This window comes from Subtercola boreus (genome assembly GCF_006716115.1).
Lineage (GTDB): Bacteria > Actinomycetota > Actinomycetes > Actinomycetales > Microbacteriaceae > Subtercola > Subtercola boreus.
In genome coordinates, this window is sequence record NZ_VFOO01000001.1 from 2,398,969 (window position 1) to 2,456,639 (window position 57,671).

The 57,671-nt window shown below is 67.9% G+C and carries 52 protein-coding genes, 2 tRNA genes, 1 pseudogene and 1 riboswitch (2 of these 56 only partly in view); of the genes and pseudogenes, 23 read left to right on the top strand and 32 right to left on the bottom strand.

What is annotated here, in order from left to right:
• From FB464_RS11145 to FB464_RS11160, 4 genes are all read left to right on the top strand, one after another.
• Positions 1-1,191 carry the 3' portion of a YihY/virulence factor BrkB family protein gene (locus tag FB464_RS11145; RefSeq protein ID WP_116413797.1) on the top strand. The gene continues 3 nt to the left of window position 1, outside the view, so the window shows 1,191 of its 1,194 coding nt (coding positions 4-1,194); the start codon falls outside the window, past its left edge; the stop codon is at positions 1,189-1,191.
• 57 nt (positions 1,192-1,248) lie between these two features.
• Complete coding sequence (locus FB464_RS11150; protein WP_116413796.1) at positions 1,249-2,103, top strand: exodeoxyribonuclease III; 855 nt, start codon at positions 1,249-1,251, stop codon at positions 2,101-2,103.
• 38 nt (positions 2,104-2,141) lie between these two features.
• Positions 2,142-3,161, top strand: coding sequence for a tryptophan--tRNA ligase (trpS, locus tag FB464_RS11155; protein WP_116413795.1), 1,020 nt, complete (start codon positions 2,142-2,144; stop codon positions 3,159-3,161).
• A gap of 136 nt (positions 3,162-3,297) precedes the next feature.
• Complete coding sequence (locus FB464_RS11160) at positions 3,298-4,179, top strand: cytochrome c oxidase assembly protein (RefSeq protein WP_246093027.1); 882 nt, start codon at positions 3,298-3,300, stop codon at positions 4,177-4,179.
• 427 nt (positions 4,180-4,606) lie between these two features.
• Here the strand turns inward: FB464_RS11160 and FB464_RS11165 are convergent, their stop codons facing one another.
• Complete coding sequence (locus tag FB464_RS11165) at positions 4,607-5,800, bottom strand: FUSC family protein (RefSeq protein ID WP_246093028.1); 1,194 nt, start codon at positions 5,798-5,800, stop codon at positions 4,607-4,609.
• A 125-nt stretch (positions 5,801-5,925) separates the two neighbouring features.
• Here FB464_RS11165 and FB464_RS11170 point away from each other — a divergent pair, with 125 nt between their 5' ends.
• The 7 genes from FB464_RS11170 to FB464_RS11200 all read left to right on the top strand — a co-directional run bounded on the left by FB464_RS11170 (position 5,926) and on the right by FB464_RS11200 (position 14,362).
• A complete protein-coding gene (locus tag FB464_RS11170) occupies positions 5,926-6,687 on the top strand; it encodes a polyprenol monophosphomannose synthase (RefSeq protein ID WP_342780698.1) in 762 nt (253 codons plus the stop codon).
• 143 nt (positions 6,688-6,830) lie between these two features.
• A riboswitch (FMN riboswitch) is annotated at positions 6,831-7,000 on the top strand.
• A gap of 188 nt (positions 7,001-7,188) precedes the next feature.
• Positions 7,189-8,241: a bifunctional diaminohydroxyphosphoribosylaminopyrimidine deaminase/5-amino-6-(5-phosphoribosylamino)uracil reductase RibD gene (ribD, locus tag FB464_RS11175; protein ID WP_116416442.1), complete on the top strand. Its 1,053-nt coding sequence runs from the start codon at positions 7,189-7,191 to the stop codon at positions 8,239-8,241.
• A complete protein-coding gene (locus FB464_RS11180) occupies positions 8,222-8,848 on the top strand; it encodes a riboflavin synthase (RefSeq protein WP_116413793.1) in 627 nt (208 codons plus the stop codon). The genes ribD and FB464_RS11180 overlap by 20 nt, the downstream gene beginning before the upstream one ends.
• On the top strand, positions 8,845-10,065 hold the full coding sequence (ribA, locus tag FB464_RS11185; protein ID WP_116413792.1) for a GTP cyclohydrolase II: 1,221 nt from the start codon (positions 8,845-8,847) through the stop codon (positions 10,063-10,065). Before FB464_RS11180 ends, ribA begins: the two co-directional genes overlap by 4 nt.
• 76 nt (positions 10,066-10,141) lie before the next feature.
• On the top strand, positions 10,142-10,609 hold the full coding sequence (gene ribH / locus FB464_RS11190; protein WP_116413791.1) for a 6,7-dimethyl-8-ribityllumazine synthase: 468 nt from the start codon (positions 10,142-10,144) through the stop codon (positions 10,607-10,609).
• 186 nt (positions 10,610-10,795) lie between these two features.
• The gene (locus tag FB464_RS11195; RefSeq protein WP_116413790.1) at positions 10,796-12,136 is read left to right on the top strand and encodes an MFS transporter; all 1,341 of its coding nucleotides are present in this window, start codon (positions 10,796-10,798) and stop codon (positions 12,134-12,136) included.
• A 111-nt stretch (positions 12,137-12,247) separates the two neighbouring features.
• On the top strand, positions 12,248-14,362 hold the full coding sequence (locus FB464_RS11200; protein ID WP_116413789.1) for an ABC transporter ATP-binding protein: 2,115 nt from the start codon (positions 12,248-12,250) through the stop codon (positions 14,360-14,362).
• Positions 14,363-14,563: 201 nt separating this feature from the next.
• Here FB464_RS11200 and folD read toward each other — a convergent pair whose 3' ends face one another.
• From folD to FB464_RS11230, 6 genes are all read right to left on the bottom strand, one after another.
• The gene (gene folD, locus FB464_RS11205) at positions 14,564-15,427 is read right to left on the bottom strand and encodes a bifunctional methylenetetrahydrofolate dehydrogenase/methenyltetrahydrofolate cyclohydrolase FolD (RefSeq protein WP_116416441.1); all 864 of its coding nucleotides are present in this window, start codon (positions 15,425-15,427) and stop codon (positions 14,564-14,566) included.
• Between the two features lie 68 nt (positions 15,428-15,495).
• Complete coding sequence (gene purU / locus FB464_RS11210) at positions 15,496-16,422, bottom strand: formyltetrahydrofolate deformylase (protein WP_116413788.1); 927 nt, start codon at positions 16,420-16,422, stop codon at positions 15,496-15,498.
• Positions 16,423-16,549: 127 nt separating this feature from the next.
• Complete coding sequence (locus FB464_RS11215; RefSeq protein ID WP_211327299.1) at positions 16,550-17,380, bottom strand: TrmH family RNA methyltransferase; 831 nt, start codon at positions 17,378-17,380, stop codon at positions 16,550-16,552.
• Positions 17,377-17,973, bottom strand: coding sequence for an isochorismatase family protein (locus FB464_RS11220; protein WP_116413787.1), 597 nt, complete (start codon positions 17,971-17,973; stop codon positions 17,377-17,379). The genes FB464_RS11215 and FB464_RS11220 overlap by 4 nt, the downstream gene beginning before the upstream one ends.
• A 133-nt stretch (positions 17,974-18,106) precedes the next feature.
• Positions 18,107-19,543: a D-alanyl-D-alanine carboxypeptidase/D-alanyl-D-alanine-endopeptidase gene (locus FB464_RS11225; RefSeq protein WP_116413786.1), complete on the bottom strand. Its 1,437-nt coding sequence runs from the start codon at positions 19,541-19,543 to the stop codon at positions 18,107-18,109.
• A gap of 54 nt (positions 19,544-19,597) precedes the next feature.
• Positions 19,598-20,581: a Gfo/Idh/MocA family protein gene (locus tag FB464_RS11230; RefSeq protein WP_116413785.1), complete on the bottom strand. Its 984-nt coding sequence runs from the start codon at positions 20,579-20,581 to the stop codon at positions 19,598-19,600.
• A 113-nt stretch (positions 20,582-20,694) separates the two neighbouring features.
• On the opposite strand from FB464_RS11230, the gene FB464_RS11235 reads away from it, so the two are divergent.
• Positions 20,695-22,704: an acyltransferase family protein gene (locus tag FB464_RS11235; RefSeq protein WP_116413784.1), complete on the top strand. Its 2,010-nt coding sequence runs from the start codon at positions 20,695-20,697 to the stop codon at positions 22,702-22,704.
• Positions 22,705-22,718: 14 nt separating this feature from the next.
• Here FB464_RS11235 and FB464_RS11240 read toward each other — a convergent pair whose 3' ends face one another.
• From FB464_RS11240 to topA, 7 genes are all read right to left on the bottom strand, one after another.
• Entirely contained in the window at positions 22,719-24,464 is a 1,746-nt protein-coding gene (locus tag FB464_RS11240; protein WP_116413783.1) for a DUF4214 domain-containing protein, read from the bottom strand.
• Between the two features lie 78 nt (positions 24,465-24,542).
• Positions 24,543-24,618: transfer RNA gene (locus tag FB464_RS11245), tRNA-Thr, on the bottom strand.
• Between the two features lie 35 nt (positions 24,619-24,653).
• Positions 24,654-25,304, bottom strand: coding sequence for a TetR/AcrR family transcriptional regulator (locus FB464_RS11250; RefSeq protein ID WP_249033431.1), 651 nt, complete (start codon positions 25,302-25,304; stop codon positions 24,654-24,656).
• 48 nt (positions 25,305-25,352) lie between these two features.
• A complete protein-coding gene (locus FB464_RS11255) occupies positions 25,353-26,948 on the bottom strand; it encodes an alpha/beta hydrolase (protein ID WP_116413781.1) in 1,596 nt (531 codons plus the stop codon).
• Positions 26,945-28,108, bottom strand: coding sequence for a DNA polymerase III subunit delta' (locus FB464_RS11260; protein WP_116413780.1), 1,164 nt, complete (start codon positions 28,106-28,108; stop codon positions 26,945-26,947). The genes FB464_RS11255 and FB464_RS11260 overlap by 4 nt, the downstream gene beginning before the upstream one ends.
• Before the next feature lie 9 nt (positions 28,109-28,117).
• The gene (gene tmk, locus FB464_RS11265; protein WP_116413779.1) at positions 28,118-28,765 is read right to left on the bottom strand and encodes a dTMP kinase; all 648 of its coding nucleotides are present in this window, start codon (positions 28,763-28,765) and stop codon (positions 28,118-28,120) included.
• Complete coding sequence (topA, locus tag FB464_RS11270) at positions 28,762-31,626, bottom strand: type I DNA topoisomerase (protein ID WP_116416439.1); 2,865 nt, start codon at positions 31,624-31,626, stop codon at positions 28,762-28,764. The genes tmk and topA overlap by 4 nt, the downstream gene beginning before the upstream one ends.
• 239 nt (positions 31,627-31,865) lie before the next feature.
• On the opposite strand from topA, the gene FB464_RS11275 reads away from it, so the two are divergent.
• On the top strand, positions 31,866-32,111 hold the full coding sequence (locus FB464_RS11275) for a hypothetical protein (RefSeq protein ID WP_116413778.1): 246 nt from the start codon (positions 31,866-31,868) through the stop codon (positions 32,109-32,111).
• Between the two features lie 24 nt (positions 32,112-32,135).
• On the opposite strand, the pseudogene FB464_RS20590 reads toward FB464_RS11275, so the two are convergent.
• From FB464_RS20590 to FB464_RS11300, 5 genes and pseudogenes are all read right to left on the bottom strand, one after another.
• Positions 32,136-32,450, bottom strand: a pseudogene (locus tag FB464_RS20590) (Rv3654c family TadE-like protein); the annotation flags it as partial.
• A 32-nt stretch (positions 32,451-32,482) separates the two neighbouring features.
• Complete coding sequence (locus FB464_RS11285) at positions 32,483-32,830, bottom strand: TadE family type IV pilus minor pilin (RefSeq protein WP_116413777.1); 348 nt, start codon at positions 32,828-32,830, stop codon at positions 32,483-32,485.
• Between the two features lies 1 nt (position 32,831).
• A complete protein-coding gene (locus FB464_RS11290) occupies positions 32,832-33,074 on the bottom strand; it encodes a DUF4244 domain-containing protein (protein WP_116413776.1) in 243 nt (80 codons plus the stop codon).
• A 90-nt stretch (positions 33,075-33,164) separates the two neighbouring features.
• Positions 33,165-34,178 carry a hypothetical protein gene (locus FB464_RS11295; protein WP_142206674.1) on the bottom strand — a complete coding sequence of 338 codons (1,014 nt, stop codon included), beginning with the start codon at positions 34,176-34,178 and terminating at the stop codon, positions 33,165-33,167.
• On the bottom strand, positions 34,171-35,295 hold the full coding sequence (locus FB464_RS11300) for a TadA family conjugal transfer-associated ATPase (protein ID WP_116413774.1): 1,125 nt from the start codon (positions 35,293-35,295) through the stop codon (positions 34,171-34,173). Before FB464_RS11300 ends, FB464_RS11295 begins: the two co-directional genes overlap by 8 nt.
• Before the next feature lie 368 nt (positions 35,296-35,663).
• Here FB464_RS11300 and acs point away from each other — a divergent pair, with 368 nt between their 5' ends.
• A complete protein-coding gene (gene acs / locus FB464_RS11305) occupies positions 35,664-37,631 on the top strand; it encodes an acetate--CoA ligase (protein ID WP_116413773.1) in 1,968 nt (655 codons plus the stop codon).
• A gap of 57 nt (positions 37,632-37,688) precedes the next feature.
• Here acs and FB464_RS11310 read toward each other — a convergent pair whose 3' ends face one another.
• Together FB464_RS11310 and sp36 are read right to left on the bottom strand one after the other, a co-directional pair.
• On the bottom strand, positions 37,689-38,159 hold the full coding sequence (locus FB464_RS11310) for a RidA family protein (RefSeq protein WP_116413772.1): 471 nt from the start codon (positions 38,157-38,159) through the stop codon (positions 37,689-37,691).
• Positions 38,156-38,455: a Sp36 family protein gene (gene sp36 / locus FB464_RS20240; protein WP_246093029.1), complete on the bottom strand. Its 300-nt coding sequence runs from the start codon at positions 38,453-38,455 to the stop codon at positions 38,156-38,158. Before sp36 ends, FB464_RS11310 begins: the two co-directional genes overlap by 4 nt.
• A gap of 109 nt (positions 38,456-38,564) precedes the next feature.
• Between sp36 and FB464_RS11320 the strand changes: the two genes are divergently transcribed.
• From FB464_RS11320 to FB464_RS11330, 3 genes are all read left to right on the top strand, one after another.
• A complete protein-coding gene (locus tag FB464_RS11320) occupies positions 38,565-41,024 on the top strand; it encodes a transglycosylase domain-containing protein (RefSeq protein ID WP_170151856.1) in 2,460 nt (819 codons plus the stop codon).
• Entirely contained in the window at positions 41,015-41,947 is a 933-nt protein-coding gene (locus FB464_RS11325; RefSeq protein ID WP_116413770.1) for a metallophosphoesterase, read from the top strand. Before FB464_RS11320 ends, FB464_RS11325 begins: the two co-directional genes overlap by 10 nt.
• Before the next feature lie 78 nt (positions 41,948-42,025).
• Positions 42,026-42,099 (top strand) — tRNA-Pro (locus FB464_RS11330).
• A gap of 49 nt (positions 42,100-42,148) precedes the next feature.
• Here the strand turns inward: FB464_RS11330 and FB464_RS11335 are convergent.
• The 6 genes from FB464_RS11335 to FB464_RS11360 all read right to left on the bottom strand — a co-directional run bounded on the left by FB464_RS11335 (position 42,149) and on the right by FB464_RS11360 (position 47,696).
• Positions 42,149-42,742 carry a thymidine kinase gene (locus FB464_RS11335; RefSeq protein WP_116413769.1) on the bottom strand — a complete coding sequence of 198 codons (594 nt, stop codon included), beginning with the start codon at positions 42,740-42,742 and terminating at the stop codon, positions 42,149-42,151.
• Positions 42,743-42,757: 15 nt separating this feature from the next.
• Positions 42,758-43,870, bottom strand: a complete 1,113-nt coding sequence (locus tag FB464_RS11340; protein ID WP_116413768.1) for an Rv2578c family radical SAM protein — start codon at positions 43,868-43,870, stop codon at positions 42,758-42,760.
• 201 nt (positions 43,871-44,071) lie between these two features.
• Positions 44,072-44,728 (bottom strand): copper resistance CopC family protein, encoded by a 657-nt coding sequence (locus FB464_RS11345; RefSeq protein ID WP_246093030.1) that lies wholly within the window; start codon positions 44,726-44,728, stop codon positions 44,072-44,074.
• Complete coding sequence (locus FB464_RS11350) at positions 44,721-45,497, bottom strand: YcnI family copper-binding membrane protein (RefSeq protein ID WP_211327297.1); 777 nt, start codon at positions 45,495-45,497, stop codon at positions 44,721-44,723. The genes FB464_RS11345 and FB464_RS11350 overlap by 8 nt, the downstream gene beginning before the upstream one ends.
• A 54-nt stretch (positions 45,498-45,551) precedes the next feature.
• The gene (locus FB464_RS11355; protein WP_116413767.1) at positions 45,552-46,199 is read right to left on the bottom strand and encodes a hypothetical protein; all 648 of its coding nucleotides are present in this window, start codon (positions 46,197-46,199) and stop codon (positions 45,552-45,554) included.
• Positions 46,200-46,229: 30 nt separating this feature from the next.
• Complete coding sequence (locus FB464_RS11360; RefSeq protein ID WP_342780702.1) at positions 46,230-47,696, bottom strand: tyrosine-protein kinase domain-containing protein; 1,467 nt, start codon at positions 47,694-47,696, stop codon at positions 46,230-46,232.
• 98 nt (positions 47,697-47,794) lie between these two features.
• Between FB464_RS11360 and FB464_RS11365 the strand changes: the two genes are divergently transcribed.
• Positions 47,795-48,931, top strand: a complete 1,137-nt coding sequence (locus FB464_RS11365) for a hypothetical protein (RefSeq protein WP_142206675.1) — start codon at positions 47,795-47,797, stop codon at positions 48,929-48,931.
• A 13-nt stretch (positions 48,932-48,944) separates the two neighbouring features.
• On the opposite strand, the gene lepB is transcribed toward FB464_RS11365, so the two are convergent.
• From lepB to FB464_RS11385, 4 genes are read right to left on the bottom strand one after another with little or no spacing between them, the layout of a single operon-like run.
• Positions 48,945-49,646, bottom strand: a complete 702-nt coding sequence (gene lepB / locus FB464_RS11370) for a signal peptidase I (RefSeq protein ID WP_170151855.1) — start codon at positions 49,644-49,646, stop codon at positions 48,945-48,947.
• Entirely contained in the window at positions 49,646-50,770 is a 1,125-nt protein-coding gene (locus FB464_RS11375) for a hypothetical protein (protein ID WP_142206676.1), read from the bottom strand. Before FB464_RS11375 ends, lepB begins: the two co-directional genes overlap by 1 nt.
• A gap of 10 nt (positions 50,771-50,780) precedes the next feature.
• The gene (locus FB464_RS11380; protein WP_116413761.1) at positions 50,781-52,085 is read right to left on the bottom strand and encodes an alpha/beta hydrolase-fold protein; all 1,305 of its coding nucleotides are present in this window, start codon (positions 52,083-52,085) and stop codon (positions 50,781-50,783) included.
• A gap of 39 nt (positions 52,086-52,124) precedes the next feature.
• Positions 52,125-52,790 (bottom strand): helix-turn-helix transcriptional regulator, encoded by a 666-nt coding sequence (locus FB464_RS11385; RefSeq protein WP_116413760.1) that lies wholly within the window; start codon positions 52,788-52,790, stop codon positions 52,125-52,127.
• A gap of 154 nt (positions 52,791-52,944) precedes the next feature.
• On the opposite strand from FB464_RS11385, the gene FB464_RS11390 reads away from it, so the two are divergent.
• The 5 genes from FB464_RS11390 (at position 52,945) to FB464_RS11410 (ending at position 57,000) form a co-directional block, all read left to right on the top strand.
• On the top strand, positions 52,945-54,543 hold the full coding sequence (locus FB464_RS11390) for a tyrosine-protein kinase domain-containing protein (RefSeq protein ID WP_170151854.1): 1,599 nt from the start codon (positions 52,945-52,947) through the stop codon (positions 54,541-54,543).
• A gap of 15 nt (positions 54,544-54,558) precedes the next feature.
• Entirely contained in the window at positions 54,559-55,248 is a 690-nt protein-coding gene (locus FB464_RS11395) for an arsenate reductase/protein-tyrosine-phosphatase family protein (RefSeq protein WP_116413758.1), read from the top strand.
• A gap of 3 nt (positions 55,249-55,251) precedes the next feature.
• Entirely contained in the window at positions 55,252-56,181 is a 930-nt protein-coding gene (locus FB464_RS11400) for a nucleotidyltransferase family protein (RefSeq protein ID WP_116413757.1), read from the top strand.
• Positions 56,178-56,471, top strand: coding sequence for a PqqD family protein (locus FB464_RS11405; RefSeq protein ID WP_116413756.1), 294 nt, complete (start codon positions 56,178-56,180; stop codon positions 56,469-56,471). The genes FB464_RS11400 and FB464_RS11405 overlap by 4 nt, the downstream gene beginning before the upstream one ends.
• 145 nt (positions 56,472-56,616) lie before the next feature.
• A complete protein-coding gene (locus FB464_RS11410) occupies positions 56,617-57,000 on the top strand; it encodes a hypothetical protein (protein ID WP_116413755.1) in 384 nt (127 codons plus the stop codon).
• Here FB464_RS11410 and FB464_RS11415 read toward each other — a convergent pair.
• A protein-coding gene (locus FB464_RS11415) for a malate:quinone oxidoreductase (protein ID WP_116413754.1) crosses the window boundary here: on the bottom strand, positions 56,986-57,671 show its end. It continues 793 nt past the right edge of the window; only the last 686 of its 1,479 coding nucleotides appear in the window; its start codon lies beyond the right edge, outside the window — the gene reads right to left on this strand; the stop codon is at positions 56,986-56,988. The two genes, FB464_RS11410 and FB464_RS11415, sit on opposite strands and share 15 nt — an antisense overlap.

Below are 57,671 nucleotides of genomic sequence, written 5' to 3' on the forward strand. Positions count from 1 at the left end.
ACTACAACCACGACGAAAGACGCGAAGCCCAGTGACGTCGTCGAAGACGCGACGGATGATGCCGCCCATCGCTCCACGGAGCCCGTGGGCGGCATCGCCGGTCTGATCGCCAAGGTCGTCGCCTCGAAGCCCGTGCGGGTCTTCCAGAACTACGGCAACAACGGCGGCCCGCTGCTCGCGTCGGGCATGAGCTATCAAGCCGTCTTCGCCATCTTCGCGGCCCTCGCGGTGGTGTTCTCGGTGTTCGGCATCGTCTTCTCGTCGAACCAGGGCCTGCAGGATGCCCTGATCAGCCAGCTCAATTCGAGCGTTCCCGGGCTGATCGGCGAGAACGGGGCGATCAAGCCCGAAGCGCTCACCTCCGCATCTCCCGTGCTGGGTTGGACGGGGATCGTCGCCGCCGCGGGGCTGGTCTTCACCGCCATCGGGTTCCTGGGCGCCATGCGGAGCGCCATCCGCCTGATCTTCAACATCCCCGGGCCCACCACGAACTTCGTCCTGCTGAAGCTGAAAGACCTCGGCTTCGCCATCGTGTTCGCCGTCGTACTGCTGGTCTCGATGGCGATGACCGTGGCGTCGACGGCCGCGCTCGGGTTCGTCTACGACCTCATCGGGCTCGACCAGGCCTCTCCGTTCGCCGAGATCGTCGGCCGGGTGATCGGGCTCGTGGTCGTCTTCTTCTTCGACACGCTCGTGCTGGCAGGCATCTACCGCATCCTCTCCGGCGTGCCGATCCCGTTCCGGCAACTCTTGCCGGGTGCAGCACTCGGCGGCGTCGCGATGGGGGTGCTGAAGGCCCTCGGCTCGACGCTGCTCGGCGGCGCGACATCCAACCCCCTGCTGGCCTCGTTCGCCGTGATCATCGGGATCCTGATCTGGTTCAACCTGATCTGCCAGGTCGTGCTGATTGTCGCTTCGTGGATCACGGTCAGCATGAGCGACGCCGGAATCGATCCGCGCCAGCTCACGCCCGAGCAGAAGGAGGAGGAGGCCCTGCAGACGGAGGCGGATGCCCACCGGCAGGTGCTCGAAGCCAAGCACGCGCAGCTCACCTCAGAGCTCCAGGATGCCCGGGGCCTCCGGAAGACGAACCTCCGTCGCTCCCTGAAGCGCATCGACCGCGAGCTCGAGGCCGAGAAGAAGGCGCCGGCGATCGATCCCGCCGCGGCCACCCCACCCCGCAAACGCTGACGTCGCCGGCCCGCCCTGGTCGCCTTCGGTGTCGGAGGGCTTCGGTAGGGTTGTGGCATGAGTTCTGGCACCACCAACCTGCGTATAGCGTCGATCAACACCAACGGCATCCGGGCCGCGTTCCGCAAGGGGATGGGCGCGTGGCTCGACGCACGCGATGTCGACATCCTGGCGATCCAGGAGGTGCGTGCCTCCACGGAGGACATCGAAGGGCTGCTCGGGCCGGAGTGGAACATCCTGCACGACGCCGCGACAGCGAAGGGCCGCGCAGGGGTCGCTCTGGCGTCGCGGGCGGCTGCGAGCATCCACCGCGTCGCCATCGGCGAAGAAGAATTCGACAGCGCCGGGCGCTGGCTCGAAGCCGACTACGAGGTGAACGGGCAGATCGTCACGGTCGTGAGCGCGTACGTGCACTCGGGCGAAGACGGCACGCCGAAGCAGGTGGAGAAGTACCGGTTCCTCGACGGGATGGCGGCGCGCCTGCCCGAGATCGCTGCGCACTCTCCGCTTGCGGTCGTCGTCGGCGACCTGAACGTGGGACACAGGACGCTCGACATCCGCAACTGGAAGGGCAACGTGAAACGTGCCGGCTTCCTGCCGAAGGAGCGGGCCTACTTCGACCGTTTCTTCGGCGAGGCGGGGGCGACGGTCGAAGGCGTCGACGGCTCGACCGGTCCCGGCCTCGGCTGGGTCGACATCGGCCGCCAGCAGGCCGGCGAGGTCGACGGCCCCTACACGTGGTGGTCGTGGCGCGGCCAGGCGTTCGACAACGACACCGGCTGGCGCATCGACTACCAGATGGCGACACCCGGGCTCGCCGCCCGCGTCACCGGTTACTCGGTCGACCGGGCTGCCGCCCACGACGAGCGCTGGTCGGACCACACCCCCGTAGTAGTCGACTACGCGATATAGCCTTCTCCTTACTCTCTCTTCTTTTAGGAACTGAACCCATGGCATCCAAACCCCGCCTGCTCTCCGGCATGCAGCCCTCCGCCGAATCGCTGCACCTCGGCAACTATGTGGGAGCCCTGCTCAGCTGGCTGAACCTCCAGGAGTCGCACGAAGCGTTCTACATGCTGGCCGACCTGCATGCGATCACCGTGCCACAGCACCCGGCTGAGCTGCGGGAGAACTCCCGCCGCACCGTCGCGCAGTACATCGCCGCCGGCATCGATCCCGCGCGCTCGACGCTGTTCGTGCAGTCGCATGTTCCCGCCCACGCCGAGCTCGCCTGGGTGCTGAACACGATCACCGGGTTCGGTGAGGCCGCGCGCATGACCCAGTTCAAAGACAAGTCGGCGAAGAACGCGGACTCGACGTCTGTCGGCCTGTTCACCTACCCGATCCTCCAGGCCGGCGACATCCTGCTCTACCAGGCGGCCGAGGTGCCCGTCGGTGAAGACCAGCGCCAGCACATCGAGCTCACGCGCGACCTTGCCAACCGCTTCAACAGCCGCTTCGGCGACACCTTCGCTGTACCCGAGCCGTACATCCTGAAGTCGACCGCGAAGCTCTACGACCTGCAGAACCCGGGCTCGAAGATGTCGAAGTCGGCCGAGTCGAAAGCCGGGGTCATCTGGATGCTCGACGAACCGTCGGTGACGAAGAAGAAGATCATGCGGGCGGTGACCGACGCCGACGGCGGGATCGTCTACGACCCCGAGAACAAGGCGGGCGTCTCCAACCTGCTGACGATCTTCTCCGTGCTGGGCGGACAGTCGATCGCATCACTCGAGTCGGAGTTCGCAGGCCGCGGCTACGGGGATCTGAAGAAGGCCCTCGCCGACGTGGTGATCGAGATGGTCGAGCCGATCCGGGCGCGGACGCTCGAGCTGCTGGATGACCCGGCCGAACTCGACCGCATCCTCGCGGCTGCCGCCGACCGCGCGAACGAGGTCGCCGAGCAGACGCTCGACACGGTCTACGACCGCGTCGGCTTCCTGCGCCGCCAGCGCTACCGCCTCGTCTGACCGACCCTCCGCCACCGCTCATCGTGTCGGGAGTTCCGGTCGGATACGTCGCCCGATACCGACGAGAACTCCCGAGCCGATGAGCGCATAATGGGAGGGACCCGGAGGAGCCGCCACGCCTGACATCATCGACTTCGTGACGGCCTGGCAGGTGGAACCCGTGGGGCTCGCCGTGATCGTCGTCGCCGGCGTGCTGTACGGCCTGGGCATCCGGAGCCTCGCCAAGCGCGGGGTGCGCTGGTCGCTCCGCCGATCGGCCGGGTTCTACGTGCTGGGGCTCGGGTCGTTTGCGGTGATCGAGTTCGGATTCCTCGGGGTCTACAGCCAGGAGCTGCGCTTCGCGTTCACGACCCGCATCGCGCTGCTGCTGTTCGCGGTACCGGGGCTCATCGCCACCGGGAAACCTGTCGCGCTCGCCCGCGAAGCCCTCAGCGGCAGCGTCCGCGGGTCGGCGGTGCTCGAACGTGTGCTCGAATCGCGGGTCATCGGCATCATGGGGAACGCCGTGTTCGGCCCCGTGTTCGCGCTTGCGGCGTTCTCGGTGTTCCTCACCCCGATCGCGGGGAGCCTGCGGTCGTCCGCGGTGGCGCAGGACATCATTACCGTACTCGTTCCCCTGGTCGGGCTGGTGTTGGTGCTGCCGCTCACCGAGCTCGTCGTGGTGCGCACCAGCCTGTTCATCGCGGCTGAGTTCATGCTCGCGTTCGTCGAGCTGGTCGTCGACGCCATCCCGGGCATCCTGTTGCGGCTGAACGATCAGATCCTCGACCACGCCGGGCCGGTGCTCGGCGCGGTGCCGGCCTGGTTCCCGACAGCGCTCCGCGACCAGCAGCTCTCGGGCGACCTGCTCTGGTTCATCGCGGAAGTCGCGGACATTCCCATCCTCATCCTCCTGTTCGTGCGGTGGTCGAAACACGACCGCTCAGAGGCGAAAGGTCTCGACGACCTCACGGATGACGAGATGGCGGCGCTCACCGAGGCGCACCTGAAGTCGTTCACGCAGCGCCCCCCGGACTGAGCCGCCCGTCACGTGCGCATGACGCGCGCGCCGCCGCCCGCCCCATTCCGCGCCGGTGTCGCCGCCCGCCCCGCGCCTCCACCGCGCGCGAAACGCCGCCATTTGTCGCTTCCGCGCCGCGGCGCGCACGCGCGGAAGCGACAAACGGGCGCAGATAGGCGGGCGACGGCGCGGGTAGGTGGGGTGCGGGCCGGCGCGGGTGGCGCGGCGGCGCAGGCGGGCGGGGGTGGGTGGGGGTGGGTGGGGAGGCGGCGCGAGCGCGGGCAGGTGGGGAGGAGGCGCGGCCGGACGGGCGCGGCGCGGCGCGGCGCGGGCGGGGCGCAGGTAGGTGGGGCGGCGGGTCTGCGCGCGGGCGGCGGCGGGCGCGACGCGGTCGGGCGCGTGTGGCGGGCGCGGCGCGGGCGGCGGCGGGCGCGCGGGCGGCGGGTCAGCGCGCGGGGAGCTCGTCCGTCGCGTCCACCAGTTCCTCGTGGATGCGGCGCAGGTCTTCGAGCAGGAAGCCGAGCAGCACCCAGTGCTCCGAGCTCGGCCGCGCGATGGTCAGCGGGGCGGTGAGGGCGGGGAGATCATCCAGAACCGGAACGAGAGGTTCCGCGGCGCCGGGCAGGTCCGCGCTCTGGATGACCAGCCGGAGGTCGTGCGAGGCACGCCGCAGCTCGGCGACGATCTCCGCGACCAGCGGCTCGTCGGGGAGGCTCTCGTCATAGTGGTCGACGACCCCGCGGGCCATCGCGACGACCCGCGTGACGAGGATCGTGAGCATCGCGAGGAGCGTGCCGTCGGCCTCGAGCAGGTCGCGGTGCACCGAACGCCTGGGGTTGTACTTCAGGCTCTCCTCCCCCGCCGCGAGCGCCGCCGCGGCCTTGGCACGCATCGGCGTGAGCAGCCGCGCCTCGACGAGCATCGCGGTGCGTTCGTTCGCCGTTGTGGGGCTGCTCAGGATGCGCGCCAGCGAGTCCAGGATGCCCGCGACCTCCTCGCCCAGCCGGGTGACCGCCTCGTGCACGGGCTGGAGCGCCACCGGCGGCACGATGAGCAGGTTCACACCCACGCCGATGAGCGCCCCGATGATCGTCTCGAGGATGCGGTTGAACGCGTAGCCCGGAGTCGTCGACCCCAGCGAGAGCACCAGCATCGCACTGATCGGGATCTGCACCGATGACGTCGGCCCGAGCCGGAGCGCCCAGGCGAGCACGAGCGAGACGATCACGGCCAGCAGCACGGCCCAGGAGTTCGCCCCGAACAGGAGGCCGACGAAGTACGCCAGCACGACGCCGATGACGACGCCCACGCAGCGCTCGAGAGCCTTGCCGAGTGACTGGTTCACGCTCGGCTGTACGACGAGGATGGCGGCGATCACCGCGAAGATCGGGATCTGCCCCGCGAGGAGTGGCGCGGTTGCGATCCATGCCAGGATGGCCGCCGCGCTGGTCTTCACGACCTGGAGGAACGGGACGCGGGAGGTCGACAGGATCATCCGGGCGTAGCGCTCCGGGGAGAGCGCTGCCACGTTCATCCGGTGCCCGCGGAACCAGCCCCACGACCAGCCCGACGGCCCGCCCGAACCCGCGCCTCGCGCTCGCTCGGCACCCGTCGCCCGGGGGGAGTTGTCAGGCTTCACACCACAACCCTAGGAGGCTCTGTCGTATATTGAAGGGCCCCCTCCCGATTTTCCGCGCCAATGCTGGTGAGTTAGTCTGGGAAGGTTGCTCTGATCGGAGCGAAGCACGTAAGGAAGGTAGCCCATTGCCTGGAGCTGTCGTCGTCATGCCGACCTACGCGGAGAAAGACACGATCTCCGCGATGATCGAGCGCATCCTCAACGCCGACCCCGCGGTCGACATCCTCGTCGTGGATGACAACTCTCCCGACGGCACCGGCGAGATCGTCGACGCCATCGCCGCCTCGAACCCGCGCGTGAACATCATGCACCGCCCGGGCAAGAACGGGCTCGGCACGGCCTACGTCGCCGGTTTCGGGTGGGCTCTCGAGCAGGGTTACGACCAGATCATCGAGATGGATGCCGACGGCTCCCACCAGCCGGAGGAACTGCCGCGCCTGCTGAAGCTGCTCGACGACGGGGCGAACCTCGGCATCGGGGCCCGCTGGATTCCCGGCGGCGAGACCCAGAACTGGCCCTGGTACCGCAAGCTCATCTCGCGCTCGGGCACGACCTACGCCCGCATCATGCTCTCGTCGAAGCTGCACGACATCACGTCGGGGTACCGCGGGTTCAGCGCCGACACCCTGCGCGCGCTCGACCTCTCACGGCTCGACAGCGCCGGCTACTGCTTCCAGATCGAGCTCGCGTGGCTCGTCGAGCGCTCGGGCGGGGTCGTGCGCGAATTCCCGATCACGTTCGTGGAACGGCTCGAGGGCCAGTCCAAGATGACGAGCGGCATCGTCGTCGAGGCGCTGGCGAAGGTCACGTCGTGGGGCGTCGCCTCTCGCCTCGGGCGCATCCCGAAGTCGCAGGCGCTCGGCGCGCCGAAGGACGCCACGCTGTAGGCTTCCCGCGCTGCAGCGACGTGGCCGCCCGGTCTACGCGGCGCAAACGCCGGCCGTGAGTCGTGTCGGCGGGCCAGGCACCCGGCATGTGACGGCGTATTTCAGACCGGCCCTCCCCCTCCGGGCGGGGAGTAGAGTTGGTCTATCGTGCCCGGGGTCGGTGAGAATCCGAACCGGCGGTGAGAGTCCGCGAGCGCCAGGCGAAACCACATCCGTGGGGCCGTCCGGTGCTGATCCGGTGGAATTCCGGAACCGACGGTCATGGAGTGGGGTTCGCCCACGCTCCAGGAGTCCGGATGAGAGGTGCACGCGTGTTCGTCGACCTCGTCGGCGACGCACGGGCGTTCTGCGTCACCCGGGTACCGTCACTGACGAGGAATCCGGATGCCCATGCCGAGCGAGAGCCGCGCCGAAGCCGAGCGTGCCGCTGTCACCGCGCCTGAGCGTGCAGCCGTTTCCCCTTCCGGCCTGCAGCCCCCCGCGGCCGCCATCATCGTCGCCATGCAAAGGGCCATCGAGCTCTCGCTGAACGGCCCGGCCTGGGGCGTGAACCCCCGCGTCGGCGCCGTACTCCTCGCCCCCGACGGCAGCACGCTCGCCGAGGGCTGGCACCGCGGCGCGGGCACGCCGCACGCCGAAGTGGATGCCCTCTCCCACCTGGCCTCGCCGGGCCTCGCCCGCGGCGCCACGGCCGTCGTCACCCTTGAACCCTGCAACCACACCGGCCGCACGGGCCCCTGCAGCGAAGCCCTCCTCGCGGCCGGTGTCGGCGCCGTGTTCTTCGGCGTCGCCGACCCCGGGAGGGCGTCGTCGGGCGGCGCCGACCACCTCCGGGCGCGCGGAGTGCGCGCCTCGGGCGGCATTCTCGCGAGCGAGGTCGAGCAGAGCATCCGTCCCTGGCTCACCGCCGCGCGCACCGGACGGCCCTTCGTCACGCTGAAGTGGGCGTCGAGCCTCGATGGGCGGGCGGCCGCGGCAGACGGCACCAGCCAGTGGATCACCGGCCCGGATGCCCGCGCCGACGTGCACGCCCGCCGAGGTGCCGTCGACGCCATCGTGGTCGGCACCGGAACCGTGCTCGCCGACGATCCGGCGCTCACCGCGCGGAACCCGGACGGATCGCTCGCCGCCCACCAGCCCACCCCCGTGGTGATCGGTATGAGGCCGCTTCCCGCCGCGAGCGCGCTGTGGCGGCATCCGGAGCCTCTGCGCCCGTACGAGACCCACGACCTCGACGCCGTGCTCGCCGACCTCTTCGAGTCGGGCGTACGCTCCATGTTCGTCGAGGGTGGCCCCACCCTCGCGAGCGCCTTCGCCCGGGCCGGCCTCGTGGACGAGGTCGTCGTCTATCTCGCGCCGGTGCTGATCGGCGGGCCGCGCCTCGCACTCGGCGACCTCGGCGTGCCGTCGCTGCCGGATGCCCGGCGGTTGGTCATCGACTCGGTCGACATGCTCGGCGACGACGTGCGCATTGTCGCGCGGCCTGCCCCCACCCTCACTTCCGTCCCGCCCGCCCCCCAGAAGGAGTCCGCCCGTGTTCACCGGAATCATTGAAGAGAAGGGCGAAGTGCTCGCCCTCGAGCCCTCCGCCGACGTCATCCGGATCACCCTCCGCGCACCCCTCGCCGTGCAGGGCGCGAAGCACGGCGACTCCATCTCGGTGAGCGGCGTCTGCCTCACTGTCGTCGCGCAGACCGCCGACAGTTTCACCGCCGACGTCATGCAGCAGACCCTCGACATGTCGACCATCGGCGCCCTGAAGCGCGGCGACACCGTCAACCTCGAACGCGCAGCCCTCGTCGGCGACCGTCTCGGCGGGCACATCGTGCAGGGCCACATCGACGGTACAAGCACCGTTCTCGCCGTCACGCCCGGTGAGGCGTGGAGCGTGCTCCGCTTCAGTCTCGACGACGACCTCGCCGCCCTGGTCGTCGACAAGGGGTCGATCGCGGTGGCCGGGGTGTCGCTGACGGTGTCGAACGTCGACGGGGCCCACGGGCATCCGGAGCCCGGAGCCCACTGGTTCGAGGTCTCGCTCATTCCCGAGACGCTCGCCGCGACCACCCTCGGCGCGCTCTCGGTCGGCGACCGCGTCAACATCGAGACGGACATCCTGGCCCGTCACGTGGAACGACTGCTGGCCGTGAGGAGCGCACGATGACACTCTCGAGCATGCCCGAGGTGCTGGCGGCCCTGCGCGCCGGACGACCGGTGATCGTGGCCGACGACGAAGACCGCGAGAACGAGGGCGACGCGATCCTGTCGGCCGAGCTGGCCTCGCCGGAGTGGATCGCCTGGATGGTGCGGCACACGTCGGGATTCCTCTGCGCGCCGATGACCGTGGCTCGCGCTGCAGAGCTGGGACTGCCGCCGATGGTCGAACAGAACCAGGACGCCCGGCGTACCGCCTACACGATCACCGTCGACGCCTCGTCGGGAGTGACGACGGGCATCAGTGCCCACGACCGCGCACACACCCTGCGCGCGCTGGCCGACGGAGCGGCGACTCCGGCGAGCTTCATCCGGCCGGGTCACGTGCTGCCCGTGGTTGCGGTCGACGGCGGTGTTCGGCAGCGACCCGGGCACACGGAGGCCTCCGTCGAACTGCTCCGCCTGGCCGGCCTGGTTCCGGTCGGCGTCATCGGCGAGATCGTCTCCGCCGACGGTTCGATGGCGCGGATGCCCGAACTGCTGCAACTAGGCGAAGACGAAGACCTGCCGGTCACCACGATCGCAGCGCTCATCGAATGGCTCGACGCGATCGGTCCGGCGCCTGTCGCGGCGACGGGCGCCCGGGTGACGTTCGAGGTCGAGACGGTGGTGCCGACCATCCACGGGTCGTTCCGTTTCCGGGCGTACCACGACGCCGAGACGAAGACGGATCATCTCGCGATCCTCTCCGGCGACCCGCACGCCGAGGGTGCGCTCGTACGTGTGCACTCCGAGTGCCTCACCGGAGAGGCCTTCGGGTCGCTGAAGTGCGAGTGCGGTCCGCAACTGGATGCCGCGCTCGACCTCATCGCCGAACGGGGTGGCGCGGTCATATACCTCCGCGGGCATGAAGGCCGCGGCATCGGGCTGCTGAACAAGCTGCGCGCCTACCGGCTGCAGGAGGACGGGCTCGACACCCTCGATGCCAACACGGTCCAGGGGCTCCCCGCCGACGGCCGGGAGTACGGGGCAGCGGCGGCGATCCTGGCGGATCTCGGGCTGGACCGCATCCGGCTGCTCACCAACAACCCCGACAAGGTGCACCAGCTCGAAGACCTCGGCATCGTGGTAGCCGAACGGCAACCTCTGGTCGTCGGCCGGGGCGGGGCGAACTCCGCGTACCTCGACACCAAACGCGACCGCATGGGTCACCTGCTGCCGAGCTGACGCGATCGGACCGCCCGGGCATCCATCCCCCTCCCCCGTACCCCTCTTCACCCAGACCGAGAAAGGCCCACCGACCATGAGCGGCGCCGGAACACCCACCACCACACCCCTCGACGGAACAGGGCTCAAGGTGACCATCGTCGCCGGGCGCTGGCACGAGCAGATCACAGCAGGCCTGCTTGCCGGCGCCCACCGCGCCCTCGCCGAGGCGAACGTCGACGTCACCGAACTCCGGGTGCCCGGCAGTTTCGAGCTGCCCGTCGTCTGCCGCGCGGCCCTCGAGGCGGGTGCCGACGCGGTCGTGGCCCTCGGCGTGATCATCCGGGGCGGCACCCCGCACTTCGAGTACGTGTCGGATGCCGCGACCAGCGGTCTCACGCAGGTGAGCGTGCTGACGGGCAAGCCGGTCGGTTTCGGGGTGCTCACCCTCGACGACGAGGCCCAGGGCATCGACCGGGCAGGACTCCCGGGCTCCAAGGAGGACAAGGGGCGCGAGGCAGCTGAGGCCGCGGTCGCGACGGCGCTTCTGCTCCGCTCACTCTGAGCCGGGCTCGCAGACGCCCCTCGGAATTCACGGCAGGACACCCTGCGCGCCCAAGCGGGGTATGGTATTAGCGCGCGGCACACCAACCGCCTCTCGTCACACCGTGGTTGACCTCGCGCCCGATCGACGCTTTCGCCCACCGTGATCTCCCGTGTACTCCGGTACGCCCTTCGTCCGAAAGCCGTCATGTCTTCGCCCCAGATCGCCGCTCCGCCCGCCGCTCCTGCCAACACTCGCAACCGGGTCATCCTCGCCAGCCTCATCGGCACCTCGATCGAGTTCTACGACTTCTACGTCTACGGCACGGCTGCTGTCCTCGTGTTCCCGAAGCTGTTCTTCCCCGACAACTCGAACCCGACGATCAGCCTGCTGTCGTCGTTCCTCGTTTTCGGCATCGCGTTCATCGCCCGGCCGATCGGCTCGATCATATTCGGGCACTTCGGTGACCGCATCGGCCGCAAGAAGACACTGGTAGCCTCGCTGCTCACCATGGGCGTCGCGACAGTGCTCATCGGTCTCCTGCCGACATATGCCCAGATCGGAATCTGGGCTCCTCTGCTCCTGACACTCTTCCGTTTCGCGCAGGGCCTCGGCCTCGGCGGCGAGTGGAGTGGCGCTGCGCTGCTGGCCACCGAGAACGCCCCGAAGGGCAAACGCGCGATCTACGGCACGTTCCCGCAGATGGGTGCCCCGATCGGGTTCATCCTCGCCAACGGCATCTTCCTCGTGCTGAGCCTCACGATGTCCGCCGACGCTTTCGCCAGCTGGGGCTGGCGCGTCCCGTTCGTGATCAGCGCTGTACTCGTCATCGTCGGCCTCTACGTGCGCTTCAAGCTCGTCGAGACGCCCGCGTTCCAGAAGGTCATCGACAGCGGCGAGGTGGCCAAGGTTCCGGTGGCCCGCGTCTTCAAGTCGAGCTGGCGTCCGCTCATCCTCGGCACCTTCATCATGCTGGCCACGTACACGCTCTTCTACCTGATGACGACGTACACGCTGACCTACGGCACCACGGCCATTACCGCGGCAACCCCCGGGCTCGGCTACTCGCGCACCGACTTCTTGATCATGCTGATCGTCGGCGTGGTGTTCTTCGGCATCTTCACGCTCGTCTCCGGCCCCCTGGCCGAGAAGTACGGCCGCCGCCTGACCCTGATCGCCACCACCATCGGCATCCTCGTCTTCGGCCTGCTCTTCGTACCGCTCTTCGGCGGCGGCTTCATCGGAACGATGGCCCTCCTCATCATCGGCTTCACCCTGATGGGGCTGACGTTCGGCCCGATGGCGTCGGTGCTGCCCGAGCTGTTCCCCGCCAACGTGCGGTACACGGGCTCGGCGATCAGCTACAACTTCGCCTCGATCCTCGGTGCGGCCGTCGCGCCCTTCGTCGCCGTGGCACTCTGGGCCGCAGCATCCGGGAGCCCGGTGCTCGTCGGGGTGTATCTGGCCGTGATGGCCGCCATCACGCTGGTCGCGCTGTTCCTCAGCAAGGAGACCCGCGATGTGGAGTACGACGACAACCTGAGCTGAGGCCCTCGCCACACACTCTGCTTCACGCTCGAAGGGCGCCCCGGTCATCCACTGGCCGGGGCGCCCTTCTGTGTCTGGCGCAACCTAAACTTGAGGGGATCGAAAGTAGCCATGACGAATACTGCACAACCCCGCGGCCGCCGCAGAGGAAAAGACGACGGCGGCCCCCGGGCCCGGTTCAGCGACCTCCTCCCCTACCTCCTCGAGCACAAGAAGGTGCTCGCCTTCGTGATCGTGCTGAGCGTGCTGGGAGCGGCCGCCAGCCTCGCCCAGCCCCTTCTCGTCAGCCAGGTCATCACTCTCGTCACGAACAACCAGAGTCTCTCCGGCCTGGTCTGGGCGCTTGTCGCGCTGGTTGTGGTCTCCGGCCTGATCAGCGGTTTCCAGCACTACCTCCTGCAGCGCACCGGCGAAGGAGTCGTGCTGTCGTCGAGGCGCAAGCTGGTGCGGCGGATGCTCAACCTGCCCATCCGCGAATTCGATGTCCGACGCACCGGCGACCTCGTGTCGCGCGTCGGGTCGGACACGACGCTCCTCCGTGCGGTGCTCACCCAGGGCCTCGTGGAGGCCATCGGCGGCTCTCTGACCTTTGTCGGAGCCCTCATCGCGATGCTCATCATCGACCCGGTGCTGCTCGGGCTGACCGTGCTGGTCGTCGGTGTCTCGATCGTGGTCGTCGTGCTGCTCTCCGCGCGCATCCGCGTGGCCAGCCGCAAGGCCCAGGAGAAGGTGGGCGACCTGGCCGCGAGCGTCGAACGGGCCATCACGGCGGTGCGCACCGTTCGCGCCGCGAACGCCACCGATCGCGAGGTCGCCGCTGTCGAGAAAGACGCGGAAGGCGCCTGGCAGATGGGCATCCAGGTCGCGAAGATCTCCGCGCTCGTCGTGCCTGTCGCCGGAATCGCGATGCAGGTCGCCTTCCTCACCGTGATCGGGGTGGGCGGCTACCGTGTTGCGAGCGGCGCGACCTCGATCGCCTCGCTCGTGTCGTTCATCCTCTTCCTCTTCCTGATGATCCTGCCGCTCGGGCAGGCCTTCGGCGCGTTCACCTCGGTGAACTCGGCGCTCGGGGCGCTGGGGCGCATCCAGGAGATCATCAACCTCCCGATCGAGGGCCAGACCGACCGCGATGACGTGCCGCTGCACGTGCGTGGCGCGGCGGCCGGGGTCGGTGCCGGTGCCGGTGCATCGGATGGTGCCGGGTTCGGGGCAGGCGCGTTCGATGCTGCCGCGGTCGAGCTCGCCGTCGAGTTCGAGGCTGTCGAATTCGCGTATGCCGAGGGTGCCGTGCCGGGAGACGGGTCGGTGGATGCCCGGGGCGATCTCTCCGGGCCCGGTACGCCGGCAACAGCGTCGCCGGCAGCAGCGTCGCCGGCAGCAGCGTCGCCAGCAGCAACAGCAGGTGGTGTGGCGGCTACGCCGGCGGACAGCCTGCCCGGGGGTACGGCGAGAGCCGGGGGCGGGTCTGATCCCAGCGCGATCGGGGCGCGGGAATCCCTCGCCACACTCGGATCGCGTGCGACGGGTGGGCCGGGCATCCAGAGCACAACCGTGCTGCGCGGCGTGAGCTTCAGCGTGCCGCGCGGAAAGCGCATCGCGCTCGTCGGGCCCTCGGGTGCGGGCAAGAGCACCATTCTCGCCCTGATCGAGCGGTTCTACGACCCGACGTCGGGGGTGATCCGCGTCGGCGGGATCGACATCCGCGCTCTCGACCGGCAGGAGCTCCGCTCCCAGATCGGTTACGTCGAGCAGGACGCGCCGGTGCTCGCCGGGAGCATCCGCTCCAACCTGCTGCTCGCGACGCCTGACGCGACCGACGAGCAGTGCACCGCGGTGCTGGGCGCCGTCAACCTGCTCGAAGTGCTGGAGCGCTCACCGCAGGGGCTCGATGCCCCGGTCGGCGAGGAGGGCGTGATGCTCTCCGGCGGCGAACGCCAGCGGCTCGCGATCGCGCGTGCTCTGCTGGCCGCTCCCCCGATCCTGCTGCTGGACGAGTCCACCTCCAGCCTCGACGGCCTCAACGAGCAGATGCTCCGCGAGGCGATCGACGCCGTGGCGGAGAACCGCACGCTGATCGTGATCGCGCACCGGCTCTCGACCGTGGTCGACTCCGACCTGATCATCGTGCTCGACCACGGCAGCGTGGTCGGCGTGGGGACGCACTCGGAGCTCGTGGTGTCGACGCCGCTCTACCGGGAGCTGGCGAAGCGGCAGCTGCTCGTCTGAGCCGCGCGCTCCGGGCGCGCGCCGCCCGGCACGCCTGCCCCGCCCGGCCGCCGCGCCCGCCGCACGCTCCCGCCCGCGCCGGCCACCCCGCCCGTCGCCCGCCTCGAGTCTGGAGTAGCTGTCGCTCCGGGCTTCGTGGAGCGACTGATACTCCCGACTCGATCGGTCCTCGACCGCTGCGCAGCGGGAGGGGTGGGGGGGTCAGTCGGCGAGCGCGTACTGCAGTTCGGCCGCGCGAAGCGTGTTCGCCAGCAGCATCGCGATCGTCATGGGGCCGACGCCGCCGGGCACCGGCGTCACGAGTGACGCCACCTCCGAGACCGATGCGAAGTCGGCGTCGCCGCTGAGGCCTTCCGGCCCGCGGTGGATGCCCACGTCGATGACGGTCGCACCGGGCTTCACGAACTCGCCCGTGACCAGGCCCTTCACTCCGACGGCCGCGACGATGATGTCCGCCTCGCGGCACACGTCCGCCAGATTCTTCGTGCGCGAGTGCGCGATCGTCACGGTCGCATTGCGGTTCACCAGCAGCTGCGCAACCGGTCGGCCGACGAGTTCCGAGCGGCCGATCACCACGACCCTCGCGCCCTCGACGGGCACATCGTAGGCGTCGAGCAGCTCGATCACACCGGACGGGGTGCACGGGCGGAGTCCCGGCTTGCCCTGTGCGAGGAGGCCGACACTCATCGTCGTCAGTCCGTCGACATCCTTTTCGAAGGGGATCAGCTCGATCAGGGCCGCCGCATCGAGGTGTGCGGGCACCGGCAGCTGCAGCAGGATGCCCGAGACGGCGTGATTCGCCGCGAGCTGCCCCAGCAACCCTTCGACCTCCGCCTGCGTCGCATCCTCCGGCAGGTGCTGGTGCAGGTCGGCCATGCCCGCCGCCACCGACATCTTGCGCTTGCTGGCCACGTAGACCTCGGATGCGGGATCGCCGCCGACCAGCACAGTCGCGAGTCCCGGCTGGATGCCGGTGCGGGCGGTGAACTCCGCCACGTCGGTCTTCAGCTGTTCGCGCACCCGCGCTGCCACGGCCTTGCCGTCGATGATTCCGGCCTCTGCCATGTTCTTCTCCTTCACAATCACGATCTGTGGGAAGTTCTCCACAGATGCCTCACCCCGGGGCCGCAGCCCTAGAGGATGGTGGTGGAATTCCCGTATGTCATCACACGATCCTCACAGTGCCACTGCACCGCACGCGCCAGAACGCTCCGCTCGACCTCGGCTCCGCGGCGTTCGAGCTCGGCCACGCTCTCGCGATGGCTGACGCGCACCACATCCTGTTCGATGATCGGCCCCTCGTCGAGGTTGGCCGTGGCGTAGTGGGCGGTTGCACCGATGAGCTTGACGCCCCGTTCCTTTGCCTTGAGGTAGGGGCCTGCGCCGGCGAAGGCCGGCAGGAAGGAGTGATGGATGTTGATGACCGGGCAGCCTACCGCGCTGAGAAACTCGGCGGAGAGGATCTGCATGTACCGTGCCATGACCACCAGGTCGACGTTGCCGGCGAGCAACTCCAGCTGCCGCGCCTCGGCTTCGGCCTTGTTCGCCCTGGAGACCGGGATGTGCACGAACGGAACGCCGAAGCTCTCGGCGTCGGCACGGAGGTCCTCATGATTCGAGATCACCAGGGTGATGTCCATGTCGAGATCGCCGCGCTTGTTGCGCCAGAGAAGTTCGAGCAGGCAGTGATCGTACTTCGACACCATGATCGCCACGCGCTTCGGCGAGGCCGCACTCGTGAACGTGTAGGTCATGCCGAAGCGGCGGCCCACCTGCGCGGCGAAGTCTCCGTCGAGTTCGGCGAGCCGGTCGGCGACGTTCTCGCAGTGGAACACCGTCCGCTGGAAGAATTCGCCGTTCTCGGAGTCGGTCGAGAACTGACCGAGCTCGGTGATGTTGGCACCGTGCTCGGCGAGGAAACCCGCGACGGCAGCGACGATTCCGGGCTGGTCGGCGCACTGGATCGTCAGGCGACCGATGTCGTGGGGTCGCACGGGTTCGGCGGCAGGGGCAGTCGTTACGAGCGGCGCGTCGGCGAACGCAGGCTGGTCGGGCACCATGGCGGGGCGGGCTCCTCGGTCGGAATGTGTCGTTCTAACGTTAATGGGTTTCACCGGGCTCACCCGCCGAAGCGGGCGAGTAGCCGGCCGGCCCGGCCTGCCGGAGGGGCCAGCCGGGCCGGTGCGCTCACCCCGACACCGCCCAGAGTGCCACCGCGCTGGCGGCCGCCACGTTCAGGGAGTCGATTCCGTGCGCCATCGGGATGCTCACGATGGTGTCTGCGGCAGCGAGCGCTTCCGGTGTCAGTCCATCGCCCTCCGCGCCGAGAACCAGGGCGAGCCTGGCGGGCCGGGCAGCCGATGCCGCGAAGTCCCGCAGCGAGACGGCTCCCTCGGCCAGCGCGAGCGCCGCAATGCCGAACCCTGCCCCGTGGAGCGTGGCGGCGAGCTCCGGCCAGTCTCCCGTACGCGTCCACGGAACCTGGAGCACCGTGCCCATGCTCACGCGAATGGCCCGCCGGTAGAAGGGATCGGAACAGCGCGGCGTCACCAGAACGGCATCCGCTCCGATGGCCGCGACCGTGCGGAAGATCGCTCCCACGTTCGTCGGGTCGGCGACGTTCTCGAGAACGACGACAAGTCGGGCGTCTGCGAGCAGCTCCTCGACCGTGGCGAGCGCCGGGCGGTTCATCGCCGCCACGATCCCGCGGTGCAGGATGTACCCGGTCAGCTCCGCGAGCAGTTCGCCCGGCCCGACGAAGATCGGAGTCGTGGCGGCATACGGTCCCAGCGCTTGGGCAGCAGCCTCCACAGAGCCCCCCAGGGCGAGGACCGATCGGGGCATGTGACCGGCGCGCACGGCCCGCTCCAGCACCAGGGCGGACTCGGCGAGGTAGATCCCGTGCTCGGAGTGCTGCGCCTTGCGGAGGGCGACGTCGGTCTGGTGCGAATAGTCGGCCAGGCGCGGGTCACTCAGATCGTCGATCTCGATCAGGGTTCGGAGCCCCGGACCACTCACCCCTCGTCGACCGAGGTCGAGAGGATGAGTTCGGCGCCCGCGTGCCCGAGTTCGGCGAGGGCCGCTTCGCTGGACCGGGGGTCGACGCCCGCGACGAGGTCCGTGAGCACGCGCACGTGACGCCCGTGCTCGATTGCGTCCAGTGCCGACGCGCGAACGCAGTAGTCCGTGGCGAGCCCCGCGATGTCGATCTCGGTCACTCCGTGCTCGTCGAGAAGCTGGTGCACCGTACCGCCTTCTTCGGTGGTCCCCTCGTAGATCGAGTAGGCCGGTTCGCCCTGGCCCTTCTGCACGTGGTGGGTGATCGACTCCTCCGTCAGGGCGTCGTGATAGTCGGCACCAGGGGTGCCGGCCACGCAGTGCACGGGCCACGTCGTGATGAAGTCCGGCTGCTCGTCGCCGGCGAAGTGGCCGCCGTTGTCGTTGTCGGCATCGTGCCAGTCGCGCGAGGCGATCACGAGGTCATAGGTGCTGGGATGCCCAGCCAACAGCGCGGAGATGCCCGCAGCCACGGCCCCGCCACCGGTGACACCGAGCGCTCCGCCCTCCGTGAAGTCGTTCTGCACGTCGATGATGAACAGTGCTTTCGTCACGGTGTCCTCCTTCAGCGCACGAGGCGGGGTGTCGGATCCGCACCGCCGATGCTCGCCACAATTCTACGACCGTGCGGTTGCACCCTGCCCGGCCGCCCACTGCCCGCCTTCATCGCTGCCCCCCCTACTGGCCTCAGCCGTTCGACAGGGCATTGCCGCATTCGTACACACCCACGGTGAGGGCGTCGAGGGCCTCCCGCCCGGAGCCGAGCTGGCTGCCGAGAGCAAAGAAAGCGAAGGTGAGCACCGACCCGTCCGCCGCGTGCACGACCCCCGCGAGCATGTTGCCCGAATCGATGGAACCCGTCTTGGCCATCACCTTGCCGTCGACCACGGAGTTCGCACCCGTGAACCGGTACGAGAGGGTACCCGTCTGGTCCGCCACGGGGAGCCCGTCCAGCAGCACCCCGAGGGAGCCCTCACGGGCGTTGACCTTGTCCATCAGGAGGGTGATGTACCGGGCCGACACAGCGTCGTCGTCGCTGAGGCCCGATCCATCCACGATGACGAGACCGGTGGGGTCGAGGCCGTAGGCATCGTGCAACGCGGCGGGAATGGCGGCCTGGAGGGCCGAGAACGACGATCCGGCCCCCAGCGCGATGGCGGTGAGCCGGGCGAGCATCTCCGCCTCGGTGTTGTCGGAGCGGAGCACCGCCTCCTGCACCATCGTCGAAACGGGGGCGGACTGCACGGAGCCGAGTGCGCCCGCACCGGCCGCGGCCGACCCTTCGGCGAGTCGCGCGCCGGAGGCGAGCGATCCGAGGGCCGAGCGGAAGGCCGCCCCGGCCCGCGCGACCGGGTCATCCCCTCGCGGGGACGTGTCGGCGGACGGGTTCGCCCGGTCGCCGTCGACCATCAGCGCCGTGACTTCCGCTGTCGACCCCTCGGTCTGCTCGATCCTGTTCCACGACGACTGCCAGGTCTCGCCGGAGAACAGCGAGGCGTCGAGGGTGATCGCCGTGATGGCGCTGCCCGCCGTCGAGGAGTCGGCCGCCCAGGCGGCCTTGACCTGGTTCGCCAGGTCGCTCATCGATGCGCTGTCGTTGTAGATGTTCGAGGAGCCGCTCGCAAGCGTCACGTCGCCGCCGCCGACGAGCACGACCTCACCGGGAGTTGCACCCCGCACCACCGTCGTCGTCACGCGGTGGTCGGGCCCGAGAACCGCGAGTGCGGCCGCCGAGGTGAGCACCTTCATCACGCTGGCGGTCCGCGAGAACTGGTCCCCCGCGCGGTCGAACAGGATGCTCCCCGTCGACGCCTCGCGAATCGTGCCCTGAAAGGTACCGAGCCCGCCGGCGGAGGCCAGCGCATCCACCGAACAGGTGCGCACGATCGTCGGCGCTGCGGCCGCTGTGGGCTGGGGCCGCCGCTCGATGACCGGACCGGTCGCTGTGGGAGCAGGCGTCGGCACCGCGGAGACTGTGGGTGCGACCGCGGCTTCCGGTTGCGCCGACGCGAACGCGGCACCTCCGACGAACGATCCCGCGCCCAGCAGCGCGAGCGCGACCCACGCACCCGCGACCACGACGCGCCGGCGCCGGGTGCTCAGCGGAGCGGAATGGCCGGGCATCCGGTCACTGTACCAGCAGCCCCTGCGAGCGCCTCAGAGACCCGATCCCGGGCCTCACTCGCCCGGGTAGACCAGCCCGATCTGTCGTCGAACCTCGTCGAGCACGCCCATGATCGCCACGCTCTGCTCGGCAGGCAGGAGCGGGCTGGAGGTCTCGCCGGCTGCGACCACGCGCTCGAGCTCCCAGGCCTGGTACTGCATGCCACGGCTGGTGACCGGATGATCGAACTCCTCGATCACGTTCTGCTCCGAGTCGATCATCCGGAACGTCGTCGGCGCGTACCAGGTCTGGTCGATGTCGATACGGGCCTCCGTGCCGAGCACCGAGGCCGCCGTCGGGCCGGCGGTGTCGAGCGCCGAATGCAGCACCGACTGCCGGCCTCCCGCGTGCGTCAGGATGATCGCGGTCTGCCGGTCGACCCCGGTCGCCGTCATCGTCGCACTCGCCAGCACAGCGGTCGGCAGCCCGAGCATGTCGACAGCGAACGAGACCGGGTAGATCGAGAGATCGAGCAGTGCCCCGCCGCCCAGTTCGAGGGCGTTGATACGGTGCTGGGGGTCGGCCGAGAGCTTCTGGTTGTGGTCGGCGAGCACCGTCCGCACGTCGCCGAGCGTGCCGGCCGCGATGATCTCGCGGATCCGCACCATGTGCGGCAAAAACCGGGTCCACATCGCCTCGATCACCACGACACCGGCGCTCGCGGCCTCGTCGACGATCGACCGCGCCTGCTTCTCGTTCAGGGTGAACGCCTTCTCGACGAGCACATGCTTCCCCGCGCGGATGGCCAGCAGCGCGTTCTCCTCGTGGAACGGATGCGGCGTCGCCACGTAGACCACGTCGACGTCGGGGTCGGCAACGAGCTGCTCATAGCTCGCGTGGGCGGTGATGCCGCCGAACCGACCGGCGAACTCGCTGGCCGACTGCTCCGATCGAGAGCCGACAGCCGTCAGCTGGAACCCGTTCGCCTGCAGGTCGGTGGCGAAGGAGGTCGCGATGCCTCCGGTGCCGAGAATTCCCCAGCGCAGTCCGTCAGACATCCGTACTCCTCATCCGCCCTGATCGATAGGCCCCACAGTCAACCACACATTCGACGCCGGGACTTAGACAGATAAACTCGGCTCGGGATTGAAAGTCCGCCATTGGGGGATCTATGACGAACCGTTCGCATTTTCGCACCGACATCCAAGGTCTGCGCGCCATCGCCGTCGCTCTGGTCGTTCTGTACCACGCCGGGGTTCCGTTCCTCACGGGCGGTTTCGCCGGGGTGGACGTCTTCTTCGTCATCTCCGGGTTCCTGATCACCAGTCATCTGCTTCGGAGCCTCGAAACCTCCGGCAGGATCGGGTTCGCCGACTTCTACGCCCGACGGGCGCGCCGGATCCTCCCGGCCTCCTTGACGGTCGTGGTGCTGACCGTCATCGCCGCAGCGATCTTCATGCCCCCGCTTGCGCTCGACCGCGTATTCCAGGGCGCAATCGCCACCGCGCTCTACGTGCCGAACATGCTCTTCGCGGCTCAGGGCACGAACTACCTCTCCGAAACCGCACCGTCCGTCTTCCAGCACTACTGGTCACTCGGCATCGAGGAGCAGTTCTACCTGTTCTGGCCCGCCATCCTGATGCTGGCCTTTCTCGCCTTCCGCCGGTCACGCCGAGGTCTGTTCATCGTGGTCGTCACGCTCACAGTGGTGTCGTTCATCCTCGGTCTGGTGCTCAGTTCCGTCTCACAGCCGATTGCGTTCTTCACGCTTCCCACCCGCGCCTGGGAGCTCGGCGCGGGCGGCATCATTGCGTTCCTTCTCGCCAAAGAGCCCAGCTGGGCCGTGGGGCGGGTCGCAGCGGTCGGAGGCTGGATCGGCGTCGCGGGCCTGGTCGCCAGCGCATTCGTGCTGAATTCGTCCACCCTCTTTCCCGGCTACGCGGCCGCCCTGCCCGTCATCGCGACCGGTCTCGTAATCATCGGCGGAACCGGTGCTCACCGCTGGAGCCCCTTCCGTGCCCTCAGCATCCCCCCCATGCTCTTCATCGGGGAGATCTCGTACTCGCTCTACCTCGTTCACTGGCCTCTGCTGGTGATTCCGCAGGAAGCGGTCGGACGGGAGCATCCGTTGCCCCTGCACATCACCCTGCTGCTCGGCCTCCTGGCCGTTCCCCTCGCCGTGCTGCTCAACCGTCTGATCGAGAACCCTCTGCGAAAGGCTGGGTTCCTCTCCCGCGCCAGGCCGCGTAGAACACTGTTCGCTGCGCTCATCGCCAGTGTGGCCATCGTCGGGCTCACCGGTGGAGCGTCCCTGGTCACGGAACGCATGCCTCTCAACTCCGGTATCGTCGCTGCGCCCGCCCCGGGGTCGCTCGAGCCAGCAGGCACCGGCTTCGTTCCGTCGAACGTGAGTCCGGACCTTCAGAAGGTCAGCGACGACAACCCCTCGATCTACGCGGACGACTGCCATCGGAGATTCGATTCGACCGACGCCAGTGGCTGCCATTTCGGCACCGACCCGGATGCGCCTGAAGTAGTGCTCTTCGGCGACTCGCACGCAGCACAGTGGTTCCCTGCCCTCGACACTGCCGCCGAGAGCGGAGAGATTCGCCTCGACTCGAACACGAAGAGCTCGTGTCCGTCGGTCGACCTGAAGGTTCTGCAGGGGAACAGCCCCTACAAATCCTGCAACACGTGGCGGGACGGGGTCGTGGCGCGCCTCAACGCGCATCCACCCGACCTGATCATCCTGTCCAACGACGGTGCTGCCCAGCTGGTCGGGGGAAATGCGAACTACGCTGACCGCTGGCAGAAGGGGGTCACTGACATGATCGACTCTCTCCCTTCCGGCGTGCCGGTTATCGTCATCCACGACACGCCGAACCAGGGCGCCACTCCTGCCATCTGCCTCTCTGCGCACCTGGACGACACGACGACCTGTGATGCAACCCGGAAGTCAGCCATCAACAAGGCAATAGAGGCGGCCGAGACCGCGGGGGCACTCGCCGCAGCAGCCACCCCGATCACCATGAACGACTACATCTGCAATGAGTCGACCTGCCCCAATATCATCGGCAACGTGATCGTCTACCGGGATTCGCATCACCTGACAGCGACCTTCAGCAGCACGCTCTCCGACGCCCTGTACCAGCGAATCAAACCGTTCCTGCCGGCACGCTGAGCGGAGCGGACCGACTAACCGAGCCGTCGCACGTCGTAGAGGAATTTCGTCATCGCGCCGAGCTGCAGCGCTGATCCGTTCGCTGCCGAGTGATCCCCGCCAGCCCGAACATCCAGCCTGTCGATCTCAGGATGCCCCGCATACTTCGCCCGCAACGGATAGGCGCCGCGGGTGTCCGGCGAGACGATGGTGTCGTTGTCGCCGACGAGCTGCAGCACTCTCGCTCCGTCCCATGCCGAGGCGGGCAGATTGTAGGGGTCGAACGGGGCCGAGAGCTCGGCGAGATCCTCGATCGAATCCGCATCGTAGGCCGGCGACATCACGCGGTTGAAGTAGTCGATCGTCGGTCGATCGTTGCTTCGCTTGGCGCCGATGGTGCCGAACGAGAGAGTCTGCACACCGGAGTTCACGATGAGGCCCATGCACTGGTCCGCTATCGGGCTCTTGAGATACAGCCAGTCAGCGGTGATCCCGCCCATCGACCGCCCCAGGGGCACGATCCCGCCGACGGAGATCTTCCCCTCGACGTGGTCGACGTAGGCCAGATAGGCGTTCCGCGATGTCTGGTTGCCCCAGGTCTGCTCACCGGCCTCTGTGGTCGGCCCACCTGTTCCTTCGATGAACGCCCAGCCGTTGTTGACCAGGTAGTCCCGGAGCCCCTGCCACTCCGCACCGTGGGTGAAGGCATCGGACTTCCCGCCGGATCCGTGCACGAACAGCACGGTGGGGATGTCGTCCCGCTGGAGTGCGTCATCGCCGACAGTCCAGCGAACGAAGCCGTAGTCGGGGATGCTGTCGAGGTATGACGTGTAGGCGACGCCAGTGGCTGTGCTGCCGCGTTCGATCGCTGCCGCTATCGGGGGCTCCGGGGTGGGCGTCGGCGTGGGCGTAGGTGTGGGTTTCGGGGTGGGCGTCGGCGTGGGCGTCGGGATCGGCGTCGGTTTAGGCGTCGGGGTCGGCGTGGGTTTCGGGGTGGGCGTAGGTGTGGGTTTCGGGGTGAATGTGGGCGTGGGCGTCGGTGTGGGTACCGGAGCAGTGCCGCCGAAGCGCAGGTACGAGCGCTGGTAGTACTCCTGGCTGCTCGTGAACCCGGACCGGAGCCCGGAGTCCCCGATCGCCAACGCGACGTTCACCCAGGTCCGGAGGCCTGCTGCATCGGGTGCGCGGCCGAGATACAGCGTGTACATCGCCTTCACCCGCGAACTGATTGTTTCCGACGAGTCCCAGAACTGGTCGATGACCCAGGCGCGTCCGTTCTTCGCGGCGAGGTCGCCCCAGAACGACCACTCCGAGTTTGTTCCCGTCCGGTGCAGAAGCGCGTTGTAAAGGGCGGCGGCGAATCTCTTGTTCGTCCCGCCGTGACCGAAGAAGAACTCGGTCGAGGCGTAGAACTCCTTCTCGATGTCGTCTGTCGTCAGAGCGCCGCCCCGCATCCCGTTCAACCAGGTACGGCGCCCCGCGGGCTCCGACTCGCGGCCGAGAACGGATTCGTATGCGGCATCGATACGGATGAGCCGGTACTCGTCGCTGTTGACGAAACCGTCGGCGATGATCCGGTTCGGCGCACTCGTCTTCAACTGCTTCACCCAACCGTCGGACTCAGCGGCGGACGGTACGCGGCCGAGATAGTCGGCGTAGAGGGCCGTGACGTAGGCCTGCTTCGTTGTCACAGCGGCCTGCGCAGGGGATGACACGACGAGCCCGGTGACCCCGAGAACAGCCACGACGATCAGCGCCAGGACGGCACGGTATTTCTGCATGTTTCCAACCCCCGAGAGGCAGAGCCCCCACCCTCTGGAGGCCACCGGTCCGGTGGCGCCAGTGGATCGGTGTCTCTGTGGGGCCGCCTATCAGAATCGAACTGATGACCTATTCATTACGAGTGAATCGCTCTACCGACTGAGCTAAGGCGGCCTGGCCGGCGGATTCCACCGGCACAGCAAGCAAGCTTATAGGAGTGTTTGCAACTCGCGAAACGAACGCGTCAGCAGAGTCGACATTGTCTGCCCGTCGGGACTCTCCGCCCACCGCGCCCAGGCGTGCCTCATGGCGGCGATCGCGACCAGGGCGATCAGTCGCGCGCGCTCGTCGAGCTGCTGCTGATCAGGGATTTCGCTGCCGGAATCAGTGCCACGGGCGTCCGCTGCCAGCCGCCTGCCCACCACGGCGGTGAGATCGATCTCGAATTCGCGCATACTCGTGATTCTCTGCACGAGCAGGTGCGGATAGTCCCGGATGACCAGCTTTCGCAGCTGGTGCATGTCGTAGTCCTGGCTGTCGGTGTCCGCGATCGCGCGCATGATGTCGAGCAGGCCGTCGAAGACCGGCGTGCCGGGCCCGGCATTGACGAAGGCTTCGACCTCGGCCGGCGGCAGCGAGAACGGCGAATCGCCGAGAACTGCCGCCTCCTTCGAGGAGAAGTAGTTGAAGAAGGTGCGCGGCGAGACGTCTGCACGCCGGCTGATCTCGTCGACGGTCACGTTGTCGAGCCCCTTGTCGCGGCTCAACTCGAGGACGGCGTGTTGGATGCTGCGGCTGGTGGCGATCCGTTTGCGCTCTCGGAGCCCGAGGGTGGCTGTTTCCTCTGTGGCGCTCGTCATCGTACTCACGGCGTCAATCATTGCAGAACCTGCAACATTTCTGGCGGATCATGTCGTGCACTGCGGGTCACTCGTCGGCGTGGCGCCGGTCAGGAAGTAGTCGTCGACGAGGGAGTGCACGCACGACGAGGTGCCGTAAGCGGTGTGTCCCTCGCCCTCGTAGGTGATGAGCTGCGAGTTGGTGAGCTGTTTCGACACGGCCACGGCGTCGGAGTAGGGCGTTGCCGGGTCGTCCGTCGTTCCGACCACGAGGATGGTCGGCGTCCCGGTGTAGCTCACCGGGCCCGGCGTACGGGTCGCCGCCACGGGCCAGTTCGCGCAGCCGATGTCGCCGTAGGTCCACCACGGGCCGAAGGTCGGCGCGGCGGCGATGAGTTCGGCGTTCTGGGACGCGATGGTCGCGGCATCCGTCACCGCCGGGTAATCGAGACAGTTGATCGCGGTGAAGGCCTCGGTCTGGTTGTTCTGGTAGGTGCCGTCGGGGTTCCGGCCGTTGTAGGCATCCGCCAACTGGAAGGCGAGCGTCGCGTCGCCCTGCTTCACCTGCGCGATCATCTGGGAGAGGTACGACCAGCTGCTCTGCGTGTAGAGCGGGTAGAAGATGGCGGTCAGCAGGGACGCAGAGCCGAGCTTGCGGCCGTCGGAGGAGGTGATCGGCGTGGTGTCGACGGCGTTCAGCAGGGTCTGCACCTGTTTGGTCGCGTTGTCGACCGAACCGGAGAACGGACAGCTGGAGCCGGCCAGGCAATCCGCCAGATAGGCCCGGAGCGCCCCCTCGAATCCCTTCGCCTGGCCGATACTCGAGTCGAAGCCCGTGGAGGTGGGGTCGACGACGCCGTCGATCGTCATGCGCCGCACCTTGTCGGGGAAGAGCGTCGCGTATTCGCTGCCGATGAAGGTGCCGTAGGAGTAGCCGAGGTAGTTGAGCCCCGTGTCGCCGACGGAGGCCCGCAGGGCGTCGAGGTCGCGCACGGTGCTCTCGGTGTCGATGTGCCCGAGCAGCGCGCCCGTTCCCGACGCGCAACCCGATCCGAAGTTCTTGGCGACAGCCGTCGCACCCGCGAGCCACTCGGCCGAGCCGCGCGTGCCGGGCACGATGTCGTAGAGATAGGAGTCCATCTGGGCCGACGTGACGCACTTCACCGCAGCGGAGGCGCCGACGCCGCGCGGGTCGAAACCGACGATGTCGTACTGCTGCTGCACCTCGGGGTCGACGGCGAAATCGACGCTGTCCTTCACGAAGTCCAGGGCCGAGACCCCCGGCCCTCCGGGGTTCACGAAGAGGGTTCCCTGGCGGGTGCTGCTCTTGGCAGGCTGCTTGATCAGGGCGAGTTCGATGCTGTCACCGCTCGGATCGCTCCAGTCGATCGGAACGGTCGCGGTGGCGCACTCGAAACCGTTGTCGCACGACGACCACGCGAGGCTCTGGTCGTAGAACGGCTTCAGTGCGGCATCCACCTGCTCGCCGGTGGGCGTGGAGGAACCGGCCGCCGCGCCACCCGTGGAGAACCCGTTGTCACCGCCCGTGCCGCTGCTGGAACCTGCGAACCAGGTGGTGCAGCCCGAGAGCACGAGGGCGGCGGATGCGGCGACAGCCACGATGCCGGCCAGCCTTCGGCGGGAGCGGCGGGGAAGAACGGTCACGGGAGGGCCTTTCGAGGTGCGGTTCCCGGCAGGGCCACGGTGATGAGCATGGCCTCGAGGGCGAGGGCGGGGGCGACGTTCTGGGCGATGCGCCGTCGGGCGTCGGCGATGGAGTCCATCACCGCGAGCGTGTCGGCGGGCTCGGTGCGGCCCGCGAGCGCGTCGATCTGCGACTGGATGGCGGCGTTGATCGGTTCGAGGCGGGCGTCGAGCTGCTGCAGCAGAACGTCACGGTAGAGCGAGAGCAGATCGACCAGGATGCGGTCGATGCCGTCCCGGAGACTCCGTGTCGCACGTCGCTTCTGGTCGTCTTCGAGCTGTTTCACCTGCGAACGGAGCCCTGCGGGAACGGCCTGGCCCGGCTCGACCCCGAGCGAGCGGAGGGTGCTCTCGCGCTCCTCGGTATCCCGCTCGGCGGTGATCGCGAGCGCGTCGTCTTTCGCGAGTTCCATCAGGCGCGCCGCCGCCATGACCGCCTGCGGCACGCTCTGGATGCCGAGGGCCACCGACAGCGTCTCATCCCGCCGCGCGCGCGCCTCGGCGTTCGTGGCCAACCGGTGCGCCATGCCGATGTGGCTCTGGGCTTCGCGGGCCGCCCGTACTGCCGTCTCCGGCGTGACGCCGTCGCGCCGTTCGAGCAGAGCCGCCACATCGTCGGTGCTCGGAACCCGGAGACGCACCGATCGCACCCGCGACCGGATGGTGGGGAGCAGGTCGGCCTCGCTCGGTGCGCAGAGGATCCACACTGTGCGCTCCGGCGGTTCCTCGAGAGCCTTCAACAGCACGTTCGACGTACGTTCGACCATCCGGTCGGCGTCTTCGATGACCATCACCCGGTAGCGCGAGACCGACGGGGAGAACTGCGAGCTCGCGACGAGCGTGCGCACCTCCTCGATGGAGATGATCACGCGGTCGGTGCTCAGCACGGCGAGATCAGGGTGGGTGCGGGCCGCCACCTGTCGGCAGTCGCGGCAGTGGCCGCAACCCCCATCCCGGCAGAGCAGCGCGGAGGCGAAGGCGTAGGCGAGGTTCGATCGACCGGAACCCGGCGGGCCGGTGATCAGCCAGGAGTGGGTCATCGCGCCACCGACGTCGCCTGCGGCGTCGCGGAACACCGCGATGGCCTCCGACTGGCCGGTCAGTTCGTCCCACACGCTCATAGAGACAACCTACCCGGCGGGGCTGAAGAGAAGCGGTGCGAGTCGTGCCCTGATGAGAGTGGAGATCTCTCCCGCGGGCAGTGCGCCGTCGACGACCACGAACCGATCGGGTTCACTGCTGGCGATCGACAGGAAAGACTCTCGAACACGTCGATGGAAGTCGTTCTTCTCGGCCTCGAGCCTGTCAAAACGCTTTTCGGCGTTGTTCAGGCGCTGCCTGGCCAGGTCTTCGTCGAGATCGATCAGGATCGTGAGGTCGGGCCGAAGATCCTCGGTCGCCCACTCGGAGAGCCGTCTGATCTCCGAGCCGTCGAGCACCCGGCCGGCACCCTGGTAGGCGACGGAGGAGTCGATGTACCGGTCCTGGATGACCACCTCTCCCCGCTCGAGAGCCGGCCGCACCTTCGTGGCGATGTGCTGCGCGCGGTCGGCCGCGTAGAGCAGCGCCTCGGCGCGGGCGGTGATGTGCCCGCGGCTGTGCAGCACGATCTCCCGCACCTCGAGTCCGAAATCGGTGCCGCCGGGCTCACGGGTGCGCACCACGGTCCGTCCCGCTTCGATCAGCCATTCCTCGAGCAGCGCGGCCTGCGTCGATTTGCCCGCCCCGTCGCCGCCCTCGATGGTGACGAAGAGGCCGCGGCGTGCGGGTTCGGTCACTTTTTGGGAGCAGCCTTCCGGGCGGGGGCCTTGCGCGTCGTGGTCGCTGCCGCACGCTTGGTGGTGGTGCGCGGCTTAGCCGGGCCCTTCGCACGCTTGTCGGCGAGCAACTGCACGGCCCGGTCGAAGTCGATCTCCTCTATCGATTCGGCCTTCGGGATCGTGGCGTTCGTGACTCCGTCGGTCACATAGGCGCCGAACCGGCCGTCCTTGATCTTGATCGCCTTGCCGCTCTCGGGATCGGGTTCCTCGAAGTCCTTCAGGGCGCTGGATGCCCGCCTGGCCCCGTATTTGGGCTGGGCGAAGAGCTCGAGCGCACCCGGGAGGTCGATCTCGAAGATCAGGTCTTCGTTCTCGAGCGAGCGGGTGTCGGTTCCCTTCTTCAGGTACGGACCGAACTTGCCGTTCTGCGCCGTGATCGGCTCGGACGTCTCGGGGTCGTCGCCCACCGCGCGCGGCAGGCTGAGCAGGCGGAGAGCGGTCTCGATGTCGATCGCCGCCAGATCCATCGACTTGAAGAGTGAGGCCGTCCGCGGCTTCACCGCGGCGGCCTTCGCCGGGGCCTTCTTCGCCGCAGGCTTCTTGGCGACGGTCTTCTTTGCGGCTGCGCCCGCCTTCGCGGTGGTTGCCGTGGCCGGGGGCTCCACAAGGAGCGCGGCCGCGGCGAGCAGCGCGGCGGCCGCCTCGGCCTCCTGCTCGGCAGTCAGCTCGGGGTCGAGCTCGGTCACGTAGGGGCCGAACCGACCGTCCTTCGCGACGACGTTCTTGCCGTTCTCGGGGTTCACGCCGATGATGCGGTCGACCACAACCGGCGCGTTGATGAGCTCCTCAGCTTTGGCGAGCGTGAGTTCGTCGGGTGCCAGCTCCGGCGGGATGTTGACCCGGCGGGGCGTCTTGACCTCGCCGGTCGCGAGATCGACCTCGTCGTCTTCGGCCACTTCGAGGTAGGGACCGTACTTGCCGATGCGCAGGGTGATCGTGTCGGAGAGCGGGATCGAGTTGATCGCCTTCGCGTCGATGTCACCGAGGTTGTCGATCACATCGCGGAGCCCCCGGTGGTCGTCGTTGCCGAAGTAGAAACCGTTCAGCCAGTCGACGCGGTCCTCCTCGCCGCCGGCGATCTTGTCGAGGTCGTTCTCGAGTTCTGCCGTGAACTCGTAGTTCACCAGTTCGGAGAAGAACTCTTCGAGGAGGCGGATGACCGAGAAGGCGATCCAGTTGGGAACGAGCGCCTGGCCCCGCGGTGTCACGTACCCGCGGTCGATGATCGTCGAGATGATCGACGCGTACGTCGACGGACGGCCGATTCCGAGCTCGTCGAGCGTCTTGACGAGGCTCGCCTCCGTGTAGCGGGGCGGCGGGCTCGTCTCGTGGCCTGCCGCCTCGACGTCGACGGCACGGAGACTCTGGCCCGTGGTGAGCGGGGGCAGCTTCGACTCGGTCGGCTCGTTGGAGGCGTTGCGCTCCTCGTCGACGCTCTCCTCGTAGGCGAGCATGAAGCCGCGGAAGGTGATGACGGTACCGCTCGCGGAGAACTCGGCGATCGTGGACGCCGTGAGGCCCTCCACCGGGGTGGGGCCAGCGGTGATGGTGACGGAAGCGGTCGAACCCTTGGCGTCTGCCATCTGCGAGGCGACGGTGCGCTTCCAGATGAGTTCGTACAGCTTGAAGTCGTTGCCGCGGAGTACCGAAGCGACCTGCGACGGTGTGCGGAACGTCTCGCCGGCGGGGCGGATGGCCTCGTGGGCCTCCTGGGCGTTCTTGCCCTTGCCGGAGTACAGCCGCGGCTTGTCGGGAACCGTCTCGGCGCCGTACAGCGAGGTGGCCTGCGTGCGGGCGGCGTTCAACGCCTGCTGCGAGAGCGACGGCGAGTCGGTTCGCATGTAGGTGATGTAGCCGTTCTCGTAGAGCGACTGCGCGACGCTCATGGTCTGCCGGGCGGAGAACCGGAGCTTTCGCGCGGCCTCCTGCTGCAGGGTCGACGTGGTGAAGGGTGCTGCGGGGCGCCGCGTGTAGGGCTTCGACTCGACGTTGGCGACCTGGATGCCGACACTCGGGTCTTTGAGCGCCGCCGCGAGGGCGTGTGCCTGCGGCTCGGTGAGCATGCTGGCTTTGCTCTTCAGCTGGCCGGACTCGTCGAAGTCGCGGCCGGTCGCGATGCGGTCGCCGTTGACCCGCACGAGCCGGGCCGCGAACGACTGGGCGTCGGCTCCGGATGCCGCGTCGGCGAGGGTGGCGTTCAGGTCCCAGTAGCTCGCGGCGGTGAACGCGAGCCGCTCGCGCTCACGTTCGACGACGAGACGGGTGGCTGCGGACTGCACTCGACCGGCCGAGAGCCCGGGACCGACCTTCCGCCAGAGCACCGGCGAGACCTCGTAGCCATACAGGCGGTCGAGGATGCGGCGGGTCTCCTGGGCGTCGACGAGAGCCTCGTCGATGTCGCGGGTGTTGTCCCGGGCGTGCTCGATCGCCTCTTTGGTGATCTCGTGGAACACCATGCGCCGCACGGGCACCTTCGGCTTCAGGACCTCGAGCAGATGCCAGGCAATGGCCTCGCCCTCGCGGTCCTCATCAGTTGCGAGGTAGAGCTCGTCGGCGTTGGCCAACGCCTTCTTCAGCTCGGCGACCGTCTTCTTCTTCTCGGGAGACACCACATAGTAGGGAGCGAAGCCGTTCTCGACGTCGACCGAGAACTTGCCGAGCGAGCCCTTCTTCAGCTCCGGCGGCAGGTTCTTGGGCTCGACGAGGTCGCGGATGTGACCGACAGACGCCTGCACCTCGTAGCCCTCGCCGAGGTACTGGGCGATGGACTTCACTTTGGTCGGTGACTCGACGATGACGAGCTTTCTCGGGCCTGACACGGGCACTCCCTGGACACTGGAATTCGATAACCGACACCGCTTCCGGGTCTCGGGTAAGAGGAAGTGGTGTGGCCGACGGGCACGCGGGGCCCGTCAGGCACACCATACACACCATCTGACGGTGTTCGCCTAATCGCGCCAAGGGCTTGCCCGCGCCGAGCCTGTGAGCCCGCCCCTTGCGCTGCCGCCCGGGCGGAGGAGGATGGGTGATGAAACTCAAGGGAGAGGAGTAGGCCATCGTGTCTGCAACCCAATTCGGAACCTACACCGCCAAGCTCGTGGACGGGCCGCTCGAAGGCAAGACGATCAGCACGGAATTCAGCCCCGGGGGTGACGCGCAGCCGAGGATCGAGATTCCCACCGACTCGCCGGCGAAGCGGTACCTCTATATCCGCGGAAGCGGAATCGAGTTCGGCGAGGGCAGCGAAGCCACCCGTCGGCCGAGCGCCGTCGAGTACCGGTTCGTGCAGGCCGTCTTCCAGTAGCGGGGCTCGGCCGGGGCCGCCGCGCGACGACACCCGCACCTCGAAGCCGGCCACCGTTCGCTCGACCGTGACGGTTGCGATCCCGTCGGTGAGCGCACACTCTGCGAGGCGGCTGCCCCCCAGCTCCGCTGCACGGGCTGCCGCCTCGCAGGGCACTCCCCCGGCCAGGCCGGACGCGACATCCGCCGCCGCCAGGGCAGAGGCATCCGCATCGTCCTGGGCCTGGTGCCGTGCGGCCAGCGCCGTCACCACCAGTAGCAGTGCGGCGGTGATCGCGAGGACCGCCGCGACGACGGCGAGGGCCAGCACCGAGCCGGAACCACGATCCTCGACCAGCATGCGCGTCGGCAGCCCGATGCGCGTCGACGCCCTCACTGCCCACCCGCCAGCGCGCAGGACCGGGCCCGGGCCTCGAGGCCGGCTGCGGCGAACTGGCCGAAGCGGATGGGCGCCGTCACCGTGGCGCAGACGAAGTCGCCGTCGGTGCCGCTGGCGAGAGAGTGTTCTCCCACAAGCCGCGTCACCCGGTCATCGGCGTCAGCATCCGCATCACCCCGCGCAAGCGTCCGGGCGGCCACGGCCGCCGCATCGACGACACGCACCTGGAGCGCGGCCCCCTGTAGCGCCGCCACCGAGAGCAGCAGCACGAGGAGCACCACGGGCAGCGCCACGGCGAATTCCGCGGTGACGGTTCCCCGGTCATCCAGAATCCAGCGCATCTCAGACTCCCGCCGTGAGTGCCCGGTGGATGATCTCGGCGAGCGCCGACCGCACCTCATCACCGCGCAGGATCACGACCAGCAGGCCGGCGAAACCCACCGCGGCCATTGTGGCGATCGCGTACTCGGCGGTCGCCGATCCCCGGTCTTCGAGCAGCGGGCCGAGCAGGCCGAGGAGCCTCCGGGAGCGGGAGGACGCTGGAGGCCGAGGCGTCGGCGTGGTGGATGATGCGGGTGGCTGCATGGGCTTCTTCTTTCTCTGGGTGTGGGTGGGGACTCTGAGTGGTGGTCGGGCTGAACAGGTCTGGACTTCGGGGATCCCACCACGGACCGCTCACCACGATCCGAATGTGGAGGAGACAACGGCGAGGAGGAGGGGGGCGACCCCGAGCAGCATGAACGCAGGCAGCACGCAGAGGCCGAGGGGGATCATGAGCCGGATGGAGAGGGCAGCGCAGACCTTCTGGCTGCGGGCCAGCGCCTCAGTCCGGAGCAGGCGCGCCTCGCTTCGGAGCAGTTCGGCGGCCGGCACTCCCGCCCGACGGGAGAGTTCCACGACGACATCCACCGCCGCCATGCCGCCGGGTTCGCGCAGCCGGTGCGCTTCGAGCGCCTCACCCGCCAACTCCCGGGCGCGATCGACCGACACGCCTCCGCCCATCGCGACCGCGGTGAGTTCGGCCGCCAGGCCGGTCGCGACGGGCCTGCCGGATGCGACCCGGACGAGCCGCGCGTTCCACGCCCGGGAGAGAACGAGCAGGCCGAGACCGGCGACGAGGCAGATCAGGCCGGGAACCGTGGTGGTGAGCATCCGGAGGCTGTTGAACCCCAGAAGAGCGCCGAAGCCCAGTGCAGCAAGCGGGAGCACGGTCATGAGCCGGGCTGTTGCCACGGGAGCAGCCAGCGCGACCTCGACCGCGCGCTGGGTGTCGCCGATCTCACGGAGAGCCCCAGCCACCTCGCGGAGGCACGGGGCGATGGGCGCTCCGGATGCACCCGCCACGCGCCAGACGGCAGCCACCGCCCGCCACGCCTCGGCTGTACGGGAATCTGTCACCCGGGCCGCAGCCCCGATGGCACTGTCGGCGGGAACACCCAGCCCGACCGCCCGGGCGATGGTCCGCACGACCATCGTGTGCCGCCTCCCGGGGGCGCGGTGCCCGGGAGCGCGATGCCCGGCACCCCGTCGACCGGAAGCCTGCTGATCATCACTCTGCCGCCCGTCGGCTGCCCGCGCCGCCGGCGGGAGCAGGTAACCCCACGCGCTCGACGGCGCGACTCCCGCCTCGAGGAGCACGGCGAGCCGCTGCACGACGGCGGCGACGCCGTCCACCTGCATCTCAGGCATGCCGGCCACCTGCACTCCCACGATCGACGCGGGGCTCCGGCTGACGCCGACCCGGGTGCGCCTCGACCAGCAGGCGGCCCCGGTCGTCGAGCGCCAACACTCCCACCTCGGCGAGGCGCCGCGAACCGTCACGGCGTTCGAGGTGCAGCACCAGGTCGATCGCGCTGACAGCCTGGCGCGCCATCGCCTCGGGGGTGAGGCCTGCCAGGGCACCCAGCGCTTCGAGCCGGGCCGGCACGTCGGCCAGGGAGTTCGCGTGCAGCGTGCCGGCCCCGCCGTCGTGGCCGGTGTTCAGCGCCGAGAGCAGTTCGCGGATCTCGCTTCCCCGGCACTCGCCAAGCACCAGCCTGTCCGGTCGCATACGGAGGGCCTCCCGGAGGAGTCGGTCGAGGCTGACACCGCCAGCACCTTCGAGGTTCGGCTGGCGGGCTTCCAGAGCCACGAAATGCGGATGGTCGACCCGGAGTTCGGCGACGTCCTCGATGGCCACGATCCGTTCCCCCGCGGGGGCCGAGGCGAGGAGCGCCGAGAGAAATGTCGTCTTGCCGGAGCCGCCGGCACCGGTCACCAGAACATTCGAACGTTCACAGACTGCGGCGTCGACGATCGCCCGATTCGTGGATCCGCCACCCGCGACCGGGCCGAAGAAACCCCGCTCTTCGAGATCGTCGAGGTGCATGAAGCCGGCGCGCGGGATGCGGAGCGAGATCAGCGTGCCCCGCGGTGACACCGGCGGCAACACCGCATGCAGTCTCAGACCGTCGTGCAGGCGCACATCCACGCACGGTGTCGCCTCATCGATGTGGCGACCGCCGAGCGCGACGAGCCGCACCGCGAGCTCGCGCAGGTGCGCTTCGTCTGGGCACGACCAGCCGGGCTCCCGGACGAGGCCGCTGCCGCGATCGATCCACAGGTCGCCCGGGCCGTTGACGAACACATCCGTCACCTCCGGTTCCCGCACGAACCGCTCGAGTGGGCCGAGTCCGTCGCTCACCCGGACGGTGGCCGGGGCCTCGATCCCGACGGAAGGCACGGCATCGCGGGGCACGGCGCCACCCGGCGAGGAGCCGCGCCTCATCCGTCGGGAGGCAATGTACCTCGCAGTTGTGACTGTCATGCGCCGAGCCTAGAAAGGCGCGTCTTCACCCCGCAGGCGAAACAGGGGATCTGTGGAGAAGGACGGCGACCACGGCATTGTGGAGAACAGGACCGCCCGGCGCGAAGGGGCCGTTAAATGAAGGGGGCGGCACCGATTGGGGGAAAAGGTGCCGCCGTAGCAGCGCATGATTGGGGGGAATCAGTGTTGCGCTGCATCCAAGCCAGAATCGACTTGGTATTGAAAAGTTTACCCGACCGAAACATGGTCGCAAACCGTTTCAGTCGATTCCCAGTATCTCGCCGAAAATTTTTCCGCCAGAAGAACGGCGGGGCCGGTGACACGGTTTTTCCGACAGAATCGAAAGGTACCCGGAGCGAAGGAGCACCATGACGAACGGCATCGACAACCTGCTGCATGAGACGAGACGTTTCGAGCCGAGCGCGGACTTCCGTGCCGGTGCCGTAGCATCCGAGGAGCTCTACGAAGAAGCTGCGGCCGACCGGCCGGCCTTCTGGGGAAAGCAGTCGGCCGAGCTCCTGCACTGGAACACCCCCTTCACCAAGACGCTCGACTGGAGCAATGCGCCCTTCGCGACCTGGTTCGAAGACGGCGAACTGAATGTGGCCTACAACTGCCTCGACCGCCATGTCGAAGCAGGCAACGGCGACCGCATTGCGCTCAATTGGGAGGGCGAACCGGGCGACAGCCGCACGTTCACCTACGCCGAGCTGACGACTGAGGTGAAGAAAGCAGCCAACACCCTGCTGGATCTCGGCATCGGCAAGGGCGACCGGGTTGCCATCTACCTGCCGATGATCCCTGAGGCGATCATCTCGATGCTCGCCGTCGCCCGCATCGGCGCCGTGCATTCCGTCGTCTTCGGCGGTTTCAGCGCCGAGAGCCTCCGCGCACGCATCGACGACGCAGCCGCCCGACTCGTCATCACTGCAGACGGCGGCTGGCGGAAGGGCAAGGTCTCCGCCCTCAAGCCCGCTGTGGATGCCGCCCTCGCAATCGACGGCGACGGCTCCTCGACGGTGGAGCATGTGCTCGTGGTGCAGCGCGGAAACAACGATGTCGAATGGTTCGAGGACCGTGACCTCTGGTGGCACGACGAGATCGGCAGAGCGGAGGCAGAACACGTTGCCCAGCCGTTCCCCGCCGAGACCCCGCTGTTCATCCTCTACACCAGCGGCACGACGGGCAAACCGAAAGGCATCCTGCACACCAGCGGCGGGTACCTCACCCAGGCCGCGTTCACGCACAGGAACGTCTTCGACCTGCACCCCGAGACCGACGTCTACTGGTCCACGGCCGACGTCGGCTGGATCACGGGCCACACCTATGTGGTCTACGGCCCACTGGCGAACGGTGCGACGCAGGTGATCTACGAAGGCACGCCCGACGCCCCGCATCCGGGCCGGTGGTGGGAGATCATCCAGAAGTACAAGGTGAGCATCCTCTACGCGGCGCCCACCGCGATCCGCACCTTCATGAAGCTCGGCCGGCAGATTCCCGACGCTTTCGACCTGACGAGCCTGCGCCTGCTGGGTTCTGTCGGCGAACCGATCAACCCCGAGGCCTGGATCTGGTACCGCGATGTGATCGGTGCCGGCAAGACCCCCGTCGTCGACACCTGGTGGCAGACCGAGACAGGCGCGATCATGGTCTCCGCGCTGCCCGGCGTTACGACCCTGAAGCCGGGGTCGGCGCAGGTGCCGTTGCCGGGGCTCCACATCGAGGTTCTGGATGACGCGGGCACCCCTGTCGGCAAGAACGCCGGTGGGCTGCTGGTGGTCTCGGAGCCGTGGCCCTCGATGCTCCGCGGAATCTGGGGTGACCCCGACCGTTACGTCGAGACCTATTGGTCGACGTTCCCGGGCAAGTACTTCGCGGGCGACGGTGCCCGGCTGGACAGGGACGGCGACATCTGGCTGCTCGGCCGCGTCGACGACGTGATGAACGTGTCGGGCCACCGGCTCTCGACGGCCGAGATCGAGTCGTCGCTGGTGTCGCATCCGCGCGTGGCGGAGGCCGCCGTGGTCGGAGCCGCCGACGAGACCACCGGCCAGGCCGTCGTCGCCTTCGTGATCGTGCGGGTCGAACAGGCGGGCGACCTCCGGCAGGAGGCCGACGCCCTCGCGGCGGAGCTGCGGGCACACGTGTCCTCGCAGATCGGAGCGATCGCCCGGCCGAAACAGGTCTTCATCGTGGCGGAACTGCCGAAGACCCGCTCGGGCAAGATCATGCGGCGACTGCTGCGCGACCTGGCCGAGGGCCGCGAGATCGGTGACACCACGACCCTGGCCGACACGCAGGTGATGAACATCATCAGCACGAACATCGCGGGCTGACCCGGACACGCCGCCGCCGCACCGCCCGCGCCCAGCGCCGGCGGGCGGGGCGGAGGGCTACGCGAACGAGACGATCAGCTCCACCTCGACGGGCGAGTCGAGTGGCAGCACCGCGACGCCGACCGCCGAACGAGCGTGGAGACCTGCGTCGCCGAAGACCTCGCCGAACAGCTCCGATGCACCGTTGATGACGCCGGGCTGGCCGCTGAACGACGGGTCGGACGACACGAACCCGGTCACCTTCACCACCTGTGTCACCCGGTCGAGCGACCCGAGCACGCTCGCGACGGCCGCCAGCGCGTTGATCGCCGCCGTGCGCGCGAGTGCCTTCGCGACATCCGGTGCCACCAGCGCCGCACCCTCGCCGACCTTGCCGGTCACCGCGAGCGCACCGTCGACGAACGGCAGCTGACCCGCGGTGAACACGAGGTCGCCGTGGATGACCGCCGGCACGTACGCGCCCGCAGGCGGCGAGACGGCGGGGAGTTCGATGCCGAGGGCGGCGAGGCGTTCCGCGATCGCGCTCATCGGGCATCCGTCTCGACGACGGTAGACGTACCGTCTTCGCCGGGTGCGGCCGGAACGCCGGTGCCCTCGGGCCCGGCTGCCGTGCCGTCGTTCCACGATCCGTTCGCGGCTGCAGCCGACGCGGCGGCCGCAGCCGGCTCTGCGCCCTGCAGCGGACGCTTCAGGTACGCCACGATGCCGCCCTGCTCGTTGGTGACGATCTGCACGAGCTCCCAGCCGTCAGAGCCCCAGTTGTTCAGAATGGCCGCTGTGTTGTGGATCATCAGCGGCGTGGTCACGTACTCCCATGAGGTCACGGGCTCTCCTTTGGCTTCTTTTTCAGGTTTGTGACTTAGGCTCGGTAGCATGTCTGCCCCAAAACGTAAGGTTAGCGGCGCGGTCGGAGCCTTCCTTGGCCTTGTGGGCATGAGCGCACTCGTCGGCGTGCTCGTCACAGCCATGGTCACTCCGGCCCTCGCGATCACCGGTCTCGCCGCGAACAACTCTATCGGCGTGTTCGAGAACCTCCCCAGTTACATCAAGCCGGATGCGCTCTCGCAGACGTCCAGCGTGTACGCGAAGAACCCCGACGGCTCCGATGTGCTGCTCGCCTCGTTCTACGAGCAGAACCGGCAGACCGTCGGCTGGAACCAGATCTCCCAGTACGCCAAAGACGCTCTCGTCTCGACGGAGGATCCGCGGTTCTATGTGCACGGCGGTGTGGATGTCCAGTCCACCTTCCGCGCGCTGGTGGGCAACTTCGTGTCCGGCGGCATCAGCTCGGGTGCCTCGACGATCTCGCAGCAGTACGTGAAGAACATCCTCGTGCAGCGCGCCGAGGCCATCCAGGATCCGGCCGCCCAGGCCGCCGCGTACGCCGAAGCGACGGCGCAGACGACCGACCGCAAGCTGAAGGAAGCCAAGCTCGCCATCGGCCTCGAGAAGGAGTACAGCAAGGACGACATCCTGCTGGGCTACCTGAACATCGCCCTGTTCGGCGGCCGGGTGTACGGCATCCAGGCTGCGTCGCAGTACTACTTCGGGGTGAATGCCGACGCCCTCACGCTGCCCCAGGCGGCGAGCCTCATCGCGATCGTGAACGAGCCCGAGGCGCTCCGCATCGACCTCGATGCAGAGCACACGGCCGACAACAAGGCGCGCCGCGACAAGGACATCCTGCCGTCGATGCTCAAGGAGCACACGATCACGCAGGCGCAGTTCGACGAGGCCATCGCCACACCGGTGACGGCCACCATCACCCAGCCGTCGACCGGCTGCCAGACCGCCGTCTACGGCGCCGGATTCTTCTGCGACTACGTCAAGCGCATCATCGAACAGGATCCGACGTTCGGTGCGACCGACGAAGAACGCGCACACAACCTGAACACGGGTGGCTACAAGATCTACACGACCCTCGACATGCAGCTGCAGTCGAAGGCCTTCGACGTGGTGAACAACTACGTGCCGTACTCGAGCGACAAGCTCGACATCGGCGGAACGTTCACGACGGTCGAGCCCGGCACCGGCAAGGTGCTCGCCATGGCGCAGAACAAGACGTACAGCGAAGACCCGAACTCCGACCCGGCGACGTCGACGGCGATCAACTACAACACCGACTACAACTACGGCGGATCGACAGGGTTCCAACCCGGTTCGTCGTTCAAGCTCTTCACGATCATCAACTGGCTGCAGACTGGACACTCGCTCGGTGACATCGTGAACGGGGCGAACAACCAGACCTTCGGCCGTTTCACCAACAGCTGCGGCGATACGGGGCCAGCCAAGTACGTTGCTGGTAACGACGCCGGCGAGTCCGGCGGTCGCGCATCGGTTCTGACGCAGTTCGAGGAATCCGTCAACAACGCCTTCATGTCAATGGCGTCCAAGCTCGATCTCTGCGACATCACGAACGTCGCGAAGTCTCTCGGAGTGCACCGCGCCGATGGCAATGACCTGGCAAACGGTCCCTACGGGATCGTGCTCGGCGGAAACGAGATCGCTCCGCTGACGATGGCTGCGGCCTACGCAGGTGTCGCGAACAAGGGCATGTTCTGCACTCCGGTTGCGATCACCAACATCGTCGACGCCAGTGGCGCCGATGTTCCCGCACCGCAGACGGCCTGCGCGCAGGCCATCGACCCGAGCATCGCCCAGGCGGCGCTCTACGCCATGCAGGGCGTCATCCAGAGCGGCACAGCAACACCCGCCAACCCCGGCGACGGCACCCCGCACTTCGGCAAGACCGGCACCAGTGACAACGAGAAGGACGTCTGGCTCGTCGGCGGAACCACCAAACTGGTCTCGGCGTCCTGGGTCGGCAACGTGACCGGCGATGTGTCCATCCGCAAGACGACCGTCGCGGGTGCTGGCAGTGGCAACATCGGCAGTGGCCTGTCGCGGCTGTACATGTGGAAGGACTTCTACAGGCAGATCGGCGACTCCTACGGCGGCGACTCGTTCCCGGCTCCGTCGCGCATCCTGAGTGTCGGCCAGACGGTGACGGTTCCGGATGTCTCGGGCCTCTCCATCGACGCGGCGATCTCGAAGCTCGAGAACTCCGGCTTCACGGCCAGCGACGCCGGGCAGCAGGACTCCGACAAGACAGCGGGCCAGGTCTCCGGAACGAATCCGGCGGCCGGCAGCAGCGCCACGAAGGGCTCCGACATCGACGTCTTCACCAGCAACGGCAAGCTCAAACCGCTGGCAGATGTCTCGGGCCAGGAACCCAATGCGGCCGCCGCTGCACTGACGGGCCAGGGCTGGACTGTCAGTGCGACGGTCAGCACGGATGCCTCGTGCAAGACCAAGACGGTGGTGAGCCAGACCCCGGAGGCAGGCTCCTACAACCAGTCCACGACGACCGTGAACCTGGTGGCATGTCCGTAAAGTCCGCCGTCGGCCTGGGTGTGGCGGCGGGACTCGGCGCGGCCGTCTGGGGCACTCTGGTCGAGCGAAAACTGTTCACCCTGCGCCGGGTGACGGTGCCGGTGCTCGCCCCAGGCGCCCAGCCGATCCGGGTGCTGCACCTCTCCGACCTGCACCTCGCACCCTTCCAGCACCAGAAGCAACGCTGGGTGCGTTCGCTCGCGCGGCTGAACCCGGATCTCATCGTCGACACCGGGGACAACCTCGGCCACCGCGACGCCTATGACGCGCTGGCCCACACGCTGGAACCGTTCCGAGGCACTCCCGGCGTCTTCGTCAACGGCTCGAACGACTACTGGGCACCGTCGTTCAAGAACCCGCTCCGCTACTTCATGGGCCCGTCGAAGAGCCCGGACAAGGTCGAGAAGCTCGACATCGACCGCGAACACGCGCTCTTCGACTCGCTGGGTTGGATCGATCTCGACAACAGCGCCTCGACGTTCGAGGTGAACGGTACACGGATCGAGTTCTTCGGCGTCGACGACCCGCACCGCAGCTACGACAAGCTCGAGCACGTCTCGAGCGCGATCGAGCGCCAGCGCGAAGACGACGATGCACCGGCCGGCTCCCCGACTCTCACCGTCGGCGTTGCGCACGCCCCCTACCAGCGCATCCTGAACTCGTTCGTGACGAACGGCGCCCAGGTGATCTTCGCCGGCCACACCCACGGCGGGCAGGTCTGCGTGCCGGGTTATGGGGCGCTCGTCACCAACTGCGACATCCCCCGCAAGCAGGTCAAGGGGCTGAGCCTGTGGCGACGAGGCAAGCGCTCTGCCTTCCTCAACGTTTCGGCGGGGCTCGGCACCTCGATCTATGCCCCCGTGCGCTTCGCCTGCCTGCCCGAGGCGACTCTCCTCACGCTGGTTCCGGCGACCGACAGCTGACCGCGGTCGCGAGCCTGTCAAAAGTCAGCTATTCTAGACAGGTTGTTCGAGCCGGTTCACGCCGGGGAATGCAACGATCGGGGTATGGCGCAGCTTGGTAGCGCGCGTCGTTCGGGACGACGAGGTCGCAGGTTCAAATCCTGTTACCCCGACACGATTCAGAAGGGCCGGATTCTTCCGGCCCTTCTCTCGTTGAGCCGTTCACGCCGAGAGGCGGCCGTCGCTCTCCTCGAGGTAGCAGGCGCCGCAGAGCGCCTCGTAGGTCACCTCGTCGCCGTCGATCGCGACCTGGTCGCCGTCGAAGACGAAGTGCCCGTTGACCTTCCGCGGATTGAAGATCGCCTTGCGCCCGCAGCGGCAGATCGTCTTCAGTTCCTCGAGGCTGTGCGCGATCTCGAGCAGGCGACCGCTGCCGGGGAAGGCCGAGGTGAGGAAGTCGGTTCGGATCCCGTAGGCCAGCACCGGCACATCGTCGATCAGGGCGATCCGGAGGGCATCGTCGACCTGCGCCGGGGTGAGGAACTGAGCCTCGTCGACCAGCAGGCAGCTGACCCCTCCAAGCCCCTCACGTTCGGCGAGGAAGACATCGCGGAGACCCTGCTCCGCGCCCACGAGGAAGTCGACCTCCCGCACGACACCGAGCCTCGAGACGATGGAGCGGTCGCCCTTCGTGTCGGTCGACGGCTTCGCGATCAGCACCCGGTGGCCGCGTTCCTCGTAGTTGTAGGCGGCCTGCAGGAGGGCCGTGCTCTTGCCGCTGTTCATCGCGCCGTACCGAAAATAGAGTTTTGCCACCAGACAACCTTAGGCTCAGAAGAGGGTCGGGGCGTCGGCCCCGCCGCCGGGAGCACTCACACCAGCGCGCGCAGAGGCAGCGACCCCGCGAGGCGCAAAGCTCCGTTCGTCGTCCATCTGGGGCAGCAGCCCCAGTGCCTTCGACCGCACTCCCCCGGTCGCCGGGTCTTCGACACCGCGGGCGAGGCCGTGCCGGGCGATCAGCGGCCGGATGCGACGGCCGAGCCACTCCCGGTACTCCTTCGGCGCATACGACGACGTGCCCCGGTACAGTTCCCGATACCGACCGACGAGCTCCGGATGCTCCCGCGCGAGCCACTGCATGAACCAGGGCTTCACCCCCGGCCGGAGATGCAGCGCCGAGTAGAGCACGCTCGTCGCGCCCGCCTCCCGGATGAGCGCAAGCGCCGTGTCGAGGTGGGTGGTGGTGTCGGTCAGGTCGGGCAGCACCGGCATCATGAACACCGAGCAGTCGATGCCGGCGTCGCGAACCGCACGGACGGTCGCCAGCCGCGCCCTGGCGCTCGGTGTACCGGGTTCGACCGTCTGCTGGAGGTCTTCGTCGTAGATGGCGATCGACATCGCCACGTCGACGCTGACGGACTGCGAGGCCTCCACCAGGAGCGGCAGGTCGCGCCGGAGCAGCGTGCCCTTCGTGAGGATCGAGAAGGGCGTGCCGGACTCGGCCAGCGCCCGGATGATGCCGGGCATCAGCCGGTACCGCCCCTCCGCCCGCTGGTAGGGATCGGTGTTCGTTCCGAGGGCGACCGGGTGCCGCCCCCAGGACGGCTTCGCGAGCTCCCGGGACAGCACCTCGGCGACGTTGACCTTGACCACGATCTGGTTGTCGAAGTCCTCGCCTGCGTCGAGTTCCAGGTAGGTGTGGGTGGGCCGGGCGAAGCAGTAGGTGCAGGCGTGGCTGCACCCCCGGTAGGGGTTGATCGTGTAGCTGAACGGCATCCGGCTCTGGCCCGGTACGTGATTCAGGGCCGTCTTCGCCAGTACCTCATGGAAGGTGATGCCCGCGAAGTCGGGCGTCGTCACCGAACGCACCAGATTGTCGAGCCGGGCGAGCCCGGGCAGCGTCGACGATGCCTCCACCCCCAGTTGTTGCCCGCTCCATCTCATGGCATTGATTCGAACATATCTTCGATATGTTCCGCAAGTGCAGAAAACCCGGCGCGCAGACAAAGCCGCCGTTAAAGAAACCAAGCGCTCCCTGCGGTGAGGGGTGTCGACCGCAGGAAACGCTTGGCTTCTGGATGTGTAGGGCCGACTTCCATCGCAGTTAGAAGCCTGGCGACCCTACACAGTGAGCATTCGGAGCTGTCAGTCTTCTGGATTGCCCCGATCGGGAATTTCTTCAGAATTCTTTTTCCGCCGCGAAAACATCAGCACCACGACCACTCCGACGATCGCGAGCAGGACGATCCCGCCGGCGACCGCGAGGATCAGCCAGCCGGCCTGGCCCTCGTCCACCGCGGCCGCAGCAGACGGGAGCGAACCGGACTCGCCCGCTGCCGCCCGTCCGCAGGGCGGCGCGGAGGCCGCACCCGCGGACACAGCCGTACCCGCGGGCGGGGCGTAGGTGAACGTCAGCGAACTGCTCACCGGGTGCCCGTCGGAGGACACGATCTGCCAGCTGACCCGGTACACCCCGGCCGTTCCGAGAGCCACGGGTGCGCTGACCGTGCGGCCCAGGATGCTCGCGCAGCCCGTCTCGTAGTGGGTGGTCTGGGCATCCGGGCCCGTGACCTCCACGATGGACGAGGATCCGTCCGCCGCGAGGTCGAGCACGAGATCGTTGAAGGTCAGGCTGACCGTGCCGGGCGATTCCGTCACCGTCGACCCGTCGGCCGGCGAACTGCTCACGAGGAAGTCGTGGGCAGAGGCCGCCGTGGCGGGCAGCAGGGCCATCGAGGCTGCGACGGCGAGAGCCGCCAGCCCCGCCAACCCCGCCAGCCGGGCGCGGCGCGGCCTATTCACCGGCAGGCTTCCGGGCACGCCGGGTCACCGCCAGCACCGCGACCACCAGGGCGATCGCGGCCAGCACCAGCGCGGCGAGGGCCACGACAGTGCTCACGGTCACCGCAGACGACGAGGCCGATGAGGATGTCGTGGCGGATGTCTCCCCCGCCGCCCCGGCGACCGGAGTGGCCGTCACAGCGGCACCCGTCGCAGCGCCCTCGACGGGTGCCGGATCGGTGATGTAGAGCACCGGCGCCGGGTGCTCCGGCTCGGCGCCCGAGGCGAGCGGGGCATCCACCCAGTCCACCACCGAACCGTCGGAGTAGGTCTGGTGCACGGGCAGCAGCACGCTCCCCGTGTCGGGAACCGGGCCGGCCGAGATCGAGAAGAGGTCGAACTGGCCCGGTGCGATACCGGCGACGGCGGGAGCCGTGGCCGCATCCGCCGTCCAGACGACCCTGGTGGGCGCCTCGGTGACCGTTCCGTCGTCGGTCGTGACGGGCGTGCTGAGCGTACTGGTGACGACCTCCGTGCTCCAGCCGGGTACGGGCTGGTACGACACGCTGCCGAACGGCGCGTCCGTGGGCAGGTCGACCTCGAGCTTGACGGTGCTCGCCGTGGCGCTCTCCGTCGGAACCTTGAACGTCAGGGTCGAGTAGCTTCCCGGGGAGGCCTGCTCGGGGTCGACGTGCACGTGCGCACTGGCCGCCAGTGGTGCCGCGAGGACGAGCGTTGCGGCGATGCCGAACGCCATTCCGGCGCGCGCAAATCTCTTGCTGTTCTTCATGGGTGAATCCTTCTCTTCGGCCGTGGCATGCACGGCCGACTGCCTGTGTGGGTGTCAGTTCGCGAAACGCACACACACCGGGGGGCCACGATGTCGCAGCCGCCCGAGGAAGACCCCGAGATCACGCAGATGGTCGAGAGGGGCAGACAGGGCCGGACCGACGCCTTTGAGTGCCGGCAGCGGCTCGATGAAGAGCTGGCGCACCAAGCGGCGGAAGCGCATCCCGGCAAGTCCGACGAGCGCCCAGAGGGCGCCCTCCCCGTGCCGGAGCGCCAGCACCGTTATCACGGCGGCCACGGCATGGGCGATCCACATGCCCGAACACAGCTGGTCGGCGAGCCAGCCGGCCGCACCGGTGCCGGCCCCCAAGCTGCCCGCGCCGAAGGAGGCAGAGACGACAAGCGCCACCCCGTGGTGACCCGATCCGGACATCTCGAAGGTCGAACCGCTGCCTGTCGCTCCGACCGTGAAGAGCGCGTGCAGCAAGGCCTGGCTGACGATCACGGAGGCGGAGAGCCGGATGATCGAGAGCGACCGGCCCGCCAGGGCTACGCACACCACCGACGAGAACGCCAGCGCCAGCGCGACCCCGACAGCACCCGGGGTTCCGCCGCCGCCCGCCACGTGGGACAGGGCTGCGACGAACACCGCGAAGAACGCCGCGGCGAGCCCGCGGAGCACACGAGCGGGCCGGGTGTTCACACGTTCAGCCTACGTGAAGGCAGCGACGGCCTACTTGCGGCCGCGACGCCGACGGGGCGGGGTGGTCTCGGCGAAGTCCTCGTCGGGACCGGCACCGTAGTAGCCGTACTTCTCACTGTTGTAGGAGTCCGGGCCCTTGTTGGGCAGCATCGTCATCACGACACCGACGATATTGCTGTTGATGCTCGAGAGTGAATTGAGTGCCCGGGCGAGCTCGGTGCGCTTGACCTTGCCCGACGCTGCCACCACGATCGCGCCGGCCGTCATGCTGCTGATGATCGCGCCGTCGGTGACGGGAAGCAGTGGCGGGGCGTCGATGATCACGTAGTCCACCTGCTCGTTGAGGGCGGTGAGCAGGTTCTGCATCGCATCGGAGCCCAGCAGTTCGCTCGGGTTCGGGGGTACCCGCCCGGCCGGCAGTACGTACAGCTCGCGGTTGCCCCAGCGCTGCAGTACGTCTGCCAGGGGAACGGCCCCGATCAGCACATCGGTGAGCCCTACAGCACCCTCAAGCCCCATGTACTCCGCCAGCTTGGGCTTACGGAGGTCACCATCGATGAGGACGACGCGCACTCCTGTTTCTGCGAGTGCGAGCGCAAGGTTGGCGGACGTCGTGCTCTTTCCCTCGCCCATGATCGACGACGTGACGACGAAGCACCTGTTGTCCGAGCCCGCATTCACGAAACGGAGGTTGGTTCGCAGCGCCCGGAACGCCTCAGCTCGAGGGTTGCGAGGGTCACTGTGCACCAGGAGCGGGTGCTTGTTCGACTCCGGATCGAAACTGATGCCGCCGAGGATGGGGGAATCCGACACGGCTTCGACGTCGTGGGTTCCGTGGACGCGGGTGTCGAGAGAAGTGCGGAGGAACGCTGCACCCAGGCCGAAGATGATCCCGACGACAGCACCGAGCAGGATGTTCAGGGGCACGTTGGGGCTCGATGGGCTGGTTGCGGGGATGGCCGGGTCGACGATCTGGATCTTGACGAGGCTGGCACCGCCACCGGTCGGCTTCTCGAGGTCGTCGATGACGACATCGCTGAAGCTCTGCGCAGTGGCATTCGCGAGGTTGGCCGCCTGCTGCGGGTTGGGGTCGGTGGCCGTCAGTTCGATGATGACCGTCCCGACAGGAGACGAGGCGGAGAGCTGGTTCGCCAGAGCTTTGCTCGTCACCGAGAGGTTCAGGTCCTTGATGACGTTGTCGAGCACCGATGCGCTGGTGATGATGTCCGTGTACGACTTGACCTTCGCCTGCGCATAGGAGTTGCCCGATGTCAGGTCACCTGCGGTAGGAGTGTCGGAGACCGCCACCGACACGTACATCGTCGCAGTCGATCGGTACTGGGGTGTCGCCAGGATCGCCAGAGCCGCTCCCGCCGCCAGACCCAGCAGGGCGAAGACGACAATCAGCACCCAGCCTTTTCGGATTACACGAATGTAGCCATCTAAACTCACAGGCCACAGCCCTTTCGTTAATGCGTCGCACGCCCCGCATGCCACACTCGGGAGGGCTTTCCCCTGTCCCCGCCCGAAAAACTATACCTGCGAGCGTTGCCATAATTACAATCGCGGGCCGTTTGGTGTGGGAAGCTGTTCGCATGCGTCACTCTGCCCCTCACCGTCTGCGCCTCGCTTCCGCGCTCATCGTCGTGGCAGCCGGCGCCCTCCTTCCTCTTCTCCTCGTGCCCGCCGCCTCAGCAACGCCGCTCGCCAGCGCGAGCCCGGGTGTGACCGCCGTGGGGGCTCCGTCCCTGCGCGATGCGACCACGCCGTTACCCCCTGTCGTCGACCCGCCAGCGACGACGGAACCGGTTCCCGACCCCGAGCCCACGGTGCCGGATCCCGTCGACCCTCAGCCGCCGATCATCGATCCGACGGTCGTCCCGGATCCGCCGGCCACCGAGGTACCCACACCGACCGAGGCTCCCGTGCCGACGGTCGACCCGGTCGTTCCGACGGAGGAACCAGCGCCCGTCGAGAGCCAGGCGCCCGCGGAGGAGAGTCCGGCTCCCTCACCGGAGGAGTCCGATTCTGATTCCTCCGGTGAGGGAGAGTCGGAGGTTGCGCCGCCCACCGAGACACCGACGCCGACCCCGACCCCTGTGCCGACCGTCACCGCCACGGCGGCGCCGGCCCCCGTCATCGAACTGCCCTTCTATCCCCCGCCGTCAGCCGGTACCGCGAGGGACGCCTTCCCGTTCGTGCTGGCCGGAATCGCGGCCGGCGCCGTGCTGATCCTCGGCGTCGTGGCGTATCTCGTCTCACGGCGGCGCTTGGGCCGCATCCGGTTCGCCCCGGCCGTCGGCGGTCGACCCGTCGGTACGGTGCGCGTCGGACAGTCATCGGAACCGATTGCCGGCAACCTGCAGCTGCCGTGGGCGTCGACGCCCACTCAGGCGGTGGACGGGGCGGCACCGGCCGCCTTCGCTCTCGGATTTGCTCCGCTCGAAACGGGCGCGCGTCCCTCGGATGCCGTCGCCTACGATGCAGCCTTCGAATCACCTCCGGTCGAGTCGAGGTCACCCCGTGAGACGACCAGCGGCTTCTTCTCGGTCTTCGCTCGCCTCAGGCGCGGCGGGGTAGCAGCGACCGAACCGGTCTCCTACAGCGTCTTCGAGCCGCTCACGCCCCGACCGGTCCCCGAGAAGCAGCAGACCTTCGGGCTGTCGTTCGGCAAGCGGAACCCTCCTCCGGACGCGGCGGGCTCGTTCGACTTGGGCCTGCCCGCACTCTGACCCCGATACCCGGCTAGAGGCCGCTCCAGCGTGTGGGTGGCAGCACGATCGCGAACGCACGCCCGACAATGTCGCTCTTTCCCACCATCTTGAGACAGCCCACCGGTGGGTCGACCCCGCGGCAGCGAAAGATCGAATCGTTCGAATTGGACCGATGGTCGCCGAGCACGAAGTATTCGTCGGGCGGAACGATCACGTCATCGAAGCACCGGAGGGAGCGCGGAGTCGTCGTGCAGTCGAAGGAACCTGCTTCGAACGGGTAGTCCTCGAAGACGTATGGTTCGTCGAGCGGCAGTCCGTCGACCAGCACCCGACCCTCCGCGTCGCAGCACGACACGGTCTGACCCGGTCCGGCGATGACGCGCTTGATGAGAGTGTGGTCGAGGTTCGGTCCGACACCGACGACACCTCCGATCCACTTGATCGCGTACACGGCCGGGTTGTCGGGAACCGGCGGCTGTTCCCCCCACAGGGAGGACGCGGTGAAGACCACAACGTCTCCATCGGCCGGGGCGGAGAACGCGCCGGCGATCCGGTCGACGACCACCCGGTCGCCGACCGCCAGCGTCTGCTCCATGCTGCCCGACGGAACGTAGTAGATCTTGACCACGAAGGCCTGCAGGAGCACGAGGGCGACAGTCGCCGCGAGCAGGTTGAACCAGAAGCTCCCGGTGATCCTGCGCCAGCGGGAACGCGAGGCCGGCCGCGTCGACACTACGAGGCTCGCGGAGTGGATGCACGGAGAAGCCCGCTCGCCACCAGCTCATCGACAGCAGCCCCGACCAACACTCTCGCATCGGCCCGGCCCGGCATGCCATGGATGTCGACCACTCCCCTCACGAGGTCATCGAACGAAACGGGTACGGCAGCCAATTCGAGGAGAGTCGGCGCGATCCCGGCCAGCACCCGGACAGTGCCCTGTCTGAGCACGATCAACGATTCGTCGTCGAGCACGGCGTCGTCGTACTCAGCCTCGAAGAAGACGGTGGGGTTGTCGCCAGAGAGTCCATCCTGCTCGGCCTCGGCCTCGGCGAAGAGCGCACGAAAGACATCGGTGAGGCTCGTTGCCTCGCCGTAGGTGACCTGCTGGAGACCACCGCACCTGTCGATGGTCGAACGCAGCCGGTGCAACGGACGCGCTCGTTCGGCGAGGAAGCTGATCTGCGGGACCAGCTCCGCAATCACCGACGCCAGGGGGACGGGACGCACCAGTGGTCGAACGCCCTCTGCATAGTCGCTCTGCCTGTCGAGTAGAACGATGCGCACCAGGCGGAGCGCCCGGGCCGGGACCGCGGCCAACCCGAGGGCGGCCGGCCCGAACTGGTCCTTCCACCGTTCGGGCGCAGCCTGTTTGACCGAGAGTGGCTTGGCGTAGGCGAGAACACCGAGGTCATCGCTGACAGCCAGCGTCTCGTCCGTCACGTAACCGAACGTCTTTCCGAGCGCGATGGATGCGGTGGTCTTGCCTCGTCCTGACGGCCCGATGAAGGCAATGACATTTCCCGTTCGAAGATCCGCGACACCGCCGGCGTGGAACATCAGGAGGTTCTGCCTCCGGGCATCGATCGCCCGGAGGGTGACCAGCCCGGAGAGGCGGTCGGCGAGTTCCCGGTAGGAGTCGGCAGTCAGGTCACGGGCATCCTCGTCCTGCACCTGGCCCTGCCCCGGCATCCGCAATCGAGCGCGGATGACGGTGCTCCCACGGGGGATCTCACTGACGGCCCGGGCTCCGCACCGGGACCAACTCTGCACGAACTGCACGGCCTCAGCGGAGTCGAGGCCATCGAGGACGATGGCCACGCTGACGTCGAGAGCTGTGAGGGAGACGATGTGGCGCATTCCGGTCACGTTACCCTGACGCCTTCAGGCCCCAGCGCGGATACAGTACGTCGTAGGCCTTGCTCAAGCCGCCGTCGAGTGCCGTGTTGTCATGACCTCCCCCGGGGATCTCCGTGTAGGTCGCCTGGATCCCTGCGGCAACAGCGGCGTCGTAGGTCTTCTTCACCCCCGGCTTCGCCTCACTGTCGGATTCACCGACGGTGAAGACGCCGACCGAGTCGGGGTAGGTTCCGCGCGCCATGATGGAAGCCGGCCAGACCGCTTCGTAGGCGGCCTGGTCCCCTCCGAAGACACGTTTCAGTGTGGACGAATCATCCACCCCCTGGTATTCGTCACCGGAGAGATCGACGAAATTGCCGAACACCTGCGGGTATTTGGCCCCGAAGTACGACGCACACATTCCGCCGTTCGAGAATCCGAGGACCGTCCAGTCCTTCGGATCGGAAGAGACGTTGAAGTTTGCCCGCACCCACGGCACGACATCCTTCATGATGTACGTCTCGACGTTTCCCATCGACGTGTCCAGACACAGCGGATCTTTGGAGTCGTCGCCCAACTGGTCGGGGTTCACGATGATCGGAGCGAGCCCGTTGTCTCCCGCCGCCAGCTTGTCGAGGATGACCTTGGGGTCGTCGAGCCCCGGGCTGCCGGGCTGCCCATTGAGTTGGATGATCACCGGCAGTGTGGGTGGATCGGCCACCAGTCCAGCCGGGGGCACGTAGGCAAGCGCTGTTCTCGCGATGAACCCCGATGCCGCGTGTGGGATGTTCACCGTTCCGACCTTGCCCTCGGCCGGCATCCCCGCCGGCGGCTGCCAGCGGGTGTAGAGCGGCGTCACATCGTCAGCTCCGTTCGTCGGATTCGGCGAAGCGGTGTGCTGGCCCAGATCGAGCGGCTTCTCGTTCGTCACGCCGAAGAAGGCGGCAACTGTCTTGTTGAGGCCGAAGGCCGCGTTGACACCCAGGGCACCGGTGACGACGAAGACGATGATCGAGACGGCGGCCACGAGCTTCCGCCACCACTTCGAGCGCCACAGGTTCACGATGCCGATCGCCACGGCCGTGAACGTCAGGACGACCCATGTGTCGACGACAGCCGTCAACCGCGTGCCGAACAGGTTGAGGACGTTCACGGTGACCAGGAGCGTGATGGTACCGATGAGCGCACCGGAGACGGCGCCGATGCTGGCCGTCAGGACCCACCGCGTGGTCGGCCGGCGGATGAGCAGGAAGAGAACGAGGGCGATGCTCAGCGCGCTCATCGTCCTGACCAGAGGCGCGTTGACGATGTTGAGGCCGAGGATCAGGTCAGTCATGCTGCCATCGTAGGGTCATTGCGTCGGGAGCCACGGGGCTCAGCCAGCGATCCAGCCGTCCCGGATCATTCGCCGACGCAACTCCATCTTCGAGATGGGATCGGTGGGGCCGTCCGAGTACTTGCGGCGGGCGTGGGAGATGTGGGTGCGCACCGTCTCCACCGATATTCCGAAACGGGCGGCGGTCTCCGGCACGGAAGCGCCCGATCCTGAGATGTATGCGCCGACCACCTCGAGCTCGCGGCGAGTCAACTCGGAGACACGGGGAGGTTCCTGCCCGGCGAGAAGCTGCAGAACCGCCGCCGAGCGGTGAGGCTCACTGCGGAAGGCCGAATCGACTGCCGCCGCCAGAGTCTCGGACGGGTCGGAGGCGAGTACATAGGAGTGTGCTCCGGCATCGAGCAATCGCTGGATCGCCGGACCGTAGGTCGTCGAGCCGAGAACCACGACGCCTGTGGTCTCGACGACGAGGGCGGCGACTTTCGCAGGAGTGGGGACCCCGTTCGTCAGTTCGTTGTCGAGGATCACCACGTCGGCGACCGACTGCTGCCGATGCTGGTAGACGTCCCACGACCTCGTCCACCCGACCACTGAGGTACCGGGCAGAAGCGACTTGAGTCGCACGCTGGCGGCCTCGGCAAGCATGCGCGACTCGAGCACCATATGGATCCGGATGCGCCTGTGATTTGGTCTGGAAGCGGCCATGAGCGATTATACCAATCGCGGACTCGGGGGTCGTTCCGGGCCTGCTCGACGGTCCATCCGGGCGCCTCGGCGGCGGGCGGCGGGCACCCCGGCGCGGCAGAGGGTGTGTGTTACGATCTCCCGCAGGAGCACGATCGCTGCGAAGGGGGAACTCGTGGATCTGTCCGGTTACCTCCGTGTGCTGCGTGCGCACTGGATCGCCATTGTCGTCTTCATGCTGGTGGGAGGACTGGCGGGATACGGCTGGTCCCTCATCCAGCCCCGGGTGTACACCGCCGACGCAAGCGGGATCATCACCACCGGTGTGAGCACTGACCTCGGATCCGCGCTTGTCGGCGACAACTACGCGAAGTCCCGGGTGAAGTCCTACCTCAACGTTGCAAAGTCACGCTCGGTCGCGGCCTACGCCGTCGACAAGCTCGGCCTGCAGTCGAGCCCCGAAGATCTGATCAGCCGGGTGACCGTTTCGAACCCGATCGACACCGCCGTGCTGGCCGTGTCGGCCCAGTCCTCGACTCCGGAGGGAGCCCGGGATCTCGCCGAGACCTGGATCGCGGGCATGGTGCAGCAGGTCACCGACCTCGAGAACTCCGGCACCCTCGACACGACGACGGCGCCCGCCGGCACGGCTTCGATCGTCAAGCTCCAGACGCTCGACTCCGCAGTGCTGCCAGCCTCTCCGAGCTCGCCGAACACCCGTCTTGCCATCGCGCTCGGCTTCCTCTTCGGAGCCATCGGCGGCATCGGCTACGCTTTCGTGCGCAATACGCTCGACCGCCGCATCCGGTCCGTGGAGAATGTCGAGAAGGCATTCGGTCTCGCTGTCGTCGGAACGATCCCGTTCGACCGCAACTTCACCGATGCCAACCGGCTCGTCGACCACATCTCCTCGTCGAACTACAGTGTGCGACGCACCGACGACGATGCCGTCGCTGAGGCCCTCAGGGAACTGCGCACGAACCTGCAGTTCATGGATGTCGACAACCCTCCTCGTATCATCGTCGTCACGAGTTCACTGCCCGGAGACGGCAAATCGACCATCACGGCCAACCTCGCCACGACGATCGCTGCCTCCGGCCAGCGTGTTGTGGTCGTCGACGGAGACCTTCGTCGCCCGACCGTCGCCAAGTCGTTCAACCTCCTCCCCGGCGTCGGGCTCACCGATGTGCTGGTCGGCCGGGCCGAGATCGAAGACGTGCTGCAGCCCTGGGGAGACAGCGGCCGCCTGATGGTCATGGGCGCCGGGGTCGTTCCCCCGAACCCGAGCGAACTCCTCGGGTCACGTGCCATGCAGACCCTGCTCAACCACCTGGCGCGCGATTCCATCGTCCTGATCGACGCGCCTCCCCTCATCCCGGTCACCGACGCCGCCATCCTGACCGCCTGCACAGACGGCGCTCTCGTGGTGGCATCGGTCGGCAAGACCACGACGGATGCCCTGGGTAAGGCGCTGAACAACCTGGAGCGGGTCAACGGCCGGGCTCTCGGTGTGATCCTCAACCGTGTGCCTCGCCGCGGCAGCGGCAGCACCTACTACGGCTACCAGTACAAGGGCGACTACAACGCTCGCGTCGAGGATGATGTGCCCGTGAGCCCGATAGAACCCTCGGTCGATCTGCGCTCCGAGAACGCACATGCCCGTCGCGCTGCGCCGGTCGAACGGGTGCTCGCGCCCGGCGCCGGCGGGACTCCCGACGACACCGCCAACGGCGCAGACGGCACCAGCACACGGGCGACGACCGACCGTCGCTAGCGGGAGGGAGAACGAATGGCGAACGAGAGCGAGAACCGGGCCCCGTTCCGTGTGCTCGCGGTGTGCACCGGCAACATCTGCCGGTCGCCCTTGGCCGAGAACCTGCTTCGCGCCCGTTTCGGCGAGGCGGGGCTGCACACCGTGACCGCGTTCTCCAGCGCGGGCCTCGGTGCCGTCGTCGGAGCCCCGATGGATGAGACGTCACTCGAGATGTCCCACGCTCTCCGAGGCCAGTCGAACCCGGCCGGGCCGCACACCGGTCGTGCCCTGTCGAGCGCGATCGTCTCCGGGAGCGACCTGGTCCTCACCATGACCCGGCACCAGCGCGATGACCTGATCCAGCGCTATCCGCGTGCGCTGCAGCGGGCATTCACCCTCACCGAGTTCGCGAAACTCCTCGCTCTGCCCGAGTCGGAGGCCCGTGAGGTTCGACGTCCAGACGAGGGGATCCTCCACGGCGGACTTTCCTCGGCCGGGGTCGACGAAATCACGGGTGCCGTCTTCCGCGCCCGGGTGAAGGACCTGGCACGCATCCGGTCCCGCGCAAGCCTGCAGCCTCAGGACGACGTGGCGGACCCCTACCGCCAGGCCCGAGCCGTGCATGAAGGCGTCGCACACCAGATAAGTCTGGCGGCATCGCAAATAGCACACAACTTCGCCGGTTGGGCGGCCGAGCCGAAGTCTGCCGTAGAACGTTCGGCCTGACGGGTGGAGAGTGCTCGACTGGCTACGGCGGACGCCGTTCTGCTCGCTTCGGCGTGGGTCGGCTTCACCGCACGGTCGATGGGCGTCAGGACCCTGGTCGTGAAGGGGCCGGCAGCTGCCCGCCAGGGTCTCCGGAAACCCCGCGCGTCATCCGACGTCGACGTCCTGGTGGAACCGCACCGTTTCGAAGAGTTCGTCGATCGACTGGTCGACGCCGGCTGGCAGGAACGGAGTGCGCCCACAACCCCTCGCATCGTCGAGCTGCACTCGGTCACCCTGCTCAACGCTTCATGGCCCATCGACCTCGACCTGCACCGCTTCTGGCCGGGTTTCCTCCTTGAACCGGCGGAAGCATTCGACGTTCTCTGGGCGTCGCGGGTCGAAGAGGAGTTCGCCGGGATCGCGGTTGACGTGCCGGATCCCCCATCGACCGCCCTCATCCTCGGCCTGCACACCCTTCGACACACTGCACCGGCCGCGGCACTGTCGTCCGTCGCGCCGCTGGCCGAGGCTGCCCGCACCGTCTTCGGCGACCAGGCCGGCTCCCTCCTCGCCGCGAGGGCACATCTCCTCGGTGCCACAGAGACCTGCAGGCCCCTCCTCGAAACGGTGGGCAGCGATCTCACCGCACCGGGCCCTGAGTCGGACGAGCTTCGCCGCTGGCGCCTCAATGCAGCAGCCCGGGGCACCAGCTCCGCCTGGCTCGTGCACCTGTCGGAGGCGCCTACGCGACGGAAAGTCGCGATCGTCGCTTCGGCACTGTTTCCTTCACCTCGCCAGCTGCGTCTGCTGCATCCGGAGACTCCTCTCGGCCCGCGCGGCATTGCGGGAGCCTGGTTCCGGCGGCTGGGACACGGACTCGTTGCCCTCCCCGGTGCGATGGCGTCCGTGCGGGGTTTTCGGCGACGCCACCGTCCGGATCCCCGGGCATGACGAGAACACTCGGCAGGCTCACCATCCCCGCGTCCATCGCTGAGATCACGACGGATGACTCGACCATCGTGATGCGACTCGACTCTGCTGCGTTCGAGCCTCTTCAGCTCTCGGGGTCGGCGTCCACCGTGTGGCGAGCACTCCGCTCCGGGGCCCAGACTCTCAGCGAGACGGTCGAGGCCTGTTCCGGGGAGACCGGGGAGGCACCGGGGAAGATCGAGGGCGACGTGGCGCAGTTCCTCGGCAGCCTCATCGCCCGGGGCCTGGTGATCACATCTGCAGCCGATTGAGACAGTTCGGTTTCGGGCTCATGAAAATTCACACATTCTGGCCGACCGGTGTGCCTCTTCGCCCTAACATGTGGAGAAACCGGCCAGTCGCAGTCTGACCGGACCACGCTGGTGTGCTCTGCGGCGGCCGTAGGAGGAGTCTGCCGTGCTGCTGAAACGCCGTCACCACCAGCTCGTGCGCCTACGCGAGCTCGACGACCTCGGGCCACTCCTCATATCCACCGGGGATTCCCGAGATCGCGTCAGGGCGATCGCAGACGCGCAGGCGACCTTCGGCGGGGCTGCCCAGGCGCGTATCGTCTCCCGGAGGTTCGAGGGGAGGCGTTCTCTCTACGTCGTGCTCCGGTACACAAGTTCGCGAGTCACGATCGGCACCCTGGACCCTGTGGTCTCACGGAAGATCGCCTGGAGGGTGCGGATCCTCGCCCTCAACAACCGCGTCGTCACCTGCCCGGCCTCAATAGACGCCGACCGGCATTCCCCGACGTATCTGGATGTCTGGCTGAACTCGCCGTCAGCCGAGCTCTAGGACCTTCGCCGTCTCCTTCAGCGTCTTCTCCGCGTTCGATGGGCTCTTCGTGAGCAGAGTGCCGAGCGAGGGGATCATCTTCTTCAGCTGTGTCTTCCACCCGGGGTAGGAGTCGCCGAAACAGCGCTCGAGGAGATCCAGCATGATCGGGACAGCCGTCGAGGCACCCGGGGATGCTCCGAGCAACCCTGCGATCGACCCGTCGGCCGACGTGATCACTTCGGTGCCGAACTGCAGCACACCCCCGCGCTTCGCATCCTTCTTCATGACCTGAACGCGCTGCCCGGCGGTGATGAGATACCAGTCCTTCGGGTCGGCCGTCGGCATGAATTCGCGGAGCGCCTCGAACTTCTTGCTCTTGGAGGCGAAGACCTCACCGATCAGGTATTTCATCAGATCGAGATTGTCGCGGGCAACGGCGAGCATCGGTCCGAGGTTGTGTGCGCGGATGGACCGCGGAAGGTCGAGCCAGGAACCCGACTTGAGGAACTTCGGGCTGAAGCCTGCGTACGGCCCGAACAGCAGCGACGCTTGGCCGTCCACAACACGCTTGTCGAGGTGCGGAACCGACATCGGTGGGGCGCCGACAGCAGCCTTGCCGTACACCTTCGCCTGGTGCTCGGCGACGACACGGGGATTGTCTGTGCGGAGGAACTGCCCACTGATCGGAA

Bases quoted from the DNA above. Each gene is read 5' to 3' on its own strand.
- FB464_RS11150 (WP_116413796.1), top strand. From the start codon at position 1,249: ATGAGTTCTGGCACCACCAACCTGCGTATAGCGTCGATCAACACCAAC.
- trpS (WP_116413795.1), top strand. From the start codon at position 2,142: ATGGCATCCAAACCCCGCCTGCTCTCCGGCATGCAGCCCTCCGCCGAA.
- ribD (WP_116416442.1), top strand. From the start codon at position 7,189: ATGCAAAGGGCCATCGAGCTCTCGCTGAACGGCCCGGCCTGGGGCGTG.
- ribA (WP_116413792.1), top strand. From the start codon at position 8,845: ATGACACTCTCGAGCATGCCCGAGGTGCTGGCGGCCCTGCGCGCCGGA.
- ribH (WP_116413791.1), top strand. From the start codon at position 10,142: ATGAGCGGCGCCGGAACACCCACCACCACACCCCTCGACGGAACAGGG.
- FB464_RS11195 (WP_116413790.1), top strand. From the start codon at position 10,796: ATGTCTTCGCCCCAGATCGCCGCTCCGCCCGCCGCTCCTGCCAACACT.
- FB464_RS11200 (WP_116413789.1), top strand. From the start codon at position 12,248: ATGACGAATACTGCACAACCCCGCGGCCGCCGCAGAGGAAAAGACGAC.
- folD (WP_116416441.1), bottom strand. From the start codon at position 15,427: ATGGCAGAGGCCGGAATCATCGACGGCAAGGCCGTGGCAGCGCGGGTG.
- purU (WP_116413788.1), bottom strand. From the start codon at position 16,422: ATGGTGCCCGACCAGCCTGCGTTCGCCGACGCGCCGCTCGTAACGACT.
- FB464_RS11225 (WP_116413786.1), bottom strand. From the start codon at position 19,543: ATGCCCGGCCATTCCGCTCCGCTGAGCACCCGGCGCCGGCGCGTCGTG.
- FB464_RS11230 (WP_116413785.1), bottom strand. From the start codon at position 20,581: ATGTCTGACGGACTGCGCTGGGGAATTCTCGGCACCGGAGGCATCGCG.
- FB464_RS11235 (WP_116413784.1), top strand. From the start codon at position 20,695: ATGACGAACCGTTCGCATTTTCGCACCGACATCCAAGGTCTGCGCGCC.
- FB464_RS11240 (WP_116413783.1), bottom strand. From the start codon at position 24,464: ATGCAGAAATACCGTGCCGTCCTGGCGCTGATCGTCGTGGCTGTTCTC.
- FB464_RS11250 (WP_249033431.1), bottom strand. From the start codon at position 25,304: ATGACGAGCGCCACAGAGGAAACAGCCACCCTCGGGCTCCGAGAGCGC.
- FB464_RS11260 (WP_116413780.1), bottom strand. From the start codon at position 28,108: ATGAGCGTGTGGGACGAACTGACCGGCCAGTCGGAGGCCATCGCGGTG.
- FB464_RS11285 (WP_116413777.1), bottom strand. From the start codon at position 32,830: ATGCGCTGGATTCTGGATGACCGGGGAACCGTCACCGCGGAATTCGCC.
- FB464_RS11290 (WP_116413776.1), bottom strand. From the start codon at position 33,074: ATGCAGCCACCCGCATCATCCACCACGCCGACGCCTCGGCCTCCAGCG.
- FB464_RS11295 (WP_142206674.1), bottom strand. From the start codon at position 34,178: ATGCCTGAGATGCAGGTGGACGGCGTCGCCGCCGTCGTGCAGCGGCTC.
- FB464_RS11300 (WP_116413774.1), bottom strand. From the start codon at position 35,295: ATGACAGTCACAACTGCGAGGTACATTGCCTCCCGACGGATGAGGCGC.
- acs (WP_116413773.1), top strand. From the start codon at position 35,664: ATGACGAACGGCATCGACAACCTGCTGCATGAGACGAGACGTTTCGAG.
- FB464_RS11310 (WP_116413772.1), bottom strand. From the start codon at position 38,159: ATGAGCGCGATCGCGGAACGCCTCGCCGCCCTCGGCATCGAACTCCCC.
- FB464_RS11320 (WP_170151856.1), top strand. From the start codon at position 38,565: ATGAGCGCACTCGTCGGCGTGCTCGTCACAGCCATGGTCACTCCGGCC.
- FB464_RS11325 (WP_116413770.1), top strand. From the start codon at position 41,015: ATGTCCGTAAAGTCCGCCGTCGGCCTGGGTGTGGCGGCGGGACTCGGC.
- FB464_RS11340 (WP_116413768.1), bottom strand. From the start codon at position 43,870: ATGAGATGGAGCGGGCAACAACTGGGGGTGGAGGCATCGTCGACGCTG.
- FB464_RS11350 (WP_211327297.1), bottom strand. From the start codon at position 45,497: ATGAAGAACAGCAAGAGATTTGCGCGCGCCGGAATGGCGTTCGGCATC.
- FB464_RS11365 (WP_142206675.1), top strand. From the start codon at position 47,795: ATGCGTCACTCTGCCCCTCACCGTCTGCGCCTCGCTTCCGCGCTCATC.
- FB464_RS11375 (WP_142206676.1), bottom strand. From the start codon at position 50,770: ATGCGCCACATCGTCTCCCTCACAGCTCTCGACGTCAGCGTGGCCATC.
- FB464_RS11380 (WP_116413761.1), bottom strand. From the start codon at position 52,085: ATGACTGACCTGATCCTCGGCCTCAACATCGTCAACGCGCCTCTGGTC.
- FB464_RS11385 (WP_116413760.1), bottom strand. From the start codon at position 52,790: ATGGCCGCTTCCAGACCAAATCACAGGCGCATCCGGATCCATATGGTG.
- FB464_RS11395 (WP_116413758.1), top strand. From the start codon at position 54,559: ATGGCGAACGAGAGCGAGAACCGGGCCCCGTTCCGTGTGCTCGCGGTG.
- FB464_RS11405 (WP_116413756.1), top strand. From the start codon at position 56,178: ATGACGAGAACACTCGGCAGGCTCACCATCCCCGCGTCCATCGCTGAG.